The organism is Pseudomonas sp., assembly GCF_049300855.1.
Lineage (GTDB): Bacteria > Pseudomonadota > Gammaproteobacteria > Pseudomonadales > Pseudomonadaceae > Aquipseudomonas.
The window spans coordinates 57,672-113,651 of record NZ_JBAQKH010000028.1; the positions used below are offsets into that span (position 1 = coordinate 57,672).

Consider the following 55,980-nt stretch of genomic DNA (forward strand, 5'->3'; position numbering starts at 1 on the left):
CTGCGGCGCTGATACTGGCGTCGGCCGAAGCGGTGAAGAAACACGGCCTGACCGCCCGCGCCAAAGTGCTCGGCATGGCCAGCGCCGGTGTCGCACCTCGGGTGATGGGCATTGGCCCGGTGCCGGCGGTGCGCAAATTGATCGAGCGTCTCGGCGTAGCGGTCAGCGATTTCGACGTGATCGAACTCAACGAAGCGTTTGCCAGCCAAGGCTTGGCGGTGCTGCGTGAATTGGGGCTGGCGGATGACGCCGCGCAGGTCAACCCGAATGGCGGCGCGATTGCTCTCGGTCACCCGTTGGGCATGAGCGGCGCACGATTGGTGCTGACTGCCCTGCATCAGCTGGAAAAAACCGGTGGCAAGAAAGGTCTGGCGACCATGTGCGTGGGTGTCGGCCAAGGTCTGGCCCTGGCCATCGAACGCGTCTGACGCAAGCCGTGACGAAAAAGAACAGAGGAAAGCGACATGTCTGACAAGCCTGGTTACCGCCGTCCGCAGGAAGGCACTCAGCCTGAGTACCTGCACCCGACGTATCAATCCACCAACCTGCGCTCGCCGTCGAAGCCGCTGGTGTTTCTGCCGCACTCGCTGTCGGAAATCACCGGGCCAACCATCGGCGCCGAGCGCGTGGGCGACACCGATAACGACCTGACCGCCCAGCATGAAGGCGAGCCGCAGGGTGAACGCATCATCATTCACGGCCGCGTGCTCGACGAAAATGGTCTGCCGGTACCGGGAATTCTGGTGGAGATCTGGCAAGCCAACGCCGCCGGGCGCTACAACCACAAGCGCGACCTGCACGACGCGCCGCTGGACCCGAATTTCACCGGCACCGGCCGCACCGTCACCGATGCTGACGGCTGGTATCAGTTCCAGACCATCAAGCCCGGCGCCTATCCGTGGGGCAACCACCACAACGCCTGGCGTCCGGCGCACATTCACTTTTCACTGTTCGGACCGAGCATCCTGACGCGCCTGGTCACGCAAATGTACTTCCCGGGTGATCCGCTGCTGGCCTACGACCCGATCTACAACTGCGTGCCGGACACTTCGGCCAAGGAACGCCTGATCGCCCGTTTCGATCTGGAAAAAACCATTCCGTCCTACGCCCTCGGTTACCGCTGGGACATCGTGCTGCGCGGGCGTGAAGCCACGCCGATGGAGAAATAAGATGACGCTGACTGCGACCACGTCCCACACCGTCGGGCCGTATTACCACATCGGCCTGACCTGGCTGAACCGCGAAGACCTCACCGACGAACAAACCCTCGGCGAGCGCGTGGCGATCACCGGGCAGGTGGTGGATGGCAACGGCGATGTCGTCAACGACGCCATGCTTGAAGTCTGGCAGGCAAACGCCGCCGGCAAATACGATCACCCGGAAGACGAGCAGAACAAACCACTCGACCCGAACTTTGAAGGCTTCGGCCGGGTGCCGGTGGACGCTGAAGGGCGGTTTCGGTTTACCACGATTAAACCGGGTACGGTTGAAGGGCTGAAGGGCTCGACCCAGGCGCCGCATCTGGTGGTGCTGGTGTTTGCCCGTGGCTTGGTCAAGCATTTGCTGACGCGGATCTACTTTGAAGGCGAGCCGGCGAACGTTGATGATCCGTTGCTCGAGTGCGTGCCGGCCGAGCGCCGCACGACGTTGCTGGCCAAGCAGGACGCCTCGGGTGTTTACCAGTGGAATGTGATTCTGCAGGGCACCGACGCCGAGACGGTGTTCTTCGATTACTGATCGCTGCCTACTGATCGTTCCCACGCTCTGCGTGGGAATGCCGCCATGGACGCTCTGCGTCCACCGTGACGCGGAGCGTCACCGGATGCGTTACCACGCGGAGCGTGGGAACGATCGATGTAGGATGTGGAATGGGACTGTTGCAAAGTATGTCTAGACTCTCACTGTCCCTATCGAGTGAAAAACAATGACAACCACCACCTCCCATTACACCGGTGAAGAGCGCAGCAAGCGCATCTTCGCCATTGTCGGCGCCTCGTCCGGCAACCTCGTCGAATGGTTCGACTTCTACGTCTACGCCTTTTGCGCGATCTATTTTGCCCCGGCGTTTTTCCCCTCCGACAACCCCACCGTGCAACTGGTCAACACGGCTGGCGTGTTCGCTGCCGGCTTCCTGATGCGCCCGATCGGTGGCTGGATTTTCGGCCGGGTCGCTGACAAGCACGGGCGCAAGAAATCCATGCTCATCTCGATTCTGATGATGTGCTTTGGCTCGTTGTTGATCGCTTGTCTGCCCACTTACAAGGACATCGGCGTCTGGGCGCCGGTCCTGCTGTTGTTCGCACGCTTGCTGCAAGGCCTGTCGGTCGGCGGCGAGTACGGCACCACCGCGACCTATATGAGCGAAGTCGCCCTCAAGGGCCAGCGCGGATTTTTCGCCTCGTTCCAGTACGTGACGCTGATCGGCGGGCAACTGTTGGCGGTGTCGCTGGTGGTGGTTCTGCAGCAATTCCTCACCGAAGACGATCTGCGTGCCTACGGCTGGCGGATTCCTTTTGTGGTCGGTGCGGTGGCGGCGTTGATTTCGCTGTTCCTGCGTCGTTCCCTGAAAGAAACCACCAACGAGGAAACCCGCGCGCACAAAGACGCCGGCAGCATCGCAGCGCTGTTCCGCGATCACAAAGCCGCGTTCATCACCGTGCTCGGTTACACCGCCGGGGGCTCGCTGATTTTCTACACCTTCACCACCTACATGCAGAAATATCTGGTGAACACTGCGGGCATGCACGCCAAGACCGCCAGCTACATCATGACCGGCGCATTGTTCCTGTATATGTGCATGCAGCCACTGTTCGGCATGCTCGCCGACAAGATCGGCCGACGTAATTCGATGCTCTGGTTCGGCGCGCTCGGCACGCTGTTCACCGTGCCGATTCTGTTGAGCCTGAAAAGCGTCAGCAGCCCGTTCCTCGCGTTTGTGCTGATCACCGTGGCGCTGGCAATTGTCAGTTTTTACACCTCGATCAGTGGCTTGGTGAAAGCCGAAATGTTCCCGCCGGAGGTCCGCGCCCTCGGCGTCGGCCTGGCGTATGCGGTAGCGAATGCGATCTTCGGCGGCTCGGCGGAATTCGTCGCGCTGAGCCTGAAAAACATCGGCATGGAAAACTCCTTCTACTGGTACGTGACGGTGATGATGGCGATTGCGTTCCTGTTCAGCCTGCGCTTGCCGAAACAGGCGGCGTACTTGCACCACGATCTTTAACCCGATGCGCGCGGGCCGTGATGGCCCGCGCCGGCAAGGACTGTTTATGACTCAGCGACCGGGCAATCAATTGTTCGATGCCTATTTCACTGCCCGCGATATGCGCGAAGTGTTCTGCGATCAGGGCCGCGTGCAGGCCATGCTCGACTTTGAAGGCGCATTGGCCCGGGCCGAGGCGCGGGTCGGTTTGATTCCGTCCGCTGCGGTGGCGCCGATTGCGGCGGCTTGCAACGCTGGTCTGTATGACTTCGCAGCACTGGGCGAGGCGATTGCCACGGCCGGCAATTCGGCGATTCCGCTGGTCAAGGCGCTGGGCAAACAGATCGCCGCGACCGATGCCGAGGCTGAACGTTATGTGCATTTGGGCGCGACCAGTCAGGACGTTATGGATTCCGGGCTGGTGCTGCAATTGCGTCAGGCGCTGAAATTGATTGAAAGTGATCTGGCGCAATTGGCCGATTCGCTCGCCACCCAGGCGCAACGGCATGCAGCGACGCCGCTGGCCGGACGCACGTGGCTGCAACACGCGACGCCGGTCACCCTCGGCATGAAAATCGCCGGATGGCTGGGCGCAGTGACTCGCAGCCGTCAGCGTCTGCGCGAACTGAAGCCGCGTCTGCTGATGCTGCAATTCGGCGGCGCCTCCGGGACGCTTGCAGCACTTGGCGAACAGGCGATGCCGATTGCCGAAGCGCTGGCTGCAGAACTGCAACTGACCTTGCCCGAACAACCGTGGCACACCCAGCGTGATCGTGTGGTCGAGTTCGGCGCGGTGCTCGGTTTGCTCGCCGGCAGCCTCGGCAAATTCGGTCGCGACATCAGCCTGTTGATGCAGACCGAAGCGGCCGAAGTGTTCGAGCCGTCGGCACCGGGCAAGGGCGGTTCGTCGACCATGCCGCACAAACGCAATCCAGTCGGCGCGGCGGTGTTGCTCGGTGCGGCGACGCGGGTGCCGGGTCTGGTCTCGACGCTGTTCAGCGCGATGCCGCAGGAACATGAACGCAGCCTCGGTCTGTGGCATGCCGAATGGGAAACCCTGCCGGAAATCTGCTGCCTGGTTTCCGGTTCGCTGCAACAGGCTCGCTTGCTGGCCGACGGCCTGGAAGTCGATGCCGAGCGCATGGCTCGCAACCTTGAATTGACGCAGGGGCTGGTGCTGGCCGAAGCGGTGAGCATCGTGCTTGCGCAACGGGTTGGCCGCGACACTGCGCATCACCTGCTCGAACAATGCTGCAAACGCGCCGTGGCCGAGCAGCGCCATTTGCGCGCCGTACTCGGTGACGAACCCAAGGTTACCGCCGAGTTGAGCAGCGCCGAACTCGATCATCTTCTGAACCCCGCCCATTACCTCGGTCAGGCGAAAACCTGGGTCGAGCGTGCGGTGGCCGAACACAACGCATTGTCTGTCTGAAAGGAGAGGGCTGTGGCTTTCGTTCAACTCGCCGATGGCGAACTGCACTATGAAATAGAGGGCCCGGTCGATGCGCCGGTGCTGGTGCTGTCCAACTCGCTGGGCACTGATCTGCACATGTGGGATGCGCAGATGCCGGCGTTTACCGAGCATTTTCGGGTGCTGCGTTTTGACACTCGTGGGCACGGCCAATCGCTGGTCACGCCGGGCCCGTACAGCATTGAGCAGCTCGGTCATGACGTGCTGGGTTTGCTGGATGCGCTGCACATCGATCGTGCGCATTTCTGTGGACTGTCGATGGGTGGCCTGATCGGCCAATGGCTGGGGATCAACGCCGGGCATCGTCTGCACAAGCTGATCGTCTGCAACACGGCGGCAAAAATCGGCGATCCGTCGGTGTGGAATCCACGCATCGACACCGTGTTGCGCGATGGCGCGGCGGCGATGGTTGCCCTGCGCGATGCATCGATTGCCCGTTGGTTTACTCCGGATTTTTCCGCTGCGCATCCGGCGGCGGCCAAGCAGATTACTGACATGCTCGCTGTCACTTCGCCTGAAGGTTACGCGGCCAATTGCGCGGCCGTGCGTGATGCCGATTTCCGCGAGCAACTGGCTTCGATCAACGTGCCGCTGCTGGTGATTGCCGGCACTGAAGATGCGGTGACGCCACCGGCCGGCGGGCATTTCATTCAGGAGCACGTGCGCGGTGCCGAGTACGCCGAGTTCTACGCGGCGCACCTGTCCAACGTGCAGGCCGGTGCTGATTTCAGTGATCGCGTGTTGGCGTTTCTAAACGCCTGATAAGGGGATTTTCGTGGACGAGAAACAACGTTATGACGACGGCATGCAAGTGCGCCGCGCGGTACTGGGCGATGCCCATGTCGATCGCAGCCTGACCACGCTGACCGAGTTCAACTCGGAGTTTCAGGAGATGATTACCCGCCACGCCTGGGGTGATATCTGGACGCGTCCGGGGCTGCCTCGGCACACGCGCAGCCTGATCACCATCGCCATGCTGATCGGCATGAACCGCGAAGGTGAGCTGAAACTGCATTTGCGTGCGGCGGCCAATAACGGGGTGAGCCGTGGCGAGATCAAGGAAGTGATCATGCAGAGTGCGATTTATTGCGGGATCCCGGCGGCGAATGCGACGTTTCATTTGGCCGAGTCGGTTTGGGATGAGCTGGGAGTCGAATCCCGGGATTGATGGCGCCCGAAACAACGCATTCGCGAGCAAGCTCGCTCCCACATTGGAGTTGTGTCGATCACAAAACAAATGTGGGAGCGAGCTTGCTCGCGAAAGCGCCAGACGCCGTTATGCGTTAATCAGCGCATGCACTCAAACCCTGGCAACAATAAATATCCGCTTGAACGCAAACAACGTATGCCCATCGCTCTCTTGCGGATAGTGCTGATGCACCCGCATCAGATAGCGATAGATAAACCGCGCCTGTTCCTCCGAATTCAGCGCCTGCATCACCGGCCGCAGCGCCGAGACTTTCACCCAGTCATATACCGGTGATTTGCCGTCGACTACCTGCAGCTGCTCGGTCTCCCAGATATCCAGCGACGTAGTCATTGGCGCGAGCAAACGGTAGTAATCCTCCAGTGCCAACAACGGCCGCGCCGCCATGCGCTGGCGCAGTTCAGGTGTGCCCAGTGGCGTACCGTCGGGGCCGGCGTCTTCGAGGGTGTCGAGCATCAGCCGATACCACAGCGCATCGCGCCAGTCGGGCATGTGCGCCGCCAGACAGCCCCCCGGGTTGAGATAACCCAGCAGGTGTGGCAACAGCGTTTCATGGCCATCGATAAAGTGCAGCACGGCGGCGGCGAACAGCAAATCCGCCGGCTGCTCCGCTTGCCAGTCGAGCAGGTCGCAGTGTTTCCACAGTGCCCTGATCGGCAGGCAGCGTGCTTCATCAAGCATTTGCGCGGAGCTGTCGATCCCCTGCAATTGCGCGCGCGGCCAACGCTTGGCCAACAACTGCGTGGCAATGCCGGTGCCGCAGCCGAGGTCGTAAATGCGTTGTGGGTGGTGCATTTCGACACGGTCGAGCAACTCATTGACCGGCCGTTGCCTGAGACGGGAAAACTGCTGGTACGCCTTGGCGTCCCAGTCGGGTTTTGCGAGACGAGAGATCATTGAGGGGGTCCTCCGGTGATCGTTGGTGTCTTCCGATGACAACCTGGCTCACAGCTTGAGGACCGACTACGACGACGGAAGCGCAAAGGTGAAGCACCTGAGTCCTTCAGGTTTTGTCACTTTACCCGCCGCCCGGCAAATCACCACTTCTCCTGACCAGTGGCGCAGATTCAATGTGGGAGCGAGCTTGCTCGCGAAGGCGTTGTGTCAGTCGACATCTCTTTTGAATGTCACGCCGCTTTCGCGAGCAAGCTCGCTCCTTGGGGGGGATGTGTGTTTAGAGGAGGCTGATCGGGTAGCTGACGATCAAGCGGTTCTCGTCGAACTCGTTGTTGCTGAAGTCGCGGCGCATGGTCGAGTTGCGCCATCTGACGTTCAGGTCCTTGAGCGTGCCGCTTTGCACGGTGTAGCCCAGTTCCGATTCGCGGCCCCATTCCTTGCCGTCGGTGATCGTCCCGGTGTGCACGTTGTCGCCGCTGATGTAGCGGTTCATCAGGGTCAGGCCGGGCACGCCCATGGCGGCGAAGTTGTAGTCGTGGCGCAGTTGCCAGGAGCGTTCCTGCGCATTGTCGTAACTGGCGTTGTAACTGTCGTTGGCCAAGGTGCCGCCGCTGGTACCGTTGACGCGCATCCACGCGCTGTCGCCGGTGAGTTTCTGCAGGCCGACGTAGAAAGTATTGCCGCCGTACTTCGCCGAGAACATGCCGGACCAGGTCTTGTTGTCGAGATCGCCGGCGCGGGCGCTGCCGTCATCCTTGCCGTAGAAGAAGCCGAGGTTGGCGCCCAGCGTCCAGTCGCCCAGCGGTTGGCTGTGGATCAGGTTGACGTATTGCTGGCTGTAGATGTCTTTGAGTTCAGCATTCCACAGGCCGATCTGTGTGCGTTTTTCGTTGAAAACGTATTCACCGCCCTGGAAGTTGAAGCGATCAGAAGTGAACGCCGCTTTGCCGGTCATCGACATGTCGCTCATGCTGCTGTCGTCACGCGGGCTGTTGGCGCGGAACTGGCCGCCGTAGAGGGTCAGACCGTCGATTTCCTTAGACGTGATCTGCCCGCCACGGAAGGTTTGTGGCAGCGAGCGGCCGTCGTCAGAGCGCAGGATCGGCAGCACCGGCATCCACTCGCCGACTTTCACTTCGGTCTGGGAAAGCTTGGCTTTGAAGGCGACGTTGGTGCGGCCGAAGTTGTCCGCTGGGCGACCGTCATGGTCCAACGGCAGCAACGCCGTGCCGCCGGTGCCTTTACCGCCATCGAGCTTCACCGAATACAAACCCAACACGTCCATGCCAAAGCCGACGGTGCCTTGGGTGAAGCCTGATTTGGCGTCGAGGATGAAGCTCTGCGTCCACTCTTCAGCCTTGCCCTGCGCCTTGGTCGGGTTGGTGAAGTTACGGTTGATGTAGAAGTTGCGCAGGTTGAGGTTGACCTTGGCGCCCTCGATGAAACCGGCTTCTTCAGCCGCTGCGGGCAGCGCCGCGCCAGCCAGGGCGAGGGCGATCAGGCCGGGGAATGCGTAGGGCGCAGGGGAGGTTGTCATGGCGGGGGTCTCTCTTGTTTTTTTAAGGCGAACGGGGGCGCTGCCACCGGTTTTCGGGGGTGCAGACATGAAAAGTGTTCAGAGGTGAAACGAAGGCAATCAGCCGGACGGGGCAGGGCGCGGGAGCATGGTGTCGAACCTGTTGTTATTGGTTTTGTGGAGCGAATGGTGCGGGGGGCGGTGGTGGGGATTCAATCGGCGGAATCGGTTTTTGGGCGATTATCGAACGCAAGATTTGGTCGGGGTTTTGGGTGAATGGGAGGGCCTCATCGCTGGCAAGCCAGCTCCCACAGGTTTTTGTGTCGTTCACAATGTTGGGTACACCACAGAACATTGTGGGAGCTGGCTTGCCAGCGAAGGGGCCAGCCCAGACACCACAACTTTCCGACAGGCAACAAAAAGCCCACCAAGCGGTGGGCTCTTTGTGTTCACCTGATGATGATCAGAACAACTTCATCTTCGGCGCTTCTTCTTTCAGTGGTTCGTTCTGCGCGGTTTGCGCATTCCAGCCACCGCCCAGGGCTTTGTACAGGTTGACCGCACTGGTCAGCTGCGCGAGGCGGTCGGTGATCAGTGCTTGTTGCGCGCTGAACAGCTGACGCTGGGCATCGAGGAAGGTCAGGTTGCTGTCGACGCCGATGCGGTAACGACGTTCGGCCAGACGGTAGTAATCCTGGTTGGCCTGAACGAAGTCACGCTGCGCTTGCAGTTGCTCGGTGTAGGTCTGACGTGCGGCGAGGCCGTCGGCGACTTCCTGGAAGGCCGTTTGAATGGACTTCTCGTAGTTCGCCACGCCAATGTCCTTCTGGATCTTGGCGGCGTCGAGGCTGGCGCGCAGGCTGCCGGCGTTGAAGATCGGCAGGTTGATCTGCGGCTGGAACAGCCACGTTCCCGAACCACCCTTGAACAGGCCGGACAGGTCTGGGCTCAGGCTGCCCGCGTTGGCGGTCAGGCTGATGCTCGGGAAGAACGCCGCACGGGCCGCGCCGATGTTGGCGTTGGCTGCCTTCAGGTTGTACTCGGCCTGGAGGATGTCCGGACGACGTTGCAGCAGGTCCGAAGGCAGACCGGCCGGTACGTCGCTGAGCAGGTCATCCGACAGCGGTTTGGCCGCTTGCAGATTGGCCGGGATACCGGTGCCGAGCAGCAGGGTCAGGCTGTTTTCGTCCTGCGCGACCTGGCGGGTATAACGCGCCAGTTGTGCACGAGCGTTTTCCACCGAGGTGCGTGACTGCGCCAGATCCAGCGCCGACGCCACACCGACTTCGTTGCTGCGGCTGGTCAGCTTGTAGCTTTCTTCGAAGGCACCGAGGGTGTCCTGGGTCAGCTTGAGCAGTTCCTTGTCCGCTTGCCAGGTCAGGTAAGCGTTGGCGACGCTGGCGACCAGACTGATCTGGGTGCTGCGACGCGCTTCTTCAGTAGCGAAGTACTGTTGCAACGCTTGCTCGCTCAGGCTGCGAACCCGACCGAACAGGTCGAGTTCATAGGCGCTGATGCCGACGGTGGCCGAGTACGAACTGGTGATGCCCGCTTCACCGGTCTGCGAGGCACGGGCCGGAACCCGCTGACGGCTGCCGCTGGCATTGGCCGAAACGGCCGGGAACAGGTCGGCGCGCTGGATGCGGTATTGAGCCGCATAGGCATCGATGTTCAGCGCCGCGACACGCAGGTCGCGGTTGTTTTCCAGGGACACCTGGATCAGCTGTTGCAGCGCCGGGTCATGGAAAAACTGCTTCCAGCCCTGCTCGGCAGCGGCTTGCGCCGGTGCCTGGGCCGGCGAGTACGCCGGGCCCTGTGGGTACTGACCTGCGACCGGAGCCTCAGGCTGCTGATAGTCAGGTATCAGCGAGCAACCGCTCAGCACGAAGGCGGCGACTGCGATGGAGAGTAGCGACTTGCTCATTGGCCAGCCTCTTTAGGAGTTTCAGTCGTTTCATCCTCGTCAGCGATCTTACGCTGGCCCAGGGACGAAACCGTAACGAAGAACAGTGGGACCCAGAAGATCGCCAGGATCGTGGCCGTGAGCATACCGCCAATTACGCCGGTACCGATTGCGTGTTGGCTGCCTGAACCGGCGCCGGTGGAGATCGCCAACGGTACAACACCGAGGACGAAGGCCAGCGAGGTCATGATGATCGGTCGCAGACGCATGCGGCACGCTTCGATCGCCGCGTCACGCAGGCTGCGCCCTTGTTCATGCAGTTCCTTGGCGAATTCGACGATCAGAATGGCGTTTTTAGCCGCCAGACCGATGGTCGTCAACAGGCCTACCTGAAAGTACACGTCGTTGGACAGACCGCGCAGGCTGGTGGCCAGCAGCGCACCGATGATCCCTAGCGGAACCACGAGCATCACCGCGATCGGAATCGACCAGCTCTCATACAACGCCGCCAGACACAGGAACACCATCAGCAGCGACAGGGCATACAGCGCCGGCGCTTGCGAACCCGACAGACGTTCCTCATAAGACAGACCGGTCCAGGAGATACCGACACCCGCCGGCAGCTTCTTGGCAATCGCTTCGACTTCGGCCATCGCATCACCGGTGGAGTAACCCGGCGCCGGAGAACCGAGGATCTCCATCGCTTCTACACCGTTGTAACGCGCCAGTTTCGGCGAACCGTAAATCCACTCGCCCTTGGCGAACGCGGAGAACGGCACCATGGTTCCGGCGCTGTTGCGCACGTACCATTTCTTCATGTCTTCGGGGCTCATGCGAGCACCAGCCTGACCTTGCACGTACACCTTCTTCACACGACCACGGTCGATGAAGTCGTTGACGTAGCTACTACCGAAGGAAATCGACAGGGTGCTGTTGATGTCGGAAATGCTCACACCCAGGGCGCGGGCTTTCTCGTCATCAATTTCCAGGTGGTATTGCGGCTCGTCGTTCAGGCCGTTCGGACGTACCTGGTAGAGCACCTTGCTCTGCGCGGCCAGACCGAGGAACTGGTTACGCGCTTCCATCAACTTGTCGTGACCGATACCGGCACGGTCTTGCAGGAACACGTCGAAACCGGTGGCGTTACCCAACTCCAGTACCGCTGGCGGGGCGAAAGCAAACACCATCGCGTCGCGGAAGGTGAAGAAGTGCTGCTGCGCACGCTGGGCGAGGGCAAACACGCTGTTGCTGGCGTCACGCTCGTCCCACGGTTTGAGCATGATGAACGCCAGACCCGAGCTCTGCCCACGACCGGCGAAGTTGAAGCCGTTCACGGTGAACACCGAGGCCACCGCACTGGACTCTTTCTCCAGCAGGTAGGAACGCATTTCGTCGATGACGACTTGGGTACGTTCAGCACTGGAACCGGCCGGGGTTTGCACCTGAGCGAACAGTACGCCCTGGTCTTCTTCCGGCAGGAACGCGGTCGGAATGCGGGTGAACAGCCAGATCATGCCAACCACGATCAGCAGGTACGCCAGCAGGTACGGGGCTTTGCGCGACAGCATGTTGCCAACGCCGCGCTCGTAGCTGCGAACGCCACGGTCGAAGTTACGGTTGAACCAGCCGAAGAAGCCTTTTTTCGGTGTGCCGTGCTCGCCTTTCGGAATCGCCTTGAGCATGGTGGCGCAGAGCGCCGGGGTGAAGATCAGCGCAACCAATACCGACAGGGCCATGGCCGAGACGATGGTGATCGAGAACTGCTTGTAGATCACACCGGTGGAGCCGCTGAAGAACGCCATCGGCAGCAATACCGCCGACAGCACCAGCGCAATACCGACCAGTGCGCCCTGGATCTGGCCCATGGACTTTTTGGTCGCTTCCTTCGGTGACAAGCCTTCTTCGCTCATCACCCGCTCGACGTTTTCCACCACAACGATGGCATCGTCCACCAGCAAGCCGATGGCCAACACCATACCGAACATGGTCAGGGTGTTGATGCTGAAACCGAACGCCGCGAGGATGCCGAATGTACCGAGCAATACTACCGGCACGGTCATCGTGGTGATGACGGTGGCGCGGAAGTTTTGCAGGAACAGGAACATCACCAGGAATACCAGCACGATCGCTTCGACCAGGGTTTCAACCACACCCTTGATCGATTCGGTCACCACCGGGGTGGTGTCGTACGGGAACACCACTTCCATGCCTTCCGGGAAGAACGGCTTGAGCTCGTCAATCGTCTTGCGCAGGGCTTTGGCGGTGTCGAGGGCGTTGGCGCCGTTGGCCAGTTTTACCGCAAGACCGGAAGATGGCTTGCCGTTGAACTGGGCCGAAATGGTCGAGTTTTCGCCACCCAGGCCGACATCGGCGACGTCACCGACACGAACTTGCGAACCGTCCTGATTGACCTTCAGCAGAATCGCCTTGAACTGCTCGGCAGTCTGCAGACGGGTCTTGCCGATGATCGTCGCGTTCAGTTGCTGGCCTGGCAGCGCCGGCAAACCGCCGAGCTGACCGGAGGACACCTGGACGTTCTGCGCCGAGATGGCAGCGCTGACATCCGCCGGAGTCAGGTTGTACTTGTTCAGTTTGGCCGGGTCGAGCCAGATGCGCATCGCGTACTGGGCACCGAAGACCTGGAAGTCACCGACACCGGCGGTCCGCGAGATCGGGTCCTGCATGTTCGACACGATGTAGTTGGACAAGTCGTCCTTGGTCATGCTGCCGTCACGCGATACCACGCCGATCACCAAGAGGAAGTTTTTCACTGCCTTGGTCACACGGATACCTTGTTGCTGCACTTCCTGCGGCAACAGCGGGGTGGCGAGGTTCAGCTTGTTCTGAACCTGCACCTGCGCGGTGTCGGAGTTGGTGCCTTGCTCGAAGGTCGCGGTGATGGTCATGCTGCCGTCGGAGTTACTTTCCGAGGACACATAACGCAGGTTGTCGATACCGTTGAGCTGCTGCTCGATCACCTGGACCACGGTGTCCTGCACGGTTTGCGCCGAAGCGCCCGGGTAGGTCACGGAGATCGCAATGGCCGGTGGCGCAATGCTCGGGTACTGGTTGATCGGCAATTTCAGGATCGAAAGTGCCCCGACCAACATGATCACCAGGGCAATTACCCAAGCGAAAATCGGACGGTCGATGAAGAATTTTGACATGGATTACTCCCCTTTGCCGCCGGCGGCTTTATCAGCTGCCTGAGCGGGTGCCGGGTTCTTTTTCGCGACATTGGTGGCTTCGGTCGGGTTCACCTGAACACCTGGACGCACGTATTGCAGCCCTTCGGTGATCAGTCGATCGCCGGCCTTCAGGCCGTCTTCGATCAGCCACTGGCTGCCGACGGTGCGGCTGGCCTTAAGCTGACGCAGTTCAACCTTGTTGTCGGCGCCGACGACCAGAGCGGTCGGGGTGCCTTTGAGGTCACGGGTCACGCCTTGTTGCGGTGCCAGAATGGCGGCGGCGTTGACACCGGCCTGCAATTGGGCGCGAACGAACATGCCAGGCAACAGGGTGTGATCCGGGTTCGGGAACACTGCGCGCAGGGTCACCGAACCGGTAGTCGGGTCGACCGTGACTTCGGAGAATTCCAGCTTACCGTCGAGCTTGTACTGGCTGCCGTCTTCCAGGGTCAGTTTGACCGCTGCAGCGTTGTCGCCGGATTTTTGCAGGCGGCCGCTTTCCAGCTCGCGGCGCAGTTCCAGCAGTTCGACCGAAGACTGGGTGACGTCGACGTAGATCGGGTCGAGTTGCTGGATCGTCGCCATCGCGTCGGCCTGGCCATTGCTGACCAGTGCGCCTTCGGTCACCGAGGAGCGGCCAATGCGACCGGAGATCGGCGCGTACACCTTGGTGTAACGCACATTGATCTGCGCGCTCTGCAAGGACGCTTCCGATTCCATGCGGTTGGACACGGCGGTGTCGTATTCCTGACGGCTGACGGCTTGCTCATCGACCAATTGTTTGTAGCGGTCGGAGATCGACTTGGTCGAACGCAGGTTGGCTTCGGCGCTTTTCAAGGTCGCTTCATAGACCGACGGATCGATCTGATACAGCTGCTGGCCGGCTTTGACGTCGCCGCCTTCCTTGAACAGACGCTTGAGAATGATGCCGTTGACCTGCGGTCGAACTTCAGCGATGCGGTACGCACTGGTGCGGCCCGGCAGTTCGGAGGTGAGGGTAAACGCTTGTGGTTGCAGGGTGACGACGCCGACCTGAGGCGGTGGAGCGGCCGGGGCCGCTTCTTCCTTTTTACATCCGCTGAGCAGCGATGCCAGGGCGACGGCAGTGACCAGAGCGGTAACAGCTGGCTTGAATTGCATGAAGATCCTCGGGTCAGGCGCGCGAAAAGCGCACAAGAAGTGTGGAAGGGTAAAAAAAGGGTACCGGGTGGATAAGTAGCTTGCTAAGGAATATACTTACGTTCATGGTTGTTTGTAAACACCTTGGCGTCGTACCCACCCTGTTACAAAACTCGTCGCAAGGTTTGAAATTGTAGGCCGGGGAGCCGATTCATGAGAGATCGCCCCCTCTTTATTCAGCGGATATTCAGCCATCCCTGAAACATCCTGTTTGAGGTTTTACTGCCATGGTCCGTCGTACCAAAGAGGAAGCTCAGGAAACCCGCAGCCAGATTCTGGAAGCGGCGGAGAAAGCCTTTTATGAAAGGGGCGTTGCGCGTACGACCTTGGCCGACATTGCGACAATGGCCGGCGTCACCCGCGGCGCCATCTACTGGCATTTCAGCAACAAGGCCGATCTGGTGCAGGCCATGCTCGACAGCCTGCATGAGCCGCTGGATGAGTTGGCCAAGGCCAGCGAGAGCGAAGACGAACTGGACCCGCTGGGCTGCATGCGCAAATTGCTGATTCATTTGTTTCATCAAGTTGCTCTGGACCCGAAGACCCGGCGTATCAACGAAATTCTGTTTCATAAGTGCGAGTTCACCGATGAAATGTGCGATTTGCGCCAGCAGCGCCGGGTGGCCAGTCTCGAGTGCAATGAGCGCATCGGGCTGACCCTGCGTAATGCGGTGAATCGCGGCCAATTGCCGGAAGATCTCGACACTGCCCGCGCGGCCATCAGCATTCACGCTTACATCGATGGCCTGCTGTATGGATGGCTTCTGGCGCCGGACAGCTTTGAGCTGCATGCCGAGGCCGAGCGTTGGGTCGATACAGGGTTGGATATGCTGCGCCTGAGCCCCAGCCTGCGCAAATGAAACAAAATGCGTAATTGGCACAGGTTATGTCAATCGGCCTGCACGGATCCATACGTTTGCGGTGCGGAGTTTATACGTAGCGAGCTACGCATTTTGTAGGGAATTTGTGTCTTCTGTGTGAATGAGTGTGAGCCGCTTGCCCTCACCCTAGCCCTCTCCCAGAGGTAGAGGGGACTGACCGAGGTGATCTTGCGAGTTACACCGACGTGAAAAATCCAGTCGAACTCAGGTTTTGAACATCCCCCGATCGGCTCCCTCTCCCAGAGGTAGAGGGGACTGACCGAGGTGATCTTTCGAGATACGCCGACGTGAAAAATCCCGCCGAACTCAGGTTTCGAACATCCCCCGATCGGCTCCCTCTCCCAGAGGTAGAGGGGACTGGCCGAGGTGTTCTTTCGAGATACGCCGACGTGAAATATCCAGTCGAACTCCGAATTTGAAAACTACACAAATCGGCTCCCTCTCCCTCGGGAGAGGGCTGGGCGGGCGGCGTTCCGATGAGGGGCTAGGCATTACGCTGCGCAACAATTCCTAAGCCGAACAGTAAAAAGCCCCCAACTCTCAAGTCGGGGGCTTTCGCGTTTCTGGGCTATGCCTTACAGCGCCGGATAGTCGATGTAACCGACCGGCCCTTTACCGTAGAACAACTCCGGACGCGCCTCGTTCAACGGTGCATCCGCCTTCAAGCGCGCCGGCAGATCCGGGTTGGCAATGAACGGTACACCAAACGCCACAGCGTCAGCCTTGCCACTCGCCAGCCACTCGTTGGCGCTGGCCTTGGTGAAGCGCTCGTTGGCAATGTACGGGCCGCCGAAAGCTTCTTTCAGTTGCGGGCCGAGGCTGTCGGCGCCTTCTTTCTCACGGGAGCAGATGAACGCGATGCCGCGTTTGCCCAGTTCACGTGCGACGTAGGTGAAGGTTTCTGCCAGGTTGTCGTCGCCCATGTCATGGGAGTCGGCACGCGGTGCCAAGTGCACACCAACACGGCCAGCGCCCCAGACTTCGATCGCAGCGTCCGTCACTTCCAGCAGCAGACGTGCACGGTTTTCCAGCGAGCCGCCGTAGTTGTCGGTGCGCTGGTTGGTGCTGCTTTGCAGGAACTGGTCGAGCAGGTAACCGTTGGCGCCGTGGATTTCCACGCCGTCGAAGCCGGCGGCCTTGGCGTTTTCGGCACCGGTGCGGTAAGCGTCGACGATGTCGGCGATTTCAGCGGTTTCCAGAGCACGCGGAGTCGGGTAGTCGGCCAGTGGGCGCACCAGGCTGACGTGGCCTTTTGGCTGGATTGCGCTCGGTGCCACCGGCGCTTCACCGTTGAGGTACGACGGATGGGAAACCCGGCCGACGTGCCACAGTTGCAGGAAGATCTTGCCGCCAGCGCCGTGAATCGCTTTGGTCACGTTGGCCCAGCCGCGCACTTGATCGTTGGACCAGATACCCGGGGTGTCCGGGTAGCCAACGCCCATTGGCGTCACCGACGTGGCTTCGCTGAGGATCAGGCCGGCGGAAGCACGTTGTACGTAGTATTCAGCCATCAGCGCGTTTGGCACGCGGCCTTCGTCGGCGCGGCAGCGGGTCAGCGGGGCCATGATGATGCGGTTGGCCAGTTCGACGTCGCCGAGTTTGATTGGATCAAAAATAGTTGCCATGTCTACAACCCTCGTAGGTGAAAGTTAATCAGTGAGTAGCCGGGGCCAGATCGGCATTGCCGTTCTGGCGGAAAGTAATCAGGGTCACCAGCAGGGCGAGCACGGCCAGAGCAGCCGCCGCGAGTGGCACGCTGGTCAGGCCATAGCCGTGGGCGATGACGCTGCCGCCGACCCAGGCACCGAGGGCGTTGCCGACGTTGAACGCGCCGATGTTCAGGGTCGACACCAGGTTCGGCGCAGCCTTGCCGAAGGTCACCACGTTGACTTGCAGCGCCGGCACGGCGGCGAAACATGCGGTGGCCCAGAGGAACAGGGTTATTTCAGTCGGGATCAGCGCGACGCTGGTCCAGGTCAGTACCGTGGAAACCACGGCCATGGCGATGAACACGCCGATCAGCGTGGCGGCCATGCCCTTGTCGGCGAGTTTGCCGCCGATGATGTTGCCGACGGTCAGGCCCAGGCCGATCAGCATCAGCGTCCAGGTCACGCCACGCGGCGACACGCCGGTGACTTCGCCGAGCAGCGGGGCGACGTAGGTGAACAGGGTGAAGACGGAGGCGGCGAACAGCGCGGTCATGCTCAGCGACAGCCAGATTCCGGCACCTTTGAGGGCGGCGAGTTCGGCGCGCATGTCGAGTTTTTCTTCGTCACGCTTGGTCGGCAGGAAACGGATCAGGCCGATCAGCGCAATCACACCGATGACGGTCACTGCCCAGAAGGTCGAGCGCCAGCCGTATTGCTGACCCAGCGCAGTGCCCAGCGGCACACCGAGGACGTTGGCCAGGGTCAGGCCGGTGAACATCAACGCCACCGCCGAAGCACGTTTGTTGGCCGGCACCAGATTGGCCGCCACCACCGAACCGATGCCGAAGAACGCACCGTGGCACAGCGCAGTGATCACCCGGGCGAACATCAGCACGTTGTAGTCGCTGGCAATGGCACACAGCAGGTTGCCGACAATAAAGATGCCCATCAACGCGACCAGTGCTGCTTTACGCGGCAGTTTGGCGGTAGCCATGGCCATGAACGGCGCACCGATGGCCACGCCGAGGGCGTAACCGGTCACCAGCCAGCCGGCACCGGGGATCGACACACCGAGATCGGCCGCCACATCGGGCAGCAGGCCCATGATGACGAACTCGGTGGTGCCGATGGCGAAGGCGCTCAAGGCGAGGATGAGTAGCGAGAGGGGCATGCAGGTTTCCTTGTCGGCTGGCTGACGTTAAGGGTCAGAGCTCTTTACTGAGAGTGCTGAGGAACGCCTGAATCACGTCCTCGTTACGTTTGAAAAAGTGCCATTGCCCGGCCTTCTGGCTGCTGATCAGACCGGCGCGCTGCAACGTTGCGAGGTGTGCCGAAACGGTCGACTGCGACAGGCCACAGCGTTGATCGATCTGCCCGGCGCAGATGCCGTACTCGTGGTTGTGTAACTGTTCCGGAAATTCGTTCTTCGGGTCTTTCAGCCAGTTGAGGATGTCTCGCCGTACTGGGTGCGCCAGGGCTTTTATTATTTCGTCGAGGTCGAGGTTCATGGCAGGGTGCTCACAATGTGTACAACGCTATATCGCGATGTGGCGAAATATAAATCGTTAGATCGCGATACACCAATATGATTTTGATCTGACGTCAGCATAAATTGGTATATCGCGTTATAACGATACATGGATGTGTCGGGGGCGGGCCGCAGTGCTAAGCTGCGCCCATGAACTATCTCGCACATTTACACCTCGGTGGCCAGCGCCCCGGGCAACTGCTCGGCAGTCTGTATGGCGATTTCGTCAAAGGCCGGCTGCAAGGGCATTTTGCGCCGGAGGTAGAAGCGGCCATTCAACTGCATCGACGGATTGACGTATTCACCGATCGCCATCCGCTGGTGGACATCGCCCTGGGGCGGTTTTCCGACACGCGCCGGCGTTATGCCGGGATCGTGCTCGATGTGTTTTTCGATCATTGCCTGGCGCGGGACTGGAAGCTGTATGCCGACCAGCCGCTAGAGGTTTTCACCGCTGATGTGTATCGGGTGCTGACCCGTGAACCGCAATTGCCCGAGCGCCTGGCGAAGATCGCCCCGCACATGGTTGCCAATGACTGGTTGGGCTCGTATCAGGAATTTGAAGTGCTGGAGCAGGTGTTGCGCGGGATCTCGCGGCGCTTGACCCGGCCGGAAGAGCTGGCGGGAGCGATGCAGGAATTGCGGCGGTTGTATGAGCCGCTGAGTGAAGACTTCCGCTTGTTCTACCCACAACTCCAGGACTTCGCACAGTCCCCACCAACACCCTGAATCCCTGTGGGAGCTGGCTTGCCAGCGATGGCGTCAGCACATTCAACATTGATGTCGGCTGATCTACCGCTATCGCTGGCAAGCCAGCTCCCACAGGGGCCAGGGTGACTTCAGGATTTGTATTTCAGGCAGCGATGGCCGGGCGCATTGGGGATTTTTGGATTTCCGGAATCGCACCAAACAACGCCTTCTGCACCGCCTGCTGCGCCTCGAACGCCAATGCCGCACGCTCACGACCCTGACAGGCAATCGGCTTGAGCAGGTGCACTTCGACATCGCCGCAATCATTGCTGAACAGGCGCATCAGGTGCGAGAGCAAATCGTCGTCACCAATGAACGGTGCCAGTGCATCGATTTTGCCGTCACGCAGATAACGAATCGCCACCGGTTGCAGCATCACCTCGGAATCAATCGCCGCCGACAACAAGCGGCCGTGAAAGGTACGTAGCGAGCGGCCATCGGTGGTGGTGCCTTCCGGGAACATCAGCAAGGCGTGCTCGGTTTGCAGGTGACGGGTCATCTGCTTGCGGATCAACTGGCTGTCGCCCGAACCGCGACGGATGAACAGGCTGCCAGCCTTCGCCGCCAGCCAACCGGCTACCGGCCAGGTACGCACTTCGGCCTTGGACAGAAACGACAGCGGCGTAAGCATCCCCAGCAGCGGAATATCCGTCCACGACACATGATTGCTGACCCACAGCATCGGCTGTTTCGGCAGCTCACCGTGCACCGTCACGCGAAAGGGCAGGGCGTTGCTCAAGCGCGCCATGAAGAAGCGCGACCAACGCTGACGCCGCTCCATCGAATGCGCCAGGCCAATGCGTTCAAATACGCCGAAGACGCTGGCCATGGTCAAGCCCAGCGACACCACCAACAGCACCCGCGCGATCCGCGCGTACACCCGCAACCGGCTCATTACACAGCCGCCTTAAAGTGCTTGGCGTAGCGCGGGCAGAGTTCGTCGCGCTTGAGCAGGATGAACACGTCGGCGACCTGAAAATCTTCGTCCCAGCACGGCTCGCCGCAGATCTTCGCGCCCAGACGCATATACGCCTTGAGCAGTGGTGGCATTTCCGCGATTACGTTCGATGGAATATCCAGCGTCGGCAGCGGATTTTTCGGCTCGGCGCGCAGGTGCTCGGTGCACAGATAGCGTTCACGCAGACGCTGCATGATCGCATGGGCCTGAATGCCGCCGTCCTGCATCGGAATGCTCGCGCAACCCATCAGATAGCTGTAGCCGCCCTGATTCAATACTTCGGCCAACTCGCCCCACAACACCGCGATGGTGCCGCCGTTGCGGTACGCCGGGTCGACGCAGGTGCGGCCGATTTCGAGGATCGGGCCTTTCAGATGCGCGAGGCCGTGCAGGCTGAACTCTTCTTCACTGTAGAACTTGCCCAGGCTGCTCGCGGCGGTGTGATCGAGCAAACGCGTGGTCGCGACCAAACGGCCGGTGTTCAAGTCACGCACGCCGATGTGGCTGCAGTGAACATCATAATCATCCATGTCCAGACCCAGTTCCGCGCCTTTCAGTTTGGCGTTGAACTCGCCACTGAAGACGTTGAAGCGCAAGGCCTGGGCTTGCTGCAAGGCCTCGGCGCCGATCAGGCGTTCGGCTTGCAGGCGGCGTTCATTGCCGGTGTCGCTGATGCGGGCGATCTGAGTCATGTGAATCTCCGTACGGGCCTTTAACCCGTCGTGGGTTGCAGCCGATCGACTTTCTTTATGCAGCCGTGTTGTGCAAAGTCAGGCTATGTAGCCCCGGTGTCATCGCCATGAACGTTCGGTGATGCTTATATGACAGCCCACGAGGAGCCTCTTATGCCCTGGCCAGATCTGCTGCACAGCCGCGACCGATTGCCCGCCGTTGCTGACCTGGCCGAGGGGTTTGCGACGTTGTTACAGCAACTGGGCAACGTCACGCCGTTCGAATTGGCAGTGGCGGGCGGGCGGCGGATGGCGACGCCGGGGCTGGCATTTCTGATCGGTTATCAAGCGGCTTTGCGCATGTTGTGGCCGAGTGCACCGCTGAGTCTTGGTGCGTTGTGTGCGACCGAACAGCGCAGTTTGCGCCCGGCGGACATGCAGACACGGTTGAGCGATTTGCGCCTCAATGGACGCAAGGATTTCGTCACCGCTGGCGATGCGGCGGACTGGTTGCTGATCGCTGCGCGCAGTGAAGAACCGGGTGAAACGCCGCGTTTAAGTCTGGCGGTGGTGTATCCAGGCGAGCCCGGTGTGACTGTGGAGAAATTGCCGGCGCTGCCGTTGATGCCGGACATCAGTCATGGCCGGTTGGAGCTTGATGGCGCGTTGTGTGAGTTGCTGGCGGGGGATGGTTGGGATGCTTACGTCAAACCGTTTCGCACGCTGGAAGATGTCTATGTGCTGAGCGCGATGACTGCGTGGCTGTATGGCGTCGGGCAAGACAGCGACTGGCCGCAAGCGCTGCAATTGCGTTTGCTGGCGCTGTTGGCCGGGTGTGCCGAGGCGAGTCGGCAGCCACCGAACAATCCGGCCGGGCATGTGTTGCTGGGCGGGTTGTTTGCGCAGTTTGAAGCGCTGGAGGGGGAGGTGAGTCAGGCGTTGGCTGACGGGCCGGCAGAATGGGCGCAGATGTGGCAACGCGATCAAGGCGTGATGCAGTTGGCGGCGGGGGCTCGGGCCAAGCGTCTGGCCAAGGCTTTGGCTGCGGGCTGAAGGGCCTCATCGCTGGCAAGCCAGCTCCCACAGGTTTCACAGGTGTTCACAAAATTTGTATTCACTAAAAACCCCTGTGAGAGCTGGCTTGCCAGCGATGGCGATTTCATGGAAAAGCAAAATCTCAAATTTGTCATGAGTCCCGGCTAGTCTCAGCAGGTTCTCTCCAAGAGCCCTCACCATGTGCAAAGGTCTGTCGCTGTTTCTGTTGCTGATCAGCTTCACCGTTCACGCCGAACAATGGCCGGGCGAAGAATGGCCAACCGGCCCAAAGATCACTGATACAAGGGAGCTGGAGAGTTACGCCTTCCCACCCCGCGACGACACCACCCGCCAAGGCATCCGCACCGACGCCTTGCTGATCATCCGCGACGGCCAGATCATCTACGAACGCTACGCCGCCCCGACCACCGAACACACCCCGCACCTGACCTGGTCGATCAGCAAAAGCCTGATGGCCACCGTCCTCGGTGTGGCGTATGGCGAAGGCCTGTTCAAACTCGACGATCCGGTCGCGAAGTTTTACCCACCACTGACCAAACACCCGGCGATACAAATCGCCGATCTGCTGCACTGGGCCTCTGGCATCGATTGGCAGGAAGACTACGAATACGCGCCGCTGAAATCCTCGGTGGTGGCGATGCTCTACACCCGTGGTCATCGCGACATGGCTGCATTTACCACCGATCACGATGCCTACGCCGAACCGGGGCAGGCCTTCCGTTATTCCAGTGGCGACAGCAACTTGCTCGCGGCAGCGTTAAAAAATATCGTCGGCCCTGAGCGTTATGCGGATTATCCGTGGACGGCATTGTTCGAACCGTTAGGCATCCATCACGCCGTGTGGGAAACCGATGCCAGCGGCACGTTTGTCGCTTCCTCTTATGCCTACCTCACCGCGCGGGATCTGGCGCGCGTCGGTCTGCTGATGGCCCGTGACGGGCGCTGGAATGATCGGCAACTGCTGCCCAAAGATTGGCTCGCGTTCAACCTCAAACCTTTCGCCGGTTATAAGGCTCATCAGGACGAAGCGGTGCCCGGCGGCCAATGGTGGCTCAATCGCCCGGTCGATGGCGCCGCCTCGCCGTGGCCCGACGCTCCGCCCGATACCTTCGCTGCCTTGGGCCATTGGGGCCAGGCGCTGTACGTGATGCCCAACGAGAAACTGGTGATTGTGCGCTATGGCGATGATCGCGATGGCAGCTACCGCCATAACGAGTTGCTCAAACGCGTGTTGAAGGCGGTGCAGCCATGAAGCGCTTTTTGCTGTTGCTGTTGGTCGTGCTGCTCGGCTGGATCGTCTACGAGCGCGAAAATCTGTGGGCCTTCCCCGACATCATCAGCGCCTACACCGCCAAGGAATATTGTTCCTGCCGTTATGTGATGAACAACGACGCCGAATACTGCCGTGGCTACGTCAAACAATGGCTACCCACCAGCACCTTCACGGATGACCCCGCCAGTAAAACCATCACCGTCAGCGGCATGGGTCGCAGCAATCGCGCCCAGTGGCAAAGCGAACGGCAAGGCTGTCGCCTAAATCCCTGAAAACACGCAATCCTCCTGTGAATAGAGGCCCCTGTGGGAGCTGGCTTGCCAGCGATGGCGCCGGCACAGGCAATATTTGTCTGACTGATACACCGCCATCGCTGGCAAGCCAGCTCCCACAGGGATTTTCAGCAAGTGATAGATTTGCGGCGACCGAGTTTGCAATAACCGCGGGGGCGGTTAAGGTTCGTGCAGGTTTATCAGCCCCACGAGTGTTCAATGTTCAACCGCTCCCTCAGTGCAACCCTGTCCAGCCTGCTGCTCGCCGCCGTCGCGCTGCCGGCGCAGGCCAATTGGTATCTGGACGGCGAGTCGTCGCGGCTGTCGTTCGTCAGCACGAAAAACGCCCATATTTCTGAAGTGCAGCGCTTTCTGGTGCTGCACGGCAAGGTCGACCCCAACGGTCGCGCCGAAGTCGAAGTCGAGCTGGACTCGATCAACAGCGGCATCCCGCTGCGTGATGAGCGCATGCGCAAGGAGCTGTTCCAGATCGAGCAATTCCCCGAAGCGACCATCACCACCCAGATCGACCTGCGCCCGATCAACGATCTGGCCCCCGGTGCGCAGCTGGAGTTGCGTCTGCCGCTGACCGTCAACCTGCACGGCAAACAACATGAATACCCCGCCGAACTCTTGGCAACGCGTCTGGATGACCGGCGTTTTCAAGTGGTGACGCTGGAACCGCTGGTGATCAATGCCGAGGATTTCGACCTCGTGCCGGGGCTGGAAAGCCTGCGCAAACTTGCCGACCTGTCGGCCATCAGTCTGTCGGTGCCGGTGGGTGCGGTGCTGATTTTCACGGCGCGCTGACATGCGCGGCGCAGTGTTCCCATGGCGGGACGGCAACCGTTTCGAGCTGTTGATCGACGGCCCGCAATTCTTTCCGCGCATGCTCGAGCAGATCGCTGGCGCGCAGGAGCAGATTGAACTCGAACTGTATCTGGTCGAGGCCGGCGCCTGTGCCGAAACCATCGTGCAAGCGCTGGTGCTGGCAGCCGAGCGTGGCGTGCGCGTGCGGTGCCTGTTCGATGATTACGGTAGCCTGGCGTTTACCCTCAATCTACGCCAGCGCCTGACCCATGCCGGCGTTGAGCTGCGTTTCTACAATCGGCTGAACTGGCGGCGCTGGGTCGGTAATTTCTATCGTGATCACCGCAAATTGCTGCTGGTCGATCAGCGTCTGGCGGTGGTCGGCGGCACTGGTGTCACCGATGAGTTCTGGACGCCGGGCCATGACACCAGCGAGTGGCACGAAGTGATGGTCGAGATCAGCGGCCCGTTGGTGATCGACTGGCAATTGCTGTTCGACCGACAGTGGATCGCCAACCGTTATCGCCGCGCCTGGCGCCCGGCCGCGCATTTTGGTCTGCCACGGTTACCCCGCGTGCCGGACAAGGGCGAAGGCATGGGCCGCGTGGCGTATGCCGATGCCCGCCAGCACCGCGACATTCTGCAATCGCTGTTTCGCGCCCTGAACAGCGGACAAAAACGCATCTGGATGGCCACGCCGTATTTTCTGCCGACGTGGAAAATCCGCCGCTCCCTGCGCAAGGCTGCCGCGCGCGGAGTCGACGTGCGGCTGCTGTTGACCGGGCCGCGCACCGATCACCCGTCAGTGCGCTACGCCGGGCATCGCTACTACCCGCGACTGCTCAAGGCCGGCGTGCAGATTTTCGAATACCAGCCGTGCTTCCTGCACTTGAAAATGGTCTTGGTCGACGATTGGGTGAGCATCGGTTCGTGCAACTTCGATCACTGGAACCTGCGTTTTAATCTGGAGGCGAATCTGGAGGCGCTGGATCCGTCGTTGACGGCAGCGGTGCAGGCGAGTTTTGTGAAGGACTTCGGGCTGAGCCAGCAGGTGAGTCTGGAAGAGTGGCAGCGCCGGCCGCTGTGGCGGCGGGTCAAGCAGCGGGTGTGGGGCTGGGTGGATCGGGTGGTGGTTAACATCCTCGATAGACGCGGCTAGTCGCTCACGTTGATCGTTCCTACGCTCTGCGTGGGAATGCAGCCCGTGATGCTCCGCGTCACTGGACGCGGAGCGTCCCTTGAGGCATTCCCACGCGGAGCGTGGGAACGATCAGGGTACTGCGGCGTTGGTTACAGCAATTCAAAGCTTTGCTGCGTCACGTCTTGGGAATCCAGGCCGATCTGCACGTTGAACTTGCCAGGCTCTGCCGCGTACTTGAGCTGGGCGTTGTAGAACTTCAGGTCATCCTCGCTGATGGTGAAGTGCACGACTTTCTGTTCGCCGGCCTTGAGCATGATTTTCTGGAAGTTCTTCAGTTCTTTCACCGGGCGGATCATCGAGCCGGTGACGTCCTGAATATACAGCTGCACCACGGTTTCGCCGTCACGCTGGCCGGTGTTTTTCACCATGACGCTGGCGTCGAGCTTGCCGGTGGCGTTCAGGGTGGTCGACGACAACGCCATGTCACTGAGGGCGAATTGGGTGTAGCTCAGGCCATAACCGAACGGGAACAGCGGGCCTGTGGTGTCATCGAAATACTGCGAGGTGTAGTTGCCCGGTTTGCCCGGCGTGAACGGCCGGCCAATGCTCAGGTGGTTGTAGTACGTCGGGATCTGGCCCACGGAGCGCGGGAAGGTCACCGGCAATTTGCCCGACGGGTTGTAGTCGCCGAACAGTACGTCAGCGATCGCGTTACCGCCCTCGGTGCCGCTGAACCAGGTTTCCAGAATCGCGTCAGCCGACTGGTTCTCTTCGAGGATGGTCAGCGGACGGCCGTTCATCAGCACCAGTACCAGCGGTTTGCCGGTGGCTTTCAGCGCACGGATCAGCTCGCGCTGGTTTTGCGGGATGTTCAGGTCGGTACGGCTGGAGGATTCGTGGGACATGCCACGGGATTCGCCCACGGCGGCGACGATCACGTCAGCGTCCTTGGCGGCTTTTACCGCTTCGTCGATCAGCACGTTGGCCGGGCGCGGATCGTCGACCACTTCCGGGGCATCGAAGTTGAGGAAGTTCAGGTAGTCCAGCACCTTCTTGTCGCTGGTGATGTTGGCGCCACGGGCGTAGATCAGGTTCGACTTGTTGCCGATCACTGCGCTCATGCCGTCGAACAGGGTCACCGATTGCGCCGGCTTACCGGCAGCGGCCCAACTGCCCATCATGTCGATCGGTGCTTTGGCCAATGGGCCGACCAGCATGACTTTCGCGTCTTTCTTCAGCGGCAGGGTTTCGTTCTGGTTCTTCAGCAGCACCAGACTGCGACGCGCCACTTCACGGGCTTCGGCACGGTGCAGACGGCTCTCGGCGTAGGTGTCAGCCGGATCATCCTCAGCCTTGCCAATGCGCAGGTACGGGTCCTTGAACAGGCCCATGTCGTACTTGGCCGCGAGCACTTCACGTACGGCGTTGTCGATGTCTTTCTGTTCGATCTCGCCGGACTTGAGCAGCCCCGGCAGCTCTTTGCCGTACAAGGTGTCGTTCATGCTCATGTCGATGCCGGCCTTGATCGCCAGCTTCGCCGCTTCACGACCGTCGCGGGCGACGCCGTGCTTGATCAGTTCGAAGATCGCGCCGTGGTCGCTGACCGCCAGGCCTTTGAAGCCCCAGTCGCGGCGCAGCAGGTCGTTCATCAGCCAAGTGTTGGCGGTGGCCGGAATGCCGTTGATCGAGTTCAACGCGACCATCACGCCACCGGCGCCGGCATCGATCGCGGCGCGGTACGGTGGCAGGTAATCCTGGTACATCTTCACCGGACTCATGTCGACGGTGTTGTAGTCGCGACCCCCTTCAACCGCGCCATACAGGGCGAAGTGTTTGACGCTGGCCATGATGCTGTCAGCCGCGCTCGGGGTGGCGCCCTGATAGGCGCGGACCATGACGCCGGCAATGCGCGAAGTCAGGTAGGTGTCTTCACCGAAACCTTCGGAGCTGCGGCCCCAGCGCGGGTCGCGGGAAATATCGACCATCGGCGCAAAGGTGATGTCGAGGCTGTCGGCAGCGGCTTCCTTGGCGGCAACGCGCCCGGACTGGCCGATGGCATCCATGTCCCAGCTCGACGCGAGGGCCAGTGGAATCGGGAAAATCGTACGGTGACCGTGGATCACGTCGTACGCGAAAAACATCGGAATCTTCAGGCGGCTGCGCATGGCCGCGTCCTGCATCGGTCGGTTTTCCGGGCGGGTGATCGAGTTGAACGTGCCGCCGATGTTGCCGGCCGCGATCTCTTTGCGGATCAGCTCGCGGGGCATTTCCGGGCCGATGCTGATCAGGCGCAACTGGCCGATCTTTTCATCGAGGGTCATCTGGTTCATCAGATTGCTGATGAACGCATCCTTGTTTTCCAGAGGTGCCGGGGTCGTGGCGGCCAATACTTGATGACTGGCCAGGCTGACGAACAGGCCCAGCAAACACAGCTTCTTCATGAATGTTTTTTCCAAAAGCCTGTTCGGCATTGAGTTCGTGCCGTTCAGCAAGAATAAGGAGCGGCTATTGTTGTTGGTGCAAATGCAGCACACTTATGCGCTTGTATTGCTGATCAAGGGTTCGCATTGGGCATCTTTTAGCCCATTGGGCTGATGCAATCCAGTGGTGGCGGCAGATTATGCCCCAAGAGCCCGGTTTGTTGGTCGCAGGATATTTTTCAATGGAATGGACGAGGGAGCTTCGCCCGATGAATGTAAAACACCCCTACCGATCGAGCCTGAAAATGGCCGTCATCCTGTTGCTGAGCACATGGCTCGCCGGTTGCGGCATCAACACCATTCCGACGCTCGACGAACAGGTCAAGGCCGCCTGGGCACAGGTACAAAACCAGTACCAGCGCCGCACTGACCTGATTCCCAACCTGATGGAAGTGGTCAAGGGCTACGCCAAACACGAAGAGGCGACCCTGACTGCCGTGACCGAGGCCCGAGCCAAGGCTACCTCGATTCAGGTCGATGCCACGACCCTCGACAATCCGGAAAAACTCAAACAGTTCCAGCAGGCCCAGGATCAACTGTCCGGTGCGCTGAGCCGGTTGATGGTGGTGTCCGAGCGCTACCCGGACCTGAAAGCCAACCAGAACTTTCTGGCCTTGCAATCGCAACTTGAAGGCACGGAAAACCGCATCAGCGTGGCCCGTCGCGATTTCATTCTCGCCGTGCAGAAATACAACACCGAGATTCGCACGTTTCCCGGACGCCTGTGGCACAGCGTGATGTACAGCGATTTGCCGATTCGCGAAACGTTCGAAGCATCTGCCGGCAGCGAGAAGGCACCCCAGCTGGAATTTTGATTAACGCCGCAAGGGCGATGTATTCCCCAGGGATGAGGTTGCAATGCAAGTTTTGAGAACAGGCCTGGCGCTGCTGTTGTGTGTCATGGCGATGGTGGTACATGCGGAGTTGACGTTTCCGGCATTGACCGGGCGAGTGGTCGACGACGCTCACATGATCCAGCCCGCGGTCATCGAGCAACTGACCCGGCAACTCCAGGCCCACGAAAACGCCACCGGCGAACAGGTGGTTGTGGTCACGGTGGAAAACCTGCAAGACACCGCGATTGAGGACTTCGGCTATCAGTTGGGGCGGCATTGGGGGATTGGCCAGAAAGGCAAGAACACCGGCGCGCTGCTGATCGTTGCCCGCGATGAGCGCAAGCTGCGCATTGAGGTCGGCTACGGCCTGGAAGCGCGCCTGACCGATGCGCAGAGTGCCGTCATCATCAACCAGGTGATTTCACCGGCGTTCAAAAACGGCAAAGTCAGCCAGGGCATCAGCGACGGCGTGGCCGCGATGCTGGTGGTGCTGGGGGGCAACCCGCTGGACGAGGCCGAACCGGAACACGAGACGTCCTTCAGCCAGTGGTTTGCCAACACCATGGGGTTATTGTTCTTCCTGGCCCTGCCGTTTTTGATGACGTACTGGTTCCTGTGCATGATCGGCGTGATCAAGACCGCTCCGCGCAGTTCCTCCGACGACCCTTTTGACAGCGGCGGCTCCAGTGGCGGCGGCAGCAGCGGTGGTGGCGGTGGCGGCTACAGCGGCGGCGGTGGCAGCTTTGGCGGCGGCGGTGCTTCGGGCGGCTGGTGATGGCGCAGCAGGCAACAACAATAATGAACAGGCGTGGGTAAACATGGCATTACTGAGTGAATACGAACAACGCAAAGTCGCCGAGGCGATTGCCCGGGTCGAGCGTGACACCGATGCGGAACTGGTGACGGTGCTGGCGGCGCGTGCCGACGATTACGCCTACATCCCGCTGTTGTGGGCGAGCCTGCTGGCGCTGCTGGTGCCGGGCGTCGTGCATTACCTGAGCGGTTGGTTGACAGTGCATAGCCTGTTGCTGGTGCAATGGATCAGCTTCTTTGCGTTGAGTCTGTTGTTTCGTCAGCCGCGCATCCTTCAGCACCTGGTCCCTCGCCGAGTGCGCCACTGGCGCGCGTCGAACCTGGCACGCCGGCAGTTCCTCGAACAGAACCTGCACCACACGGTGGGCAGCACCGGGGTGCTGATTTTTGTCTGCGAGGCTGAGCGTTATGTGGAAATTCTGGTGGACGAGGGGATTTCCAAACGGCTGGACAATAAAACCTGGGATGCGATTGTTGCTGCGTTTACCGAGCAGGTGCGGCAGGGGCGCACGCTTGAGGGGTTTGTGACGTGCATCGAGGCGTGTGGGGAATTGCTGAAGGTGCATGTACCGGTGACGCAGGTCAGGAATGAGTTGCCGAATCGTCTTGTGGTGTTGGCCTGATGGGCTAAAAGCCAAAGCCCCTCACCCCAGCCCTCTCCCGGAGGGAGAGGGGGCCGACCGAGGTGTCTTGCGCTCGACATCGACCTGAAAAACCGAGTCGATTATGGATTCAAGGCAACTCGTTCAAACCTGAGTTCGGCTCGGTATCTCAGGTCGGTGTAACTCGTGAAAACACCTCGGTCAGTCCCCTCTCCCTCCGGGAGAGGGCTAGGGTGAGGGGCTCTTAACAACCGTTCGGTAAATAAGAGCGTGTCCCCAACCCCCATCCCCCCTAAAATACCCGCCATTCCCGATATCGCCCGTCCGAGGCCGCTTTTCCATGTCTGTTACTGCTCCTGCCAACCCGCCCGCGCCCGATCACCACGCCCAGTTCATCGAGTTGCTGCAAAGCAGCCTCGAACACAACGGCTTCATCAAACTGGTGTTGGCCAAGTACGTCGGTGAAGAGGCGGATCTGCAGCGGGTCATCATCAAACCGGTGACGGTCAAGGCGCAGCCGAATCTGTCTTTCGTCTATCGCTACAAAACCCGCGACATCACCAAAAACCTGCCCTTGGTCGAAGGGGTGGCGGCGATTGCCGAGCTGTTGCCGGCCTCGTTCAAAAATGCCCATTTGCTGACGCTGACCGACGAAGCGCAGCTGGAATACAGCAAAAAGGGCAAGAGTTCACTGTTCAAGAGCAAACCTCAGCAATTGCGCGAAGCGCCGTCCGCCGAGCACAACCGCGAGAAGAATCGCTTCCTCGAACTGAGCCGGCCGTTCCTCAAGGACCTCGGCGTGACCAACGCGCAACACGAGTTGATCCCGGCGATGTCGCGCAAGTGGAAACAGATCAACAAGTTCATCGAAGTGTTCAGCCATGCCCTGACCACGTCGCCGCTGGCGCTGGACCAACCGGTGCGGGTGGCGGATTTCGGTTCGGGCAAGGGCTATCTGACCTTTGCGATTCACGACTACCTGCGCAACACCTTGCAGGCCGAGGGCGAAGTCACCGGCGTCGAGTTGCGTGAAGAGATGGTCAACCTGTGCAACGCCGCCGCGGCGAAGCTCGACCATCCGGGCCTTGTGTTCAAGTGCGGTGACGTGCGCAGCGTCGCGCCGAGCGAACTGGACGTGATGATCGCCCTGCATGCCTGCGACATCGCCACTGACTACGCGATCCACACCGGCATTCGTTCAGGCGCGTCGATCATCATGTGCTCGCCGTGCTGCCACAAACAGATCCGCTTGCAGATCCAGAGCCCGGCACTGCTCAAGCCGATGCTGCAATACGGTTTGCACCTCGGTCAGCAGGCGGAAATGGTCACCGACAGCTTGCGCGCATTGTTCCTTGAGGCCTGCGGGTATGAGACCAAGGTGTTCGAGTTCATCTCGCTGGAACACACCAACAAGAACAAGATGATTCTCGCGGTGAAGCGCGCCGAGCCGGTGAATCCGGCTCAGATGTTGGTGAAGATCGAAGAGTTGAAAGCGTTCTACAACATCAGTGAACACTGCCTGGAAACGCTGCTGCGTGCTGACGGTTTCCTGGCCTGACACAAAACCCTGTGGGAGCGAGCTTGCTCGCGAAAGCGGACTGACAGGCAACGATGATGTCGCCTGTTACGGCCCTTTCGCGAGCAAGCTCGCTCCCACATTTGATTTCACCGCAGTCTTGCGGCCGAGCATGACGGTCGCAATCACGCCGCAGGCGAATACCCAGGTAATCGGTTCGACATGTTCACCAAAGAACAGCGCCGAAAACGCGATGGTGAAGAAGATCTGCAGCAACTGGATCTGACTGACCCGGGCGATGCCACCCATGGCCAGCCCGGCGTACCACGCAAAGAAGCCGAGAAACTGCGAAAACAACGCCACATAACCAAACGCCCACCAGGTCTTGGCCGACACCGCGCCATGATGCTGCAGCGCCAGATACCACACCGGCCCGATCAACAGCGGCGTCGACAGCACCAGCGCCCAGCAGATCACCTGCCAGCCGCCCATCTCCCTGGCCAACCGGCCACCTTCGGCGTAACCCAATCCACCGACTGCAATCGCGCCGAGCATCAACAGATCGCCCGCCTGAATACTCCCCGCGCCGGTGTACAACGCATAACCGAGCACCAACGCACTGCCCAGCGCCGCGCAGGCCCAGAACGCTTTTGACGGACGCTCATGGGACAACCACGCGGCATACAGCGCCACGCACAATGGTTGCAGGCCGTTGACCAGTGCGCCGTGGGACGCCGGCAAGGTCTGCATGGCCCACGCCGACAACACCGGGAAACCCAGAATCACCCCGACGATCACCAGGCTCAGGCCTTTGACTTGCTGCCAGGTCGGCCATTTCTCGCGGCGCCACAACAACAGCAACGCTGCCGGAATCGCCGCGAACAACGCGCGGCCCAAACCGTTGAGCAGCGGATGCAGTTCCTGCACCACGATGCGGGTGAAGGGCAGGGTAAGGCTGAAAATCACCACGCCGAGCAGGCCGAGGGCCATGCCGGTGTTTTCGCGCGAGGACATGAGGGGGAACCGGAATCGTAAGTGGCAGGGAATAGCCTTCATCAAGCCATAAACCGTGCAGTTCGGGCTGTTACAGCTAGGCACAGACTTATCCGTACAGTTTGAGATCGCATCGCTGGCAAGCCAGCTCCCACAGTGTCCGAGTTGAACACAACATCGGTGATCGCCTCAGAACCTGTGGGAGCTGGCTTGCCAGCGATGAAGTCAACTCGGTAGTAGCCGGTTGTTACCCGACCTTGCGGATAAGGTCTACCTTCAATACTCCCAAGCATTCTCCAGAGGAGTCCTCCCCATGGCCGCGAAAAAGATTCTCATGCTGGTCGGCGATTACGTCGAAGACTACGAAGTGATGGTGCCGTTCCAGGCCCTGCAAATGGTCGGTCACACTGTCCACGCCGTGTGTCCGGACAAGGCTGCCGGCAAAACCGTGCGCACTGCGATCCATGACTTTGAAGGCGACCAGACCTACAGCGAAAAACCCGGTCACCTGTTCGCCCTCAACTTCGACTTCGCCAACGCCAAAGAGACCGACTACGACGCACTGTTGATTCCCGGCGGTCGTGCCCCGGAATACCTGCGGCTCAACGAAAAAGTTCTCGATCTGGTGCGTGCCTTCGACAAGGCCGGCAAACCGATTGCCGCGGTCTGCCACGGTGCGCAATTGCTGGCAGCGGCGGGCGTTCTCGAAGGTCGCGAGTGCAGCGCCTATCCAGCCTGCGCGCCGGAAGTGCGACTGGCGGGCGGTACGTACATCGACATTCCGGTGACGGACGGCCACGTTCAAGGCAATCTGGCCACAGCCCCGGCATGGCCGGCGCATCCGAACTGGCTGGCCGGTTTCCTTGGTTTGCTCGGCACTAAAATCACCCTGTAACGAGGAATCGCCGATGTGCGAGCTCTACGTTAAAGCTGACCCGATTCTCTACGAATCACGCTCGCGCTCGCTGCGCATCTGCGGCGTGGTGACGACGTTGCGCCTGGAGAATCAGTTCTGGGACATCCTCAGCGAAATCGCCGAGGTCGACGGCATGACCACCAACCAACTGATCGCCAAGCTGTATGAAGAGGTGATGGATTATCGCGGGGAGGTGGTGAATTTCGCCTCGTTCCTGCGGGTGAGTTGTACGCGGTATCTGAGTCAGCGGCGGGTGAGTGCGCCGGAGTTGTCAGTGGTGCGGGCAGTGGTGAAGTAGCCGAAACCGAGTTGACCCGATCGCTGGCAAGCCAGCTCCCACAGGTATTGTGATGCGGCGCAGTTATAGGGCACACAACAGACCCCTGTGGGAGCTGGCTTGCCAGCGATTGGGCCGGTACAGGCGACAGAAGGCTGGGGCTGGTCTTTACTCTGAAGCGCGAAATCTCTCAATCGCCAAGGAGAAACGAGCATGTCCGGATGGTACGAACTCAGTAAAAGCAGCAACGGCCAGTTCAGGTTCGTGCTGAAAGCGGCGAATGCCGAAACGATTCTGACCAGCGAGCTGTACACCACCCGCGCGGCGGCCGAAGGCGGCATTGCCTCGGTGCAGACCAACAGTGCGCTGGATGAGCGCTACGAGAAGAAGTCGACGAAGGACGGCCATCCGTACTTCAATCTGAAAGCGGCCAATCATCAGATCATCGGCAGCAGCGAATCGTATTCCTCGGATGCGGCGTGCGACAAAGGCATTGCCAGCGTCAAGGCAAACGGACCGACGAAAGTGATCAAGGACAAGACGCTGCCGGTGCTCTGAACCCTTTTTATAGCCACCACCATTCCTGTGGGAGCTGGCTTGCCAGCGATGAGGCCATTTCATTCAGCATCGATGTTGAATGAACCACCGCCATCGCTGGCAAGCCAGCTCCCACAGGTTTTTGCGTTGTCAGTGAATCAGCGCAGGGTTTTCAGCAGTGTTTGCAGCTGGGTGTGACCCGCCTCATTCAACGGGAAAACCGGCAAGCGCGGATCGCCGACCTCCAGCCCGGTCTGCCGCAACCCGGCCTTGATCGTCGCCGGCAAGCCACCCTTGAGGATGAAGTCCAGCAACGGCAACTGGCGATAGAACAACTCGCGGGCGCGATCCAGGTCACCGGCCATGGCGGCCGCGTACAAGTCCAGATTCAGTTGTGGAATCAGATTCGGCGCCGCCGTGCACCAACCTTTCGCCCCGGCGGCAAACGCCTCCAGCGCCAGCGGATTGCAGCCGTTGTAAAACGGCACCTGACCGTCGCCCAGCAATTGCAGCTTGTGCATGCGCTGAATATCGCCGGTGCTCTCCTTGACCATGGTCACGTTTTCCACACCGTTGACGATGCGCAGAATCAAATCCACCGACATGTCGGTGCCGCTGGTGGCCGGGTTGTTGTAGAGCATGATCGGCACGCCGATGCGCTCGCCGATGGCGCGGTAGTGGGCGAGGATTTCCGCTTCAGTCAGCTTCCAGTAGGAGGCCGGCAGCACCATCACTACATCAGCGCCATGAGCTTCGGCGAATCGCGCGCGGCGCACGGCTTTGGCAGTGGTCAGGTCGGACACGCTGACGATGGTCGGCACGCGTTTGGCCACGTGTTTGATGCTGAACTCGGCGACCTGATCCCACTCCGCGTCGCTCAGGTAAGCGCCTTCGCCAGTGCTGCCCAGTGGCGCGATGGCGTGGACGCCGCTGTCGATCAGGCGATCGATCGATTGCCCGAGCGCTGGCAGATCCAGGCCTTCGCCGTTGGCGCCGAACGGGGTGATGGTGTAGCCGATGATGCCGTGAATAGTGGACATGGGAATCTCTCCGTAACAGGGTTCAGTTCAGGCAATCGGCGTGTTGACGCAGGTTCTGCCGGGCGTAGTAGTTGAAGGCCGCGGCGTGGCGTTTCGGCTTGGCGATCCAGTCATGCGCCTCGCGACCCAGCTCCGGGATGATCGGCTTGATCGTGCCGGCGGCCATCGCCAGCAGTTGCAGCTTGGCCGCGCGTTCGATCAGTTGGGCGATGACGCATGCTTCTTCAATGGTCGTACCGGTCGACAGCTGACCGTGGTGCGAAAGCAGGATCGCGCGTTTGTCGCCCAGCGCGCCGGCAATCAGTTCACCTTCTTCGTTGCCCACCGGCACGCCCGGCCAGCCCTCGAGAAACGCGCAGTCGTCGTACAGCGGACACAGGTCCATGTGGGAAATCTGCAGCGGCACTTCGAGCATCGACAGCGCTGCCACGTGGGTCGGGTGAGTGTGGATGATGCAGTTCACATCCGGCCGGGCGCGGTACACCCAGCTGTGGAAACGGTTGGCCGGATTGGCCATGCCGTGACCTTCGAGGACTTCCAGATCTTCGTTGACCAGCAGCAGGTTGCTCGCGGTGATTTCATCGAAACCCAGGCCCAGTTGCTGAGTGTAATAAGTGCCGGGCTGCGGGCCACGGGCGGTGATTTGTCCGGCCAGACCGGAGTCGTGGCCGTTCTCGAACAGAATCCGGCAGGTCAGGGCCAGCTTTTGCCGGTCCGTCCACGTATTATCCGCCAGGCTTTTTTGCATCTGGGTCAGCGCTTGCTTGACCAGTTGGTCTTTGGGTAGTGCTAATGTCTTGGCCATGTCTGTGTCCTTTGGGTGATTGCAAATGACACGAAAGAGGCTATATGACACAAAGTGTCATTGGCAAGCACAAATCGTCGCTTCCTCCATGGAATAACCGCTGCGCATGTCTATCCGTTTGAAATTATTGAGAAAAAAACTCGGGGTAACGCTTGAGGCATTGGCCGAAAAATCCGGCATGACCAAGAGTTATCTGTCCAAGGTCGAACGCGGGCTCAACACGCCGTCGATTGCCGCTGCGTTGAAACTGGCGAAAGCGCTGAACGTGAAGGTCGAGGAATTGTTCTCCGAAGACAACGTCAGCCTCGACAGCTACAGCCTGGTGCGCAGCCACGAACGGCAGTCACTGGCGGCGAATGATCAGAGCCCGGGGTATGCGGTGCTGGCGCATCAGGTCAGCGAGCGTAACCTGCTGCCGTTCATCATCTACCCGCCCAGCGAGTTCACTGACAAAACCTTCAAGGAGCATTTGGGCGAGGAGTTTCTGTTCGTCCACGAAGGGCAGGTCGAAGTGGATTTCATGAACGAGAAGGTGCTGCTGGAGCGCGGTGATGCACTGCACTTCAATGCGCAAAAGCCGCACCGGATCAGATCAGTGGGCGATGTGCAGGCGCAGTTGCTGGTGGTGGTGCACAGCGCCGAAGAATGAGGTGTCTGCTAAAAGCTTCGCGAGCAAGCTCGCTCCCACAGTAGTCCGCGTTCCAATGTGGGAGCGAGCTTGCTCGCGAAGGCGTCAGACCGGTTTACATCAAACCTCGACCGGCACCGACAACTTCGGACTGCCCAGCGCATGCGTCTTCGCATCAAAAAACCGCAACGCAACCCCGGTGCCCTCGAACACCTGCGCGTAATGGCGCTTCTGATGCTGAACAAACGCCGCACTGCGCGGATAAATCGAGATCGCCACCGTTGCCGGTTTCGCCAGGCGCAGCGCCCGCACGATGTGCGCATCCTGCTCGCCCAAGGCATGGCCAAAGATGCACAAACTGCCGCCATGCCCGAGCAACTGCTGATAACAGAACGACAGATAATCCGAACTGCGGATGGTCTTGAGCTTGTCCGCACTCGGCCCTTCGGTGACGAACAGCGGCACGTCGTCCAGCGTCTTGAGCGTGTTGTTGATCGCAAAACTGCCGAGCAGTGTGCCCTCGGTCGAGGTCAGTTTGCGTGCAGTGCCGTCCTGATTACGCACCAGGTGCAGACCCCCGTGCAGGTACAGCAAACGCGGTTTGTCGGTGGTGCTTTCGCTCAGGTCGAAACTGGCATTCGGACCGTTGAACAGGTCATCGATCGCTTCGCTGTTGTGTTGCAGTGCCCAGTAGTTGAGCAGGTCGTAATTGGTGGTGAACACCGTGCGATAGCGCGCCAGTTCCTCATTCAACACCGTCAGCGTCGCAGGCTCGATCAGCCGCCACGGAATGTGCACCGCGTGCACGGTGTTGATCAGCGCTTCCTTGATCGCGTAGTAACGGTTGCGCGGCGCGGCGGAGCTTACGGCCAGCGCCTTGTTGACCCGGCTGGTGGTTTTCAGCGCGCCGAGCACCTGCTCGAAGCTGCGCGTTTGCATGGCGTCGAACACCGCCAGTTCCGACGGACTCAGCGGTTTCTCTTCCACGGTGCGGGCGTTTTCGAACAGCGAGTCGTAGCCGAAGTCATCCCAGACCGCGCGGCTGGCACCGTTGCCCACCAGCAAGCCACTGAAGTCGGTCGCGGCGCGCAGGGCGTTCCAGTCTTCGAGGGTGGCGTCGACATCGAGAAAATCGGTCATTGCGTAGGCGGTCTCAAAACAAAGGGGCTGATGGGCGGCGACTTTATCACGAGCGGGCATTGAGCCAGATCAACATCCGCCGTGACCGATCGGTCGATCCTGTGTGCATCCGCCGGATCGGCGCAGTCGATTCGGCCCCAGTCAGGAGACGCACGATGAGCAGTACCTTTTTCATTCCGGCGGTCAACATCATGGGCAGCGGCTGCCTCGACGAAGCCATGGTCGCGATCCGCAACTACGGTTTTCACAAGGCGCTGATCGTCACCGACGCCGGGCTGGCCAAGGCTGGCGTGGCCACGATGATCGCCGAGAAACTGGCTATGCAGGACATCGATTCGATGATCTTCGACGGCGCCAAACCCAACCCGAGCATCGCCAACGTCGAGTCGGGCCTGGGTCTGCTCAAGGAAAGTCGCTGCGATTTCGTCGTGTCCCTCGGTGGCGGTTCGCCCCACGACTGCGCCAAAGGCATCGCCCTGTGCGCGACCAACGGTGGGCAGATCGCTGATTACGAAGGTGTCGATCAATCGAGCAAGCCGCAACTGCCGCTGATCGCCATCAACACCACCGCCGGCACCGCCAGCGAGATGACCCGTTTTTGCATCATCACCGACGAATCGCGCCACGTGAAAATGGCCATCGTCGACCGCAACGTCACGCCGCTGCTGTCGGTCAACGACCCCGCCCTGATGGTCGCCATGCCCAAAGGTCTGACCGCCGCCACCGGCATGGACGCGCTGACTCACGCCATCGAAGCGTACGTGTCGACTGCGGCCAACCCGATCACCGATGCTTGTGCGCTGAAGGCGATGACCCTGATCAGCAACAACCTGCGCCTGGCCGTGCGCGACGGCAGCGACCTCGCCGCACGGGAAAACATGGCGTACGCGCAGTTCCTCGCCGGCATGGCCTTCAACAATGCTTCGCTCGGTTACGTGCATGCCATGGCGCATCAATTGGGTGGTTTCTACGACTTGCCCCATGGCGTGTGCAACGCCGTGCTGCTGCCGCATGTGCAGACCTTCAACGCGCTGGTCTGTGCCGAGCGGCTGACCGATGTCGCCCACGCCATGGGTGCCGACATTCGCGGCTTCAGCCCGGAGGAGGGGGCACAAGCGGCGATCAGTGCGATCCGTTGTCTGGCCAAAGACGTCGAGATTCCCGGCGGACTGCGTGAACTCGGCGCCAAGCTCAGCGACATCCCGATCCTTGCAACCAACGCCCTGAAAGACGCTTGCGGTTTGACCAATCCTCGGGCGGCGGATCAACGCCAGATCGAGGAAATCTTTCGCAACGCGTTTTGAAAACAGGAGGATGGGCGAACAGCTTTAACCGGTCTGTTTGCCCGTCTTGCGTGCCCCGATCACTGTAAATGTCCGAACGCGCGCCCAGTCTGATTTTTTGCCATCGGCACGGTGGATGGCCGAAATTCGATGCTCGCCGACAGAAAACCTTACGGGTTTTTCTGTGGCCCATTTGCCTTGCGGGTTGACCAATGCGTAAGCAATCCAGAGGTCCTTGTCCAGGTCGATGATGTCGACCATGCCTGCGGGGTGTTGTACGTCGCCTTTGATGATCACCGCTTTATCCAGCACCTTGCCCTCTCGCGGTTCAGCTATCGCCGGTACGTCGAGCCCCGATTGCAGATCGACGTCGAACGAACGATCGTTACTCCAGACTGACACCGTTTCCCTATAGGTCTGGCGGGCCTTGATCACCTGTGGTCCGTGCTCCAGATCACCACTGACACTGAACGCCCAGCGCCCGTTTTTGTTGATTTTGCCCTTGCCGTGCAATTGGGTTTCGTCGCTACTCCAGACCTCGACATCGGCGCCGGGGATACCGCTGCCGAGCAGAAGTGTTGAGGGTTTGCAGATTTCTCCGGCTGCGGGATAGGTCACGTACGGTGCGGGCCACGGTTCGAGGGGCGCTTGCGTTGCCCGGTGGGTCTTGTTGTTTTTGGTCACGTTCATGTCCGCCTGCTGATTTGGAGCAAAAGACTGACATGGGTTTGTGTATTTCGAACCTGTAAGAACTACCAGTCTTTTAGACCTGATCGATTGGCGGGTTATTGCTCTTTGTTCTAAAAAGCTGTCATTTCTGTCAGTTGTCTGCTGTGGCTGCCTGGGATCGAATGCTCTGACAACGAGGGGCGACCCCGCCCGCTTGAGGAGCACACGACTATGCCGACATCCAGAGCATCTGAAGCGCAGTCAGCGGGAGAGCTGGACAGTTCCTTTGGTCTGCGAACGCTGAAATTTCCCGGAGCAAGCAAGACCATTGGCGAAGGTGTGGCGACGACGCCGTCGGGACAGATCATGGTCAGCGCGACCGTTATCGTTGCATCGGGCCATGCGTATTACGGATTGGCACGGCTCGATGCCGATGGCAATCCAGACCCGACGTTTGGCAATGCCGGCTACCGTTGGGAGCAATTCGGCAATGGCGTGTTTTCACAGGGCGGCAGATTGATCGTCGATATGCACGGCCGGATCTGGATGTGCGGCCTGATCAACAAAGCCCCCACGGGTTACCAACAGGTCATCGCTCGATTCAAGCCTGACGGTTCGCTCGATCCCGAGTTCGGTGATGAGCAGACAGGTTTCAAAGTCGTGCCCATGCGTATTCCGGCGCTGACCAATGCCTTTGACGGCAGCCTGGTATTGGCAAAATCCGCACCTCAGGTGGCATCGCCGGATCGATTGCTTTTCGTCACATCCAAAGGGGGGAACGGCTTACTGACGCGGTTCTTGCTTGATGGCAAGGACGACGTCGAGTTTGCTGGCAAAGGCTGGATTCACCTGACGCTGCCTGATGTGGCGATTACGTTGCATGGGGTCACGCCGTTGTACGACGGCGAAATTCTGCTGCATGGCAAGACCGAAGTGACCAACCAAGGATTGGTCATGGCTTTCGACAACGCCGGAGAGGTGGCCAGGTCGTTCGGCCAGGGCGGTACTTTGTTGCTGAATTTGCGCCATGGCGGCGCATCGCTCGAGAGTTCGGTGAATCGCATCGTTGTGCAATCGGCGCAACGCTTGTTGTTGATCGGATCCGCCGTCGAGTCGTCGGCCGGGGAGAAACGTCAGCACGGGTTTATCAGCGGGATCACCCGCGTCGGTGGCTTTGATCCCGCGTTCAACGGCGGCGCGCCAGTCATCACTGTCGCAACGCAGTCACTGGATCTGAAAGGCTGGAGCGCCGGGTTTGCGCTGGATGATTTTCCCGGCCCGCGAATCGTCACGCTCGGGCAGACCTCGGCGGGGCAACGACAGTTGCTGACCGGGGGCTTTTTGGTCGATGGCGCCGTGGATCCGGCATTTGATGTCGAAGGCGCGGCCGCTATCGAGTGGATTGCGCAGGATGCCTGTCTGCAGGGTTCGTCGGTGCTGGTGCTGGGGCAGAGCAATGAAGCGGCTCAACTGGTGCGATTGTTGACAGCGACGGACTGACGGCGGGGTATTCACAGGTGTCGAGGTGATTGAAATCCGGGCTATCCTGCCGACTCGGACGAACCCCAGTCAGCGAGCCCTCCATGCTGCAAAAAAGCCTGATCCGCCGCCTCGACCTGATCACCCTGCAACTGTTTGTCGCCGTGCACGAAGAGGGCACGCTGACCCGTGCCGCCGCGCGTGAAGCCATCGCGGTGTCGGCGGCGAGCAAACGGCTGATGGAGTTGGAAGAGGCGCTCGGGATCAGCCTGTTCGTGCGTCAGGCCAAGGGCATGACGCTGACGCCGGCCGGGGAAACACTGCTGCACCATGCGCGGCAGATGCTCTTCAACGTCGAGAAAATGGGCCTGGAGCTCGGCGAGCACAGCCACGGTGTGCGCGGTTATGTGCGCATGTTGGCGAACCTCTCGGCGATCATTCAGTTCCTGCCCGAAGACCTGCGCGACTTCTCCGCGCAGCATCCGCAGGTCAAGACCGACCTTGAAGAGCGGCCCAGCGCCGGGGTGATTCAGGGCGTGCTCGATGGCGTAGCTGATCTCGGGATTTGCTCCAACGACAGCGACACCAAAGGCCTGCACAGCGTGTTGTACCGCGAGGACAAACTGGTCGTCGTGATGTTGCCCGAACATCCTTTGGCGGCGCGTGCGGCCGTGGCGTTCGCCGAAACCCTGGACAGCGATTACGTCGGTTTGCACGCCGCCAGTTCGATCAACATGCGCACCCACGCGGCGGCGCGGCAGGCTGGCAAAGTCCTGCGTATCCGCATTCATGTGCCGGGGTTCGATGCGGTGTGCCGGATGGTCCAGGCCAACATGGGCATCGGCATTTTGCCGCAGCGTGCCTATGAACTGTTTGGTCAGGCATTGGGGTTGCACGCGGTGCCGTTGACGGATGACTGGTCGGATCGCGCGTTGATTGTGGTGGTGCGTGACGAGGCGCAGTTGTCGCCGGTGAGTCGGTTGTTGTTTGAGCATTTGCGCGGGTAGGGCGCATAGATCTCCAGTGAATGTTCCGGCCTCTTCGCGAGCAAGCTCGCTCCCACAGTTTTTACTGTGCATTCAGATTTTGCGGCTGACCTCAATCCCTGTGGGAGCGAGCTTGCTCGCGAAGGCGGCCTCGAACTCACCACATCAACTTTGAGCGTTCGCATTTGGCGAACGCCCATTGCCGAGAGACGGCTGGATTGCCCGATCATCGTTCCTCTAGCCTTGGCGCATATTCCAAGAACAAGAGGTACCCCGCGATGACTGCTCCCTTGAGTGCGATCAAAGTGATCGAGATCGGCACCCTGATCGCCGCGCCGTTTGCCGCGCGCATGCTCGCCGAGTTCGGCGCCGAGGTGATCAAGATCGAAGCCATGGGTCAGGGCGACCCACTGCGCAAATGGCGCAAGCTGCACGAAGGCACGTCGCTGTGGTGGTACCTGCAATCACGCAACAAGAAATCCCTGGCGCTCAACCTGAAATCTGCCGAAGGCATCGAACTGGTCAAACAACTGGCCAGCGATGCCGACGTGATCATCGAAAACCTGCGCCCCGGCGCGCTGGAAAAACTAGGCCTGGGCTGGGACGTGCTCCACGCGCTGAACCCCAATCTCACTCTCGTGCGCATCTCCGGTTACGGCCAGACCGGCCCGTACCGCGATCGTCCGGGTTTCGGCGCGATCGGCGAGGCCATGGGCGGCATTCGTTACACCACCGGCACCCCCGGTTCGCCACCGGCACGGGTCGGCGTCAGCCTTGGTGATTCGCTGGCCTCGCTGCATGCGGTGATCGGCGCGCTGATGGCGCTGCTGCGGGTCAAGACCGGGCAGGGCGGCGGGCAAGTGGTCGACGTGTCACTGGCCGAAAGCGTGTTCAACGTCATGGAAAGCCTGGTGCCGGAATACGACCTGCTCGGGCATGTTCGTGAGCGCAGCGGTGGTGCGTTGCCGGGCATTGCGCCGTCCAACACCTACCTCACGGCCGATGGCGCTTACGTGGTGATCGCCGGCAACAGTGACCCGATTTACAAACGGTTGATGCACATCGTCGGGCGCGACGATCTGGCTGAAGCAGAAGAGTTCGCTCACAACGATGGGCGCGCGGCCAAGAGCGGTTTGCTCGACGCCGCCATCACTCACTGGACCAGCAGCCTGCCGATCGACGACGTGCTCGCCGCGCTCGAAGCCGCTGAAGTGCCCGCTGGGCGCATCTATTCGGTGGCCGACATCGTTGCCGATCCGCATTATCAGGCGCGGGACATGTTGCTCAACGCGCAACTGCCCGGCGGCGCCACGGTGAAGATGCCCGGCATCGTGCCGAAGCTCTCGGAAACCCCCGGCGGCGTGAACTGGTCGGGGCCGTCACTTGGCCAACACACCGACGGCATTCTCGCCGGCCTCGGCCTGACTGAACTCGACATCGAACGCTTGAAAAGCCAAGGGGTGGTGCAATGATCACCGACTATTCGCAAACCCTGATCGTCCAGGAAGTCTCACCGCGCGACGGCTTGCAGATCGAGCAGACGTGGGTGGAAACCGCTGACAAGATCGCGCTGATCGATCAACTGTCGCTGGCCGGTTTCAGCCGCATCGAAGCCGGCTCGTTCGTCTCACCGAAAGCCATTCCGGCACTGCGTGATGGCGAGCAAGTCTTCACCGGTATTCAGCGACAGCCGAGTGTTATTTATGTCGCGCTGATTCCCAACCTCAAAGGTGCGCAGCGTGCATTGGTGGCGGGTGCCGATGAACTGAATCTGGTGATGTCCGCCAGCCAGACACACAACATGGCCAACATGCGCATGCGCTGCGAGGATTCGCTGGCGGCGTTTGGCGAGATTGTCGCGTTCGCCAGCGGTTCGGGCGTGCGCCTCAATGGCAGCATTGCGACGACGTTCGGTTGTCCGTTCGAAGGCAAGATCGACGAGGATCGCGTGCTGCAGATTGTCGACGCTTATCAGGAGCTCGGTATTGCCGGCATCACCCTTGCCGACACCACCGGCATGGCCAATCCGCGTCAAGTGGATCGCTTGGTGCGGCGGGTGCTGCAGCGGGTTTCGCCGGCGGATCTGACCCTGCATTTCCACAACACCCGTGGTCTGGGATTGTGCAATGTACTGGCGGCTTATGAGGCCGGTGCCCGGCGTTTCGACGCGGCGCTTGGCGGCCTCGGTGGTTGCCCGTTTGCGCCGGGGGCGTCAGGCAATATCTGCACGGAAGATCTGGTGAATCTGTGCGCTGAGATCGGCATCCACACCGGCATTGATTTGCCGCTGTTGTTGCAACTCTCGCGCAGCTTGCCGGATCTGTTGGGCCACGAAGTGCCCGGCCAACTGGCCAAGGCCGGGCGCAACTGCGACCTGCACCCAATTCCCACCTGAACACCGCTATTCCCCGTGGGAACGGGCTTGCCCGCGATGAGGGCGTCACATCCAACGTGGATTTCGACTGATCTCACGCCATCGCTGGCAAGCCAGCTCCCACAGAAAAGCGCTCCACAGTGAGCGTTATGACCAGACAACAAAAACAATCGGACGCCCACCGGCAGTCCGCCTGGAGAAAAGCTATGAGCCTCAATGTAATGGAGGCGGGCGCGCGTCCGTCCGTCGATCACGACGCCGAAAAAGCCTTGGTCAGCAAGGTCGCCTGGCGCCTGATGCCACTGATCATGGTCTGCTACCTGTTCGCCTTCTTCGACCGCATCAACATCAGTTTCGCCAAGTTCCAGTTGCAGACCGATTTGAGCTTGAGCGACACCGCTTATGGCCTCGGCGCCGGGTTGTTCGTGGTCGGTTACGTGCTGTTCGAAGTGCCGAGCAACATGATGCTGTACAAGGTCGGCGCACGCCGCTGGATCGCGCGGATCATGATGTCGTGGGGTGTGGCGACAGCGGCGATGGTGTTCGTCAACAGCGAATGGCAGTTCTATGCGCTGCGCTTTGTGATTGGCGCAATGGAAGCCGGTTTTGCCCCGGGCGTGCTGTATTACCTGACGCTGTGGTTCCCGCAGCACTTCCGTGGCCGCATCACCTCAATGCTGTTTCTTGCCTCGGCGTTTGCCGGTCTGGTCGGCGCGCCGTTTTCCGGGCTGGTGCTGGAGCACCTCGACGGCGTGCTGCAAATGCGCGGCTGGCACTGGTTGTTCCTGCTTGGCGGCGTGCCGTGCATCGGCCTCGGTTTTCTGGTGCTGATGCTGCTCAAGGATCGCATCGAGGATGCGCACTGGCTGACGGCTGACGAGAAGAAATTGCTCTCCAGCCGCATCGCCCAGCATGAGCCGCACAAGAGCGGTGGTTCGTTGCTCGCGGCGTTGAAGATTCCGGGTTTCCTGACCTTGGGGCTGATCTACTTTCTGATCCAGGTCGCGTCCTACGGCTTGAACTTCTGGGCGCCGCAGCTGATCCGCAGCGCCGGCACCGAGAGTCCGGTGATGATCGGTCTGCTGACGGCCATTCCGTACATTTGCGGGGCGATCAGCATGGTGGTGATCGGGCGTTTGTCGGATGCCACTGGTGAGCGGCGCAAGTTTGTCGCCGGGCTGGTCGTCGTCGGTGCGATCGGCTTTTTCAGTGCGGGGATTTTCGCCAGTCACACCACGTTTTTGATCGTTGCGCTTGGCTTGCTCGGCGCCGGGATCATCGCTTCGATTCCGAGCTTCTGGACCTTGCCACCGAAATTGCTCGCCGGTGCTGGCGCGGGTGCGGCGGGCGGGATTGCGGTGATCAACACCCTTGGTCAATTTGGCGGGATCGTCAGCCCGGTGATGGTCGGGCGGATCAAGGATCTGACGGGCAGCACTACGCCGGCGCTGTATGTCATTGGCGTGGCGGCGTTGATCGCGGCGGCACTGTTGCTGTGGGGTTTGCCGCAGAAATTGCGTACGCTCGACAAATATTGATATCAGCTCTGACACCTTCGCGAGCAAGCTCGCTCCCACAGTTGAAATGCATTCCCCTGTGGGAGCGAGCCTGCTCGCGAAGACTGACCTCCAGACGCTGAATAAATAACGGGATTACCCAGCAGTCACGACACTCCTATCAAACGCCCCGCCAAACTGAATCAACACCACCCCGGCAATCAATAACAGCGCGCCCGACACCCGCGATACCGTCAGTTGTTTCTCAACCAGCCCGAACAACCCGAAGTGATCCAGCACCATCGACGCAATCACCTGCCCAGCCAACGCCAGCGCGACAAACCCTGAAGCGCCAAGCTTGGGCAACAACACTACCGCCAACGCCACAAAACACACGCCAAACGCACCCCCGGCCCACATCCACAATGGCGCCTTGCTGATAAACGCCAACGACGGCAACGGCAAACGCAACGCCATAATCACCGGCAACAGCACCAACACGCTGACCAGCAACGACGCCAATGTCGCCCACAACGGATGTCCCAGCCCACGCGCCAGATTGCTGTTGATCGCACTCTGAAACGGCACCACCGCCCCGGCGAACGCGGCCAGCATCAACAAACCAGCCCACTGCCACGTACTCATGTTCAACACTCCAACAGGTTTTGCTGGACTCTAGAGTATTCGCCACGCAGATTTAAATTCCGTTTCGTCATCCAGAACATGCACCAGATGAATGATCTACGTCGCATCGACCTCAACCTGCTGGTGATCCTCGACGCCTTGCTCAGCGAGCAACACGTCACCCGCGCCGCTGAGCGTTTGCACCTCAGTCAACCGGCGGTCAGCCATGCGCTGGCGCGCTTGCGCGATCTGCTTGGCGATCCGCTGCTGGTGCGCGCCGGCTCAAGCCTTGTGCCCACCGCACGAGCGCTGGAACTGGTCGCGCCGTTGACCGAAGCGCTGGCCCAGGTGCAATCGCTGCTGGCGCCGAACACCTTTGATCCGGCCAGTGCACGTCGGACCTTTCGCGTGGCGATGTCGGACTACGGCGCAGCGATCATTCTGCCTACGCTGATTCGCACCCTGCGCCGGCAAGCACCGGGCATCGACCTGCAAATCAGCCATGCCAGCCGCGAAGGCATGCTGGAAGGCGTGCTCAATGGCGATATCGACATCGCCGCCGGCGTCTTCCCGGACATGCCCCACGAACTGCGCAGCTCGGTGCTGTTTGAAGAACGCTACGTCTGCCTGCTGGATCGCCAGACGCTGCCGGCCAGCGGTGTGCTGGACTTGCCGACCTACCTGTCTCGTCCGCACGTTCTGCTGGAGATGCGCGGCAGTGGCACACCGGAAATCGAGCGCGCACTGACGTCTCTGCGCGAACGTCGCCGCGTGGCGATCAGCCTGCCGCACTGGAACGTCGCGCCGCAGTTCATCAGTGGCACGGATCTGATTCTTACGGTGTCTTCGCGCAGCGTGCGCGAGATTGATCAACGCGAACTGATCGTGGTGCCGCCGCCGTTCGAAATACCGCCATTCACGTTTGTACTGGCGTGGCACAAGCGGCGGGGTGGCGATCAGGCGTTGAACTGGTTGAATCGGACGATTGAGGAGGGGATAGTGCGCGGCTGAAACGTTATCAAGGAGCGGGAAGTGACAGTGAAGTCTGGCTGGATCGGGTGTGCCGCATTGTGCGGTTGGTTGCTGGCAGGGCAGGCGTTTGCCGATTGCACGCCGCCGGTAGTGTCGGGGGATCTGGATTTTTCGGTTTGCAAGGATTGGCCGGCCTATCCCGGGCAGACCCTCGGCGCCACCGCCAGGTTCGAGCGCGCTCCCGATTATGTCGAGGGAAACTCGCACGGCTTTTACGATGTTGATTTGTCTGTATTGCAGGATGGACGATCAGTTCCTCTTGCCACTTATCATCAAGCCGCTGCTTTCGAAACTGACGGCGTAGCCTTGGTGGAACTGGCACTCGATACTGCACGCTACAAAGTTGCTGCCGATTTCCGTGCCTTCGGTGTGCGTGCCCGTGTCACCAATGCATCCCGTCTCAATCCTTTGGAAGAGGTTCAACTCTCGCTTTACGTGAGAGAGGGAGCAACGTTGCGTCCAGTCCTGAGCCAGTTGCTGGTCTCCCAATACAGCGGCGAGTGGAATGATGTTTGCGAAGGTGAACGCAGCGAAATTACCAGAACGGTGGAAGTCGCCAAAACAAGCTCCAATGGTTACGCGGATCTGATCGTCAAGACTCAGCAAACCGGCACAAGCAGCGTGGGCGACGCAGAGGCTTGTGAAGATAAAATCACCCGTTACCCGCCCGTTCTCACAACATTGCGTTATGACGGAAAGTCTTACGTCTTGCCGCAAGGCTTCAAAGGCCTTTAACCGGCCTGCTTAACACGACTCTTATCAAGGAAGAACAATGCTCACGCCCACCAGACTCCTTATAGCCTTCAGTATTCTGACCCTCGCTCCTCAAGCCCTGGCCGCCTGCCAGACCAAAGACTTCGACGGCAAAACCATGTCGCGCTGCAAAATCTGGCCAGCCTTGCAGAATCAGGCGATCGCAGTCAAATCCACCTACCTTGCCGACGCCGGCGGCGATGATGCCGGGGTGTTCGATCTGGATCTGTCGATCGTCAACGCCAGCACTTACAACCCCATCGCCACTTACCGTAAACCGGGTGCTTACAACTCCGATGCCGTGCGCTTTGAGGATCTGCGCATCGACACCGCCCGTTATCGACTGGCGCCGGAAGTTCGGGCTTTCGGACTGCGTTCAAAGTTCGCGCACAGTTCCCACGCCATTCCCTACGAGAAAACCGATCTGGCGCTGTATGTTCGCGAAGGCAATGAGTTGCGTCCGGTGCTGGAGGGCTTGGTGGTTGCCAAGAGCAATGGCGAGTTTATGAATGATTGTGAAGGCTATACGAAGACCATTCGCCGAACTGTCGAGATTGGCTCTTCCAGTCATCATGGTCTGGCCGATTTGATCGTCACTACCAGCGGCAGCAAAATGAAAAACACCCAGTCGGGTAAAGAGTGCGTTTCCAATACCACTCGCCTGAAGCAGAAACAGATCACCCTGACCTACGACGGCCAGCAATACGTCGTCCCCGAAGACCTCAGAGGTTACTGACCCGATGCTCACCGGCCTCAATCACCTGACCCTCGCGGTCAGCGATGTGCAGCGCAGCCTGGCGTTCTATCGCGATGTGCTGCAGTTGCGCGTCGAAGCCTCGTGGGACGCCGGCGCTTACCTGTCGCTGCCGGGACTGTGGTTGTGTCTGTCGCTTGATCCGCTGCGCTCAAGCGAACCGTGCGCCGATTACACCCATTACGCTTTCAGCCTCAATGCAGCCGATTTCTCCACATTCGTTGCAAGGCTAAAAGCGGCGAATGCGCAGGAATGGCGCGATAACCGCAGCGAAGGTGCGTCGTTCTACTTTCTCGATCCCGACGGCCACAAGCTCGAAGCTCATGTCGGCGATCTCGCTTCACGACTGGCAGCGTGTCGGCAAAAACCGTACGCCGGCATGCGTTTTTACGACGAGTCATGATCAGACACATTTGTCTGTTATAGACTGGCGGCCACGTGTTCTGGCGCTTGCAGGTTTTCCATGACTCCATCGTTGCTAATGGCCGTGCTGGCCTCGGGTTTCATTTATGGCATCACGCCCGGGCCGGGTGTGCTGGCGGTGTTCGGCATCGGCGCAGCGCATGGGCGACGGGCCGGAGCAGGGTTCCTTTGCGGACACCTGCTCGGTGATGTGGTCTGGTGCAGCACGGCGCTGATCGCGATTGTCGGCGCCCGGGAAATCGGCAGCACCGCGTTTGATGTGCTCGGTGTGCTCAGTGGGTTGTACCTGTTCTGGCTCGGCTGGCGCGCCGTGCGGGCCCAGCGTCGCAACGGCGACGAACCGCAAGGCGCGGCGCGCAAGCCGTTCTGGCACGGCATTCTGTTCGGTCTGACCAATCCCAAGGCTTATCCGGTGGCTGTTGCGACCTTCACTGCATTGCTGTCGAGCCGCGCCGAGCTGCTCAACTGGTCGATGCTGCCGGCGCTGATTGCCCTGAGTTTCCTCGGTGGCCTGCTGGCCTACGCTATTCTGATTGGTGTGGTCGGCGCGCAACGGGTACGCACGCTGTATCAGCGTCATGAGTTACTTATCACCCGCTTGTGCGGCGTGATGTTTATCGGTTTTGCCATCAACGCGCTGGTGCATGCGCTACCGGGTCTGATGCCGAACAAGGCTTGAAGGTGAGTGCAGGGATGCGCAATCAAGAGGTCAGGGACGGTTGATCAGTGCTGCATTGCCCGGACACTTACGCTGAACCATGGAAAGCCGAAATTCCGCGCCGTTGGCGAGTTTTATCGATCTGTTGCTGGACGCCGTCTGCGCGGTCGACAAGCAGGGTCGCTTTGTTTTTGTCAGTGCCGCTTGTGAGCGTGTTTTCGGTTATTCGCCTGAAGAGTTGATCGGCCGGCAAATGATCGAGCTGGTGCACCCGGCGGATCGCCAGCGCACCCTCGCCGCCGCCAACGAGATCATGGGCGGCGAGCCCAAACTCAACTTCGAAAACCGTTACCTGCGCAAGGACGGCAGCGTCGTGCATATCCTCTGGTCGGCGCGCTGGTCGGAAGTCGATCAACTGCGCATCGCCGTGGCGCGCGACATCACCGAGCGCAAACAGGCCGAATCGCGCCAGGCAGCGCTGTACGCGATTTCCGAAGCGGCCCATGCGGCCGAAGATCTGCTGGCGCTGTTCAAGCGTATTCATCTGATCATCGGCGAATGGTTACCGGCGATGAATTTCTCCGTGGCGTTGTACGACGAGCACTGCGCACAACTGAATTTCCCCTATCACGTCGACGATCACGAATTGCAGCCCGAGCAACCGGGTACCGTCACCGGACGCCTGTGCACGGAAGTTATCCGTAGCGGCCAGCCGATTCTTCTGACGCCAGACAGTCCTGATTCCCCAGCCGATTTCGCCGAACTGGTGACGGGACAGAACTCGCCTTGCTGGCTCGGCGTACCGTTGAACTCGAAAAACGGCATCATCGGTGCGTTGATCGTCAAAAGTCTGCCCGGCGGCGAGCGCTACACCGAGCAGGACAAGGAATTGCTGCAATACGTCTGCGCCCAGGTCGCCACCGCCATCGAGCGCCAGCAACTGCACGCCCGGCTGCGACGCATGGCGCAATACGATCAACTGACGCAACTGCCCAATCGTGAATTGCTGCGTGATCGCTTGAAAGCCGCGTTGGCCGGCGCTCGCGAGCAATCCGGGCACATGGCCTTGTTGTATGTCGATCTGGATCGCTTCAAACAGGTCAACGACACCTTTGGTCACGCTGTCGGTGACATGCTTCTGCAAACCGTGGCCAACCGCCTCAAGGGCTGCGTGCGGGAAACCGACACCGTGGCCCGAATTGGCGGCGATGAATTTGTCGTGCTGCTGCACAGCGTGCAGGTTTCGGAAGATGCTGACGGCGTGGCGGAAAAAATTCGACAGGTACTGGTGCAACCGATGCGCCTCGATGGCCACAACCTGCGCATCGAACCGAGCATCGGCGTTGCCCGCTACCCAGAGCATGGCAGGGAGGAGCAGCAACTGTTTCGCCATGCCGATCAGGCGATGTACGCCGCTAAACGCCTGAACCATCACGCGCTCAACAGCTGATAAGTCGGCGCCGTTCGTCGCAGCAACTGCAACTTTTCTAAACCTTTGCCGGGCAAAAAATTCTCAATCATAGGCGGGCACCGGCTCGCCACGATCATTACCAAGAGGTAGAGAATCATGCCTAACTCAAGAAACTCGAACTCGGGAAACTTCGCCAACGATCGAACGAAGGCCTCTGAAGCAGGTCGCAAAGGTGGGAAAACCACCACAACGACTGTCGACAAAGAGTCAAAACCAGAGATGGGCCGCAAGCCTGCTCAGAAATCGAAGTAGTCGGTGAAGGTTGTTTTGATTGAGAGGCGGGGGCGTCAGCTCCCGCTTGAATTTTGCAAGTAAGGAGGGCGCGACCATGAGCCGAATGGCCACCCGTATACGCACCATGAGTTTTGCATCGCTGTTGGGTCTGTGTGCCAGCAGTGCTTTTGCCCAGTCGCCCGCCGATTTCATCAACGATGCTTCGGCCAAAGGCATGGCCGACATCGAGGCCAGTCGTCTGGCTCATAGCAAGGCCGAATCGAAAGAGGTCAAGGACTACACCATCGTCGTCATCAACGACCGCACGACGGCCAACCAGCACCTGGCGAAAATCGCCAAGAAGCTCGACCTGCCGGTCGCGCCCCGTGAAGAACTGGCCGACAAGGCCAAGGAATTGATGCCACAAGTGACCGATGGCGCCTCCTTCGATCAGGCCTATGCCGCGAGTCAGGTCAAAGCCACCGAAGAGGCCATCGAGCAGATTCAGCAGGAAGCGCAGACCACCGACGTGCCGGAGATCAAAGCCTTCGCCGACGAGACACTGCCAAAACTGCAAATCCACCTCGAAATGGCCCGCCAGTTACAGGCCAGTCGCTAATCAGATCAAAAGACCGCTGCCGTCGGCGGCGGTCTTTTGCATTTCAGCACTCATTCAAATCCTGCTTCGGCTTGCTCTTCTCGCCCAGCCCCTCAAGATTGAAAACCTCACCCTCGCCCAAAGAGCGGTAGTGCCTGCGCAGCGCCTCCAACTGCTTCAAATCCAGCGCCTCCAGCCCAAGCATCGCGTTCTGCGCCTCTTTGGTCACCAACAACAATTCATCGATCTTCAAATGCAGAATGTCGGTATCGCGGTTCTGCGTGTTCTGGATCAGGAACACCATCAGGAACGTGATGATCGTGGTCGAGGTGTTGATGATCAGTTGCCAGGTATCGTTGTAATGAAAGATCGGCCCGCTCAAACCCCACAACCCGATCAGGATCAACGCGCCCATGAAGGTCTTCGGACTACCGGCCACCATCGCGAGCTTCTGGGAGATTTTTGCGAATTTCATAGCGGTGTTCCTTATTGGGAAGAGTCTTGAAATTCAGACATCTGCGGCTGGTGGAAAATTCTAATTACAAATCCGCTGACGTCACCGGACGTTGGTAGGGGAGGCATGCGCGCCAGATCGCGGTATCGTGACGAACCGCCAAAATGTCCCGACAGGAGAACGCAATGAGTTGGTCCGCCAAACAATACGTCGCTTTCGAAGATGAACGCACCCGTCCGGCCCGCGATTTGCTGGCGGCGATTCCCACGCCTGAAGCGAGGACAGTGGTTGATATCGGTTGTGGCCCCGGTAACTCGACGGAGCTGCTGGTGCAGCGTTTTTCCGGGGCGAAGGTCAGCGGGCTGGACAGCTCGGCAGACATGATCGACGCGGCTCGCGAGCGCTTGCCGCAGTTGCAGTTCGATGTGGCCGAGATTGATCAATGGGCGGATGCAGGCCCCTTCGATGTGATCTTCGCCAACGCCGTGCTGCAGTGGGTGCCGGATCACGCTTCATTGCTGCCGACATTGGCCCGCAAGTTGTCGGCCGGTGGCAGTCTGGCGATCCAGATGCCGGATAACCTCAATGAGCCCTCCCACCGTTTGATGCGTGAAGTCGCCGCGAATGGTCCGTGGGCGAGCAAGCTTTCAGGCGCTGCGGGGCAGCGTACCGACATGGCGAGTGCCAGCGATTACTTCTCGATGCTGCGGCCACACTGCGCGCGGGTCGATGTGTGGCGCACCACCTATCACCATCAGCTGTCAGGCGGGGCGGCGGGGGTGGTGGAGTGGTTCAAGGGCAGCGGGTTGATTCCGTTTTTGAATCCGCTGACCGAAGCGGAAAAGGCGCAGTACCTGGAGCGGTATCTGGCGGAGGTTGAGAAGGCTTATCCGGCATTGGCGGATGGCTCGGTACTGCTGCCATTTCCCAGGTTGTTTATCGTCGCGACGCGCTGAAATAAATTGGTCCCCTCACCCAGCCCTCTCCCGAGGGAGAGGGAGCCGAGTTGTGTTGTTTCCAAACCTGAGTTCGGCTGGATTTTGCACGTCGGCGTAGCTCTTACCTGCACCGCGGTCAGTCCCCTCTCCCTCTGGGAGAGGGTTAGGGTGAGGGGCTTTAAGCTCAGCGCTGCACCGCCACCAACATCATCATCGGCCGCTCCCGCTCTTCCGCCAGCGCCGGTTGCGCCGCCACTTCAGCATCGCTCGGCCCCCATTCATTGACATGACGAATCGTGAATCCCGCATCAATCAACGAATTGAGCAACGTCCCGACCGTACGATGCTGCTTGATCACACCCTCGGCCAACCAGTTCGTAACCCGCTCACCCTCCAACTGATAACTGTCCAGCGGCCAACGCTTGTTACCTTCAGCGTCAATCAACCAACCCGGATTACGCGGTGCCATAAAGATCGGATGCTCAATGGAAAAGACAAAGAGCGAACCCGGTTTCAGTGCCGCGTACAGGTGAGCAAACAGCCCCGGCAAATCCTTGATGTAATGCAGCGCCAGTGAGCTGTAAGCCAGATCAAAACTACAGGCGGACAGATCGAGTTGTTCCAGATCGGCACGCTCATAGCGAATATTCGCCGCCTTCGTGGTCTCCCGCGCCCGCTCCAGCATCTTCTCCGAGACATCCAGCCCCAGTACGCTCGTCGCACCATTCTCAATGGCCCAACGGCTGAACCAGCCATAACCGCAGCCCAGATCCACCACGTTCAGGCCGTGCATGGAGGGCAACAGCGCCTTGAGCGCCGGCCACTCCGGCGCCGCGTCGAGGCCGCCGATGGAGCGGTTCATCTGGCTGTAGCCTTGAAAGAATTCGGGATCGTCGTAAATGTTTTGCGTCATGGTGAAGTGCTCTTTTGAGTTCGATCGTCAGCGGCAAATTGGCCGCGATTGGAATCCCTCGAAAGTGATGGCGCGTATTCGTCGATGGCCGCGCAGGGGGAGGGTGGTGGCTGATAGGGAAATGCTAGTCGGTCGAGACGAAGGTGAAAATCGATGGAGTGTTGTGGATCTGTAATGTCAGAAAATGCTGCAAGGTTTTTGGCTGCTTAAACGCATTCGGTGGCAAGTGTTTATAAGCGTTCGGTGTTACGTCCTGAAGCCTACAAATCCTTGCGCCGTTGCCTACCGCTAAGCCAGAATCCGCCGGCTTGTGCGCTTGGAAGGCGGTCGGTAACTTGGTTCGCATCACTGATTTCCAGTGATCGGGTTTAGTAGCCCGGCATCCTCAATCTAAATAGCTGCATGAGTACCACTCAGTCAGGCGAATGCTTGCACCTGATGGTGGCTGTGCGCATGGCGCCCTCGGGTGCGCCGGATTTGGATTGGGGTCCGGTCTACTAACTTGCGCACAGCTGCCACCCATCCGTTTAGTAGCGAGATCGGTTGCGGCCTTACTAAAAGGTCTCAATCCAATGTTCAAAGTAACGCCCAATCCGCCGGAAACCGATCCGGCATCCCCCTACGAATCACCCAACTCAAAGAAATTCCACGAAGCCGCCGAACGCGCCCTCGACCACTATCTCAGCCCCACGGCCAGAATCATGGGTTCCACCCACGAACCCGAACCGAT

The 55,980-nt window shown here is 60.1% G+C and carries 57 protein-coding genes (2 of these 57 running past the window's edge); 38 read left to right on the plus strand and 19 right to left on the minus strand.

The genetic code is table 11. The features are described from left to right. The 7 genes from pcaF to pcaC all read left to right on the plus strand — a co-directional run. Positions 1-428, plus strand: the 3' portion of a protein-coding gene (gene pcaF / locus WA225_RS14325; RefSeq protein WP_422608398.1) for a 3-oxoadipyl-CoA thiolase. Its footprint begins 778 nt before the window's first position; only the last 428 of its 1,206 coding nucleotides appear in the window; the start codon falls outside the window, past its left edge; it ends in the stop codon at positions 426-428. Between the two features lie 36 nt (positions 429-464). Further along, entirely contained in the window at positions 465-1,169 is a 705-nt protein-coding gene (pcaH, locus tag WA225_RS14330) for a protocatechuate 3,4-dioxygenase subunit beta (RefSeq protein ID WP_016982815.1), read from the plus strand. 1 nt (position 1,170) lies between these two features. Further along, positions 1,171-1,737, plus strand: a complete 567-nt coding sequence (pcaG, locus tag WA225_RS14335) for a protocatechuate 3,4-dioxygenase subunit alpha (RefSeq protein WP_422608399.1) — start codon at positions 1,171-1,173, stop codon at positions 1,735-1,737. A gap of 187 nt (positions 1,738-1,924) precedes the next feature. Further along, positions 1,925-3,220 carry an MFS family transporter gene (locus WA225_RS14340; protein WP_422608400.1) on the plus strand — a complete coding sequence of 432 codons (1,296 nt, stop codon included), beginning with the start codon at positions 1,925-1,927 and terminating at the stop codon, positions 3,218-3,220. A gap of 46 nt (positions 3,221-3,266) precedes the next feature. Then, positions 3,267-4,631 (plus strand): 3-carboxy-cis,cis-muconate cycloisomerase, encoded by a 1,365-nt coding sequence (locus tag WA225_RS14345; RefSeq protein ID WP_422608401.1) that lies wholly within the window; start codon positions 3,267-3,269, stop codon positions 4,629-4,631. 12 nt (positions 4,632-4,643) lie between these two features. Next, positions 4,644-5,432 (plus strand): 3-oxoadipate enol-lactonase, encoded by a 789-nt coding sequence (gene pcaD, locus WA225_RS14350; protein WP_422608402.1) that lies wholly within the window; start codon positions 4,644-4,646, stop codon positions 5,430-5,432. Positions 5,433-5,445: 13 nt separating this feature from the next. Continuing rightward, positions 5,446-5,838, plus strand: coding sequence for a 4-carboxymuconolactone decarboxylase (pcaC, locus tag WA225_RS14355; RefSeq protein ID WP_007957838.1), 393 nt, complete (start codon positions 5,446-5,448; stop codon positions 5,836-5,838). A 132-nt stretch (positions 5,839-5,970) separates the two neighbouring features. On the opposite strand, the gene WA225_RS14360 is transcribed toward pcaC, so the two are convergent. The 5 genes from WA225_RS14360 to emhA form a co-directional block, all read right to left on the minus strand. Further along, complete coding sequence (locus WA225_RS14360) at positions 5,971-6,774, minus strand: methyltransferase domain-containing protein (protein ID WP_422608403.1); 804 nt, start codon at positions 6,772-6,774, stop codon at positions 5,971-5,973. A gap of 277 nt (positions 6,775-7,051) precedes the next feature. Then, complete coding sequence (locus WA225_RS14365) at positions 7,052-8,311, minus strand: OprD family porin (RefSeq protein WP_422608404.1); 1,260 nt, start codon at positions 8,309-8,311, stop codon at positions 7,052-7,054. Between the two features lie 442 nt (positions 8,312-8,753). Beyond that, positions 8,754-10,214: an efflux RND transporter outer membrane subunit EmhC gene (gene emhC / locus WA225_RS14370; protein ID WP_422608405.1), complete on the minus strand. Its 1,461-nt coding sequence runs from the start codon at positions 10,212-10,214 to the stop codon at positions 8,754-8,756. Continuing rightward, positions 10,211-13,360, minus strand: coding sequence for an efflux RND transporter permease subunit EmhB (gene emhB / locus WA225_RS14375; protein WP_422608406.1), 3,150 nt, complete (start codon positions 13,358-13,360; stop codon positions 10,211-10,213). Before emhB ends, emhC begins: the two co-directional genes overlap by 4 nt. Positions 13,361-13,363: 3 nt before the next feature. Next, positions 13,364-14,521, minus strand: coding sequence for an efflux RND transporter periplasmic adaptor subunit EmhA (emhA, locus tag WA225_RS14380; RefSeq protein ID WP_422608407.1), 1,158 nt, complete (start codon positions 14,519-14,521; stop codon positions 13,364-13,366). A gap of 266 nt (positions 14,522-14,787) precedes the next feature. On the opposite strand from emhA, the gene emhR reads away from it, so the two are divergent. Next, positions 14,788-15,420 (plus strand): efflux system transcriptional repressor EmhR, encoded by a 633-nt coding sequence (gene emhR / locus WA225_RS14385; protein ID WP_038358223.1) that lies wholly within the window; start codon positions 14,788-14,790, stop codon positions 15,418-15,420. 596 nt (positions 15,421-16,016) lie between these two features. Here emhR and WA225_RS14390 read toward each other — a convergent pair. Genes WA225_RS14390 through WA225_RS14400 form a run of 3 tightly spaced genes read right to left on the minus strand, consistent with a single transcriptional unit; the run spans position 16,017 to position 18,598 of the window. Continuing rightward, a complete protein-coding gene (locus WA225_RS14390; protein WP_422608408.1) occupies positions 16,017-17,066 on the minus strand; it encodes an alkene reductase in 1,050 nt (349 codons plus the stop codon). A 28-nt stretch (positions 17,067-17,094) separates the two neighbouring features. After that, positions 17,095-18,261, minus strand: a complete 1,167-nt coding sequence (locus tag WA225_RS14395; protein WP_422608409.1) for an MFS transporter — start codon at positions 18,259-18,261, stop codon at positions 17,095-17,097. A gap of 34 nt (positions 18,262-18,295) precedes the next feature. Continuing rightward, entirely contained in the window at positions 18,296-18,598 is a 303-nt protein-coding gene (locus WA225_RS14400; RefSeq protein WP_007917068.1) for an ArsR/SmtB family transcription factor, read from the minus strand. A gap of 170 nt (positions 18,599-18,768) precedes the next feature. Here WA225_RS14400 and WA225_RS14405 point away from each other — a divergent pair, with 170 nt between their 5' ends. Continuing rightward, positions 18,769-19,347 (plus strand): ACP phosphodiesterase, encoded by a 579-nt coding sequence (locus WA225_RS14405; protein ID WP_422608410.1) that lies wholly within the window; start codon positions 18,769-18,771, stop codon positions 19,345-19,347. A gap of 124 nt (positions 19,348-19,471) precedes the next feature. Here WA225_RS14405 and WA225_RS14410 read toward each other — a convergent pair whose 3' ends face one another. Then, positions 19,472-20,263 carry a lysophospholipid acyltransferase family protein gene (locus tag WA225_RS14410; RefSeq protein WP_422608411.1) on the minus strand — a complete coding sequence of 264 codons (792 nt, stop codon included), beginning with the start codon at positions 20,261-20,263 and terminating at the stop codon, positions 19,472-19,474. Continuing rightward, entirely contained in the window at positions 20,263-21,018 is a 756-nt protein-coding gene (olsB, locus tag WA225_RS14415; RefSeq protein ID WP_422608412.1) for an L-ornithine N(alpha)-acyltransferase, read from the minus strand. The genes WA225_RS14410 and olsB overlap by 1 nt, the downstream gene beginning before the upstream one ends. 153 nt (positions 21,019-21,171) lie before the next feature. Here olsB and WA225_RS14420 point away from each other — a divergent pair, with 153 nt between their 5' ends. The 5 genes from WA225_RS14420 (at position 21,172) to WA225_RS14440 (ending at position 25,567) form a co-directional block, all read left to right on the plus strand. Beyond that, on the plus strand, positions 21,172-22,050 hold the full coding sequence (locus WA225_RS14420) for an acyl-CoA dehydrogenase (RefSeq protein ID WP_422608413.1): 879 nt from the start codon (positions 21,172-21,174) through the stop codon (positions 22,048-22,050). Between the two features lie 181 nt (positions 22,051-22,231). Then, positions 22,232-23,305 carry a serine hydrolase domain-containing protein gene (locus tag WA225_RS14425; protein WP_422608414.1) on the plus strand — a complete coding sequence of 358 codons (1,074 nt, stop codon included), beginning with the start codon at positions 22,232-22,234 and terminating at the stop codon, positions 23,303-23,305. Further along, positions 23,302-23,598 carry an amidase gene (locus WA225_RS14430; protein ID WP_422608415.1) on the plus strand — a complete coding sequence of 99 codons (297 nt, stop codon included), beginning with the start codon at positions 23,302-23,304 and terminating at the stop codon, positions 23,596-23,598. The genes WA225_RS14425 and WA225_RS14430 overlap by 4 nt, the downstream gene beginning before the upstream one ends. 219 nt (positions 23,599-23,817) lie before the next feature. Next, a complete protein-coding gene (locus tag WA225_RS14435) occupies positions 23,818-24,408 on the plus strand; it encodes a YceI family protein (RefSeq protein WP_095113826.1) in 591 nt (196 codons plus the stop codon). 1 nt (position 24,409) lies between these two features. Next, positions 24,410-25,567, plus strand: coding sequence for a phospholipase D-like domain-containing protein (locus WA225_RS14440; protein WP_016982796.1), 1,158 nt, complete (start codon positions 24,410-24,412; stop codon positions 25,565-25,567). Positions 25,568-25,698: 131 nt separating this feature from the next. On the opposite strand, the gene bglX is transcribed toward WA225_RS14440, so the two are convergent. Beyond that, the gene (gene bglX / locus WA225_RS14445) at positions 25,699-27,990 is read right to left on the minus strand and encodes a beta-glucosidase BglX (RefSeq protein WP_422608416.1); all 2,292 of its coding nucleotides are present in this window, start codon (positions 27,988-27,990) and stop codon (positions 25,699-25,701) included. A 248-nt stretch (positions 27,991-28,238) separates the two neighbouring features. Here bglX and WA225_RS14450 point away from each other — a divergent pair, with 248 nt between their 5' ends. From WA225_RS14450 to WA225_RS14465, 4 genes are all read left to right on the plus strand, one after another. Next, positions 28,239-28,844, plus strand: a complete 606-nt coding sequence (locus WA225_RS14450; RefSeq protein WP_422608417.1) for a LemA family protein — start codon at positions 28,239-28,241, stop codon at positions 28,842-28,844. A 43-nt stretch (positions 28,845-28,887) separates the two neighbouring features. Then, a complete protein-coding gene (locus WA225_RS14455; RefSeq protein WP_422608418.1) occupies positions 28,888-29,640 on the plus strand; it encodes a TPM domain-containing protein in 753 nt (250 codons plus the stop codon). 43 nt (positions 29,641-29,683) lie between these two features. Beyond that, positions 29,684-30,301, plus strand: a complete 618-nt coding sequence (locus WA225_RS14460) for a TPM domain-containing protein (protein WP_422608419.1) — start codon at positions 29,684-29,686, stop codon at positions 30,299-30,301. Positions 30,302-30,620: 319 nt separating this feature from the next. After that, positions 30,621-31,838, plus strand: a complete 1,218-nt coding sequence (locus WA225_RS14465; protein WP_422608420.1) for a class I SAM-dependent methyltransferase — start codon at positions 30,621-30,623, stop codon at positions 31,836-31,838. Between the two features lie 66 nt (positions 31,839-31,904). Here WA225_RS14465 and WA225_RS14470 read toward each other — a convergent pair whose 3' ends face one another. Then, complete coding sequence (locus tag WA225_RS14470; protein WP_422608421.1) at positions 31,905-32,810, minus strand: DMT family transporter; 906 nt, start codon at positions 32,808-32,810, stop codon at positions 31,905-31,907. Between the two features lie 292 nt (positions 32,811-33,102). Here WA225_RS14470 and WA225_RS14475 point away from each other — a divergent pair, with 292 nt between their 5' ends. The 3 genes from WA225_RS14475 to WA225_RS14485 all read left to right on the plus strand — a co-directional run bounded on the left by WA225_RS14475 (position 33,103) and on the right by WA225_RS14485 (position 34,540). Then, entirely contained in the window at positions 33,103-33,684 is a 582-nt protein-coding gene (locus WA225_RS14475) for a DJ-1/PfpI family protein (RefSeq protein ID WP_422608422.1), read from the plus strand. Positions 33,685-33,697: 13 nt separating this feature from the next. Then, positions 33,698-34,003, plus strand: a complete 306-nt coding sequence (locus tag WA225_RS14480; RefSeq protein WP_016982789.1) for a ribbon-helix-helix domain-containing protein — start codon at positions 33,698-33,700, stop codon at positions 34,001-34,003. A 192-nt stretch (positions 34,004-34,195) separates the two neighbouring features. Next, on the plus strand, positions 34,196-34,540 hold the full coding sequence (locus WA225_RS14485) for a YegP family protein (RefSeq protein ID WP_422608423.1): 345 nt from the start codon (positions 34,196-34,198) through the stop codon (positions 34,538-34,540). 137 nt (positions 34,541-34,677) lie between these two features. Here WA225_RS14485 and WA225_RS14490 read toward each other — a convergent pair whose 3' ends face one another. Both WA225_RS14490 and WA225_RS14495 read right to left on the minus strand, forming a co-directional pair. After that, the gene (locus WA225_RS14490) at positions 34,678-35,559 is read right to left on the minus strand and encodes a dihydrodipicolinate synthase family protein (protein WP_422608424.1); all 882 of its coding nucleotides are present in this window, start codon (positions 35,557-35,559) and stop codon (positions 34,678-34,680) included. Positions 35,560-35,581: 22 nt separating this feature from the next. After that, complete coding sequence (locus tag WA225_RS14495; protein ID WP_007911518.1) at positions 35,582-36,364, minus strand: aldolase; 783 nt, start codon at positions 36,362-36,364, stop codon at positions 35,582-35,584. Between the two features lie 106 nt (positions 36,365-36,470). Between WA225_RS14495 and WA225_RS14500 the strand changes: the two genes are divergently transcribed. Continuing rightward, positions 36,471-37,013, plus strand: a complete 543-nt coding sequence (locus tag WA225_RS14500; protein ID WP_422608425.1) for a helix-turn-helix domain-containing protein — start codon at positions 36,471-36,473, stop codon at positions 37,011-37,013. A gap of 99 nt (positions 37,014-37,112) precedes the next feature. On the opposite strand, the gene WA225_RS14505 is transcribed toward WA225_RS14500, so the two are convergent. Further along, positions 37,113-38,132: a DUF4917 family protein gene (locus WA225_RS14505; protein ID WP_422608426.1), complete on the minus strand. Its 1,020-nt coding sequence runs from the start codon at positions 38,130-38,132 to the stop codon at positions 37,113-37,115. Between the two features lie 155 nt (positions 38,133-38,287). On the opposite strand from WA225_RS14505, the gene yiaY reads away from it, so the two are divergent. Next, the gene (gene yiaY / locus WA225_RS14510; RefSeq protein ID WP_422608427.1) at positions 38,288-39,436 is read left to right on the plus strand and encodes an L-threonine dehydrogenase; all 1,149 of its coding nucleotides are present in this window, start codon (positions 38,288-38,290) and stop codon (positions 39,434-39,436) included. Positions 39,437-39,460: 24 nt separating this feature from the next. On the opposite strand, the gene WA225_RS14515 is transcribed toward yiaY, so the two are convergent. Beyond that, entirely contained in the window at positions 39,461-40,105 is a 645-nt protein-coding gene (locus tag WA225_RS14515; protein WP_422608428.1) for a hypothetical protein, read from the minus strand. A 210-nt stretch (positions 40,106-40,315) separates the two neighbouring features. Between WA225_RS14515 and WA225_RS14520 the strand changes: the two genes are divergently transcribed. The 5 genes from WA225_RS14520 to WA225_RS14540 all read left to right on the plus strand — a co-directional run bounded on the left by WA225_RS14520 (position 40,316) and on the right by WA225_RS14540 (position 46,461). Beyond that, positions 40,316-41,584 carry a hypothetical protein gene (locus tag WA225_RS14520; RefSeq protein WP_422608429.1) on the plus strand — a complete coding sequence of 423 codons (1,269 nt, stop codon included), beginning with the start codon at positions 40,316-40,318 and terminating at the stop codon, positions 41,582-41,584. Between the two features lie 83 nt (positions 41,585-41,667). Further along, a complete protein-coding gene (locus WA225_RS14525) occupies positions 41,668-42,570 on the plus strand; it encodes a LysR family transcriptional regulator (RefSeq protein ID WP_422608430.1) in 903 nt (300 codons plus the stop codon). Positions 42,571-42,827: 257 nt separating this feature from the next. After that, positions 42,828-44,021: a CaiB/BaiF CoA transferase family protein gene (locus tag WA225_RS14530; protein ID WP_422608431.1), complete on the plus strand. Its 1,194-nt coding sequence runs from the start codon at positions 42,828-42,830 to the stop codon at positions 44,019-44,021. After that, on the plus strand, positions 44,018-44,944 hold the full coding sequence (locus WA225_RS14535) for a hydroxymethylglutaryl-CoA lyase (protein WP_422608432.1): 927 nt from the start codon (positions 44,018-44,020) through the stop codon (positions 44,942-44,944). Before WA225_RS14530 ends, WA225_RS14535 begins: the two co-directional genes overlap by 4 nt. A 185-nt stretch (positions 44,945-45,129) precedes the next feature. Beyond that, positions 45,130-46,461 carry an MFS transporter gene (locus tag WA225_RS14540; RefSeq protein ID WP_422608433.1) on the plus strand — a complete coding sequence of 444 codons (1,332 nt, stop codon included), beginning with the start codon at positions 45,130-45,132 and terminating at the stop codon, positions 46,459-46,461. Positions 46,462-46,575: 114 nt separating this feature from the next. Here WA225_RS14540 and WA225_RS14545 read toward each other — a convergent pair whose 3' ends face one another. After that, on the minus strand, positions 46,576-47,064 hold the full coding sequence (locus WA225_RS14545) for a DMT family transporter (RefSeq protein WP_422608434.1): 489 nt from the start codon (positions 47,062-47,064) through the stop codon (positions 46,576-46,578). A 78-nt stretch (positions 47,065-47,142) separates the two neighbouring features. Here WA225_RS14545 and WA225_RS14550 point away from each other — a divergent pair, with 78 nt between their 5' ends. The 8 genes from WA225_RS14550 (at position 47,143) to WA225_RS14585 (ending at position 52,966) form a co-directional block, all read left to right on the plus strand. Then, positions 47,143-48,054 carry a LysR substrate-binding domain-containing protein gene (locus WA225_RS14550; RefSeq protein ID WP_422608435.1) on the plus strand — a complete coding sequence of 304 codons (912 nt, stop codon included), beginning with the start codon at positions 47,143-47,145 and terminating at the stop codon, positions 48,052-48,054. 21 nt (positions 48,055-48,075) lie between these two features. Further along, positions 48,076-48,810, plus strand: a complete 735-nt coding sequence (locus WA225_RS14555) for a hypothetical protein (protein ID WP_422608436.1) — start codon at positions 48,076-48,078, stop codon at positions 48,808-48,810. A gap of 37 nt (positions 48,811-48,847) precedes the next feature. After that, positions 48,848-49,564, plus strand: a complete 717-nt coding sequence (locus WA225_RS14560) for a hypothetical protein (protein ID WP_422608437.1) — start codon at positions 48,848-48,850, stop codon at positions 49,562-49,564. A gap of 4 nt (positions 49,565-49,568) precedes the next feature. Beyond that, entirely contained in the window at positions 49,569-49,985 is a 417-nt protein-coding gene (gene fos, locus WA225_RS14565; RefSeq protein WP_422608438.1) for a fosfomycin resistance glutathione transferase, read from the plus strand. Between the two features lie 60 nt (positions 49,986-50,045). Continuing rightward, a complete protein-coding gene (locus WA225_RS14570) occupies positions 50,046-50,684 on the plus strand; it encodes a LysE family translocator (RefSeq protein WP_034153111.1) in 639 nt (212 codons plus the stop codon). A 79-nt stretch (positions 50,685-50,763) separates the two neighbouring features. Continuing rightward, positions 50,764-52,113, plus strand: coding sequence for a diguanylate cyclase domain-containing protein (locus tag WA225_RS14575; RefSeq protein ID WP_422608439.1), 1,350 nt, complete (start codon positions 50,764-50,766; stop codon positions 52,111-52,113). 117 nt (positions 52,114-52,230) lie between these two features. Continuing rightward, positions 52,231-52,386, plus strand: a complete 156-nt coding sequence (locus tag WA225_RS14580) for a KGG domain-containing protein (protein ID WP_422608440.1) — start codon at positions 52,231-52,233, stop codon at positions 52,384-52,386. Positions 52,387-52,462: 76 nt separating this feature from the next. Further along, positions 52,463-52,966 carry a DUF4142 domain-containing protein gene (locus tag WA225_RS14585; protein WP_422608441.1) on the plus strand — a complete coding sequence of 168 codons (504 nt, stop codon included), beginning with the start codon at positions 52,463-52,465 and terminating at the stop codon, positions 52,964-52,966. Between the two features lie 43 nt (positions 52,967-53,009). Here WA225_RS14585 and WA225_RS14590 read toward each other — a convergent pair whose 3' ends face one another. Next, on the minus strand, positions 53,010-53,420 hold the full coding sequence (locus WA225_RS14590) for a low affinity iron permease family protein (RefSeq protein WP_064119712.1): 411 nt from the start codon (positions 53,418-53,420) through the stop codon (positions 53,010-53,012). A 164-nt stretch (positions 53,421-53,584) separates the two neighbouring features. On the opposite strand from WA225_RS14590, the gene tam reads away from it, so the two are divergent. Further along, positions 53,585-54,355, plus strand: a complete 771-nt coding sequence (tam, locus tag WA225_RS14595; RefSeq protein WP_422608442.1) for a trans-aconitate 2-methyltransferase — start codon at positions 53,585-53,587, stop codon at positions 54,353-54,355. Between the two features lie 166 nt (positions 54,356-54,521). Here the strand turns inward: tam and WA225_RS14600 are convergent, their stop codons facing one another. Further along, the gene (locus WA225_RS14600) at positions 54,522-55,250 is read right to left on the minus strand and encodes a class I SAM-dependent methyltransferase (RefSeq protein ID WP_422608443.1); all 729 of its coding nucleotides are present in this window, start codon (positions 55,248-55,250) and stop codon (positions 54,522-54,524) included. A 572-nt stretch (positions 55,251-55,822) separates the two neighbouring features. Between WA225_RS14600 and WA225_RS14605 the strand changes: the two genes are divergently transcribed. Continuing rightward, on the plus strand, positions 55,823-55,980 hold the 5' portion of the coding sequence (locus WA225_RS14605) for a DUF6124 family protein (protein ID WP_331695026.1). Its footprint extends 205 nt past the window's final position; the window shows 158 of its 363 coding nt (coding positions 1-158); it begins with the start codon at positions 55,823-55,825; its stop codon lies beyond the right edge, outside the window.

Coding starts and splice junctions, on each gene's coding strand:
- olsB (WP_422608412.1), bottom strand. CDS start 21,018: ATGACTCAGATCGCCCGCATCAGCGACACCGGCAATGAACGCCGCCTG.
- WA225_RS14405 (WP_422608410.1), top strand. CDS start 18,769: ATGAACTATCTCGCACATTTACACCTCGGTGGCCAGCGCCCCGGGCAA.
- WA225_RS14340 (WP_422608400.1), top strand. CDS start 1,925: ATGACAACCACCACCTCCCATTACACCGGTGAAGAGCGCAGCAAGCGC.
- WA225_RS14490 (WP_422608424.1), bottom strand. CDS start 35,559: ATGTCCACTATTCACGGCATCATCGGCTACACCATCACCCCGTTCGGC.
- WA225_RS14485 (WP_422608423.1), top strand. CDS start 34,196: ATGTCCGGATGGTACGAACTCAGTAAAAGCAGCAACGGCCAGTTCAGG.
- WA225_RS14435 (WP_095113826.1), top strand. CDS start 23,818: ATGTTCAACCGCTCCCTCAGTGCAACCCTGTCCAGCCTGCTGCTCGCC.
- WA225_RS14345 (WP_422608401.1), top strand. CDS start 3,267: ATGACTCAGCGACCGGGCAATCAATTGTTCGATGCCTATTTCACTGCC.
- WA225_RS14570 (WP_034153111.1), top strand. CDS start 50,046: ATGACTCCATCGTTGCTAATGGCCGTGCTGGCCTCGGGTTTCATTTAT.
- WA225_RS14440 (WP_016982796.1), top strand. CDS start 24,410: ATGCGCGGCGCAGTGTTCCCATGGCGGGACGGCAACCGTTTCGAGCTG.
- WA225_RS14390 (WP_422608408.1), bottom strand. CDS start 17,066: ATGGCAACTATTTTTGATCCAATCAAACTCGGCGACGTCGAACTGGCC.
- WA225_RS14590 (WP_064119712.1), bottom strand. CDS start 53,420: ATGAAATTCGCAAAAATCTCCCAGAAGCTCGCGATGGTGGCCGGTAGT.
- emhB (WP_422608406.1), bottom strand. CDS start 13,360: ATGTCAAAATTCTTCATCGACCGTCCGATTTTCGCTTGGGTAATTGCC.
- WA225_RS14550 (WP_422608435.1), top strand. CDS start 47,143: ATGCACCAGATGAATGATCTACGTCGCATCGACCTCAACCTGCTGGTG.
- WA225_RS14495 (WP_007911518.1), bottom strand. CDS start 36,364: ATGGCCAAGACATTAGCACTACCCAAAGACCAACTGGTCAAGCAAGCG.
- WA225_RS14420 (WP_422608413.1), top strand. CDS start 21,172: ATGCCCTGGCCAGATCTGCTGCACAGCCGCGACCGATTGCCCGCCGTT.
- fos (WP_422608438.1), top strand. CDS start 49,569: ATGCTCACCGGCCTCAATCACCTGACCCTCGCGGTCAGCGATGTGCAG.
- WA225_RS14500 (WP_422608425.1), top strand. CDS start 36,471: ATGTCTATCCGTTTGAAATTATTGAGAAAAAAACTCGGGGTAACGCTT.
- yiaY (WP_422608427.1), top strand. CDS start 38,288: ATGAGCAGTACCTTTTTCATTCCGGCGGTCAACATCATGGGCAGCGGC.
- WA225_RS14600 (WP_422608443.1), bottom strand. CDS start 55,250: ATGACGCAAAACATTTACGACGATCCCGAATTCTTTCAAGGCTACAGC.
- tam (WP_422608442.1), top strand. CDS start 53,585: ATGAGTTGGTCCGCCAAACAATACGTCGCTTTCGAAGATGAACGCACC.
- WA225_RS14530 (WP_422608431.1), top strand. CDS start 42,828: ATGACTGCTCCCTTGAGTGCGATCAAAGTGATCGAGATCGGCACCCTG.
- WA225_RS14560 (WP_422608437.1), top strand. CDS start 48,848: ATGCTCACGCCCACCAGACTCCTTATAGCCTTCAGTATTCTGACCCTC.
- WA225_RS14455 (WP_422608418.1), top strand. CDS start 28,888: ATGCAAGTTTTGAGAACAGGCCTGGCGCTGCTGTTGTGTGTCATGGCG.
- emhR (WP_038358223.1), top strand. CDS start 14,788: ATGGTCCGTCGTACCAAAGAGGAAGCTCAGGAAACCCGCAGCCAGATT.
- WA225_RS14475 (WP_422608422.1), top strand. CDS start 33,103: ATGGCCGCGAAAAAGATTCTCATGCTGGTCGGCGATTACGTCGAAGAC.
- WA225_RS14450 (WP_422608417.1), top strand. CDS start 28,239: ATGAATGTAAAACACCCCTACCGATCGAGCCTGAAAATGGCCGTCATC.
- WA225_RS14535 (WP_422608432.1), top strand. CDS start 44,018: ATGATCACCGACTATTCGCAAACCCTGATCGTCCAGGAAGTCTCACCG.
- WA225_RS14425 (WP_422608414.1), top strand. CDS start 22,232: ATGTGCAAAGGTCTGTCGCTGTTTCTGTTGCTGATCAGCTTCACCGTT.
- WA225_RS14360 (WP_422608403.1), bottom strand. CDS start 6,774: ATGATCTCTCGTCTCGCAAAACCCGACTGGGACGCCAAGGCGTACCAG.
- emhC (WP_422608405.1), bottom strand. CDS start 10,214: ATGAGCAAGTCGCTACTCTCCATCGCAGTCGCCGCCTTCGTGCTGAGC.
- emhA (WP_422608407.1), bottom strand. CDS start 14,521: ATGCAATTCAAGCCAGCTGTTACCGCTCTGGTCACTGCCGTCGCCCTG.
- WA225_RS14460 (WP_422608419.1), top strand. CDS start 29,684: ATGGCATTACTGAGTGAATACGAACAACGCAAAGTCGCCGAGGCGATT.
- WA225_RS14465 (WP_422608420.1), top strand. CDS start 30,621: ATGTCTGTTACTGCTCCTGCCAACCCGCCCGCGCCCGATCACCACGCC.
- WA225_RS14430 (WP_422608415.1), top strand. CDS start 23,302: ATGAAGCGCTTTTTGCTGTTGCTGTTGGTCGTGCTGCTCGGCTGGATC.
- WA225_RS14585 (WP_422608441.1), top strand. CDS start 52,463: ATGAGCCGAATGGCCACCCGTATACGCACCATGAGTTTTGCATCGCTG.
- WA225_RS14580 (WP_422608440.1), top strand. CDS start 52,231: ATGCCTAACTCAAGAAACTCGAACTCGGGAAACTTCGCCAACGATCGA.
- WA225_RS14470 (WP_422608421.1), bottom strand. CDS start 32,810: ATGTCCTCGCGCGAAAACACCGGCATGGCCCTCGGCCTGCTCGGCGTG.
- WA225_RS14395 (WP_422608409.1), bottom strand. CDS start 18,261: ATGCCCCTCTCGCTACTCATCCTCGCCTTGAGCGCCTTCGCCATCGGC.
- WA225_RS14400 (WP_007917068.1), bottom strand. CDS start 18,598: ATGAACCTCGACCTCGACGAAATAATAAAAGCCCTGGCGCACCCAGTA.
- WA225_RS14365 (WP_422608404.1), bottom strand. CDS start 8,311: ATGACAACCTCCCCTGCGCCCTACGCATTCCCCGGCCTGATCGCCCTC.
- WA225_RS14480 (WP_016982789.1), top strand. CDS start 33,698: ATGTGCGAGCTCTACGTTAAAGCTGACCCGATTCTCTACGAATCACGC.
- pcaH (WP_016982815.1), top strand. CDS start 465: ATGTCTGACAAGCCTGGTTACCGCCGTCCGCAGGAAGGCACTCAGCCT.
- WA225_RS14520 (WP_422608429.1), top strand. CDS start 40,316: ATGCCGACATCCAGAGCATCTGAAGCGCAGTCAGCGGGAGAGCTGGAC.
- WA225_RS14505 (WP_422608426.1), bottom strand. CDS start 38,132: ATGACCGATTTTCTCGATGTCGACGCCACCCTCGAAGACTGGAACGCC.
- WA225_RS14540 (WP_422608433.1), top strand. CDS start 45,130: ATGAGCCTCAATGTAATGGAGGCGGGCGCGCGTCCGTCCGTCGATCAC.
- WA225_RS14575 (WP_422608439.1), top strand. CDS start 50,764: ATGGAAAGCCGAAATTCCGCGCCGTTGGCGAGTTTTATCGATCTGTTG.
- WA225_RS14545 (WP_422608434.1), bottom strand. CDS start 47,064: ATGAGTACGTGGCAGTGGGCTGGTTTGTTGATGCTGGCCGCGTTCGCC.
- WA225_RS14525 (WP_422608430.1), top strand. CDS start 41,668: ATGCTGCAAAAAAGCCTGATCCGCCGCCTCGACCTGATCACCCTGCAA.
- bglX (WP_422608416.1), bottom strand. CDS start 27,990: ATGAAGAAGCTGTGTTTGCTGGGCCTGTTCGTCAGCCTGGCCAGTCAT.
- WA225_RS14515 (WP_422608428.1), bottom strand. CDS start 40,105: ATGAACGTGACCAAAAACAACAAGACCCACCGGGCAACGCAAGCGCCC.
- WA225_RS14410 (WP_422608411.1), bottom strand. CDS start 20,263: ATGAGCCGGTTGCGGGTGTACGCGCGGATCGCGCGGGTGCTGTTGGTG.
- pcaG (WP_422608399.1), top strand. CDS start 1,171: ATGACGCTGACTGCGACCACGTCCCACACCGTCGGGCCGTATTACCAC.